Consider the following 56,745-nt stretch of genomic DNA (forward strand, 5'->3'; position numbering starts at 1 on the left):
GGCAACGAGCGCACCCGCGGCGAGTCTCTTCACAGAAAGCATTTCGAACCTCCTGAATCGATGTTGTCTGAGAAATCGCCAGGTGATCGGAAACGTTACTCGGATGATTTGCGGACGAGTTGATTTCCCTGTGCTTCGACTCGTCGAAGAAGATTGCTGGTGATGAGCCGTGGAAGCGTATTCGGAATTCGATATCAGAACAGGATCAGCGCGGCGCACAGTCCGGCGATGGCGACGAACTGCAGAGTGACCCGGTACTTCAGGATGCTGTCCCACTTGTCCTGCAACGCACGGGCATCGGCCGGAATGATGCCGCTCTGCGCGGCGGCGGTCTGCCTGGCGTTGATCGGCTTGGCGATGCGGACGTAGAGGGTGAGCCAGGTGAGCAGCGCGGCCACCGCGATCCCCGCGGCCACCGCGGCGCCGATCTGCCCGGCCAGCAGCGCGATGAGGAGAGTGAGTACCGCGGTGATCACACCACCCGCGCCGACAACCGGCATGCGTCGGTCGCCGTAGTAGTGACCCCAACCCGCGCTGATGGTGACGGTCGCGTCATCGAGCTTGCGGTACACCGACCGCATGATCACGGCCGCGCAGACATCGGTGCCGTAGACGACGGCATTGGCGAGAACGGCGGCGGTGGCGATGATCTGGCCGGTGACGATGAGCATTTCGGGTTCCCTTTTCCTCGATATCTAGCAGCGCTAGATGATGAAGCAACGGTAGCAGTTGCTCGCTAGCTTGTCTAGCGCTGCTAGATATTTCCGCCGAACGTCATTGCCGCGCGGTGTCGGCAGGCGGGCTTAGGCTGAGCGGGTGTCGGTGCTCCCTCTGATCTTCACCGCGGGCTGGGCCAGCGGTATCAACGCGTACGCGGTGGTGTTTCTGCTGGGGTTGTTCGGGCGGATCGGGTGGGCGGGTGACGTGCCGCCGGGGCTGCAGCGCACCGATGTGCTCGTGGCCGCCGGGGCGCTGTTCCTGATCGAGGCTGTCGCGGACAAGATTCCGTACCTCGACTCGTTCTGGGACGCGGTGCACACGGTGGTGCGGCCCGCGTCGGGCGCGGTCGTCTCGGCGTTGATCGCGGGGCAGGACGATTCCCTGCCCACGATGTTCGCCGCGGCGGTGGGTGGGACGACCGCCTTGCTCAGCCACATCGTCAAAGCGGGCACCAGGATGGCGATCAACACCTCGCCGGAACCGGTCACCAATATCGCGGTGAGCACCGCCGAGGACCTCACGGTCGGCGGCGTCCTGACTCTCGCGGTGTTCTTCCCGGTGCTGGCCGCGGTGATCGCCGCCGTCCTGTTGGCCGTCGGTTTGTGGGTGGTCTACCTGTGCGCCAGCCGAATCAGCCGGTACCGCCGACGAAGGCGAGAACGCCGGGCCGCCCGGACCGCCGGTGCCGACCCGGCACTCGAATAGACCTTTCTCACCGCACCTGCGGGGCCACCTTCGTGCCCAGCAGTTCGATGCTGTGCAGCACCTGCTCGGGCGGCAGCGTCCCGACGCTGGTGTGCAGCATGAAGCGGTCGAGGCCGAGGGTGTCGCGGACCTCGGCGATCTTGTCGGCCACGTAGTCGGGGGTGCCGACGAACAGCGAACCGCTCTGCGAGCGCAGCGCGTCGAACTGGTCGCGCGTCATCGGTCCCCAGCCACGCTCCCGGCCGATGACCGACATCGCCCCGGCGTAGGGCTCGTAGAACTCGGCGACGGCTCGCGTGTCGGTGTCGGCGACATAGCCGTGCGCGTGTACCGCCACCGGTTGCTTCTCGTGCCCGCCTTCGGTGAGTGCCCGGTGATACAGCTCCACCAGCGGCTTGAACCGCGCGGGCTGGCCGCCGATGATCGCGAGGGCGAGCGGCAGGCCGAGCAGCCCGGCGCGGATCACGGATTCGGGACTGCCGCCGACCGCGATCCACACCGGCAGCGGGCGATCGTCGGTGCGCGGATACACCGTCGCGTCGTGCAGCGGCGCCCGGAATCGGCCCGTCCACGTGACCGGTCCCTCCTCGCGCACTCGCAGCAGCAGCGCCAGCTTCTCTTCGAAGAGCGCGTCGTAGTCGGACAGGTCGTACCCGAACAGCGGGAACGACTCCGTGAACGACCCGCGTCCCGCCATCAACTCCGCCCGCCCGTTCGACAGCCCGTCCAGCGTCGCGAAGTCCTGGTATACGCGCACCGGGTCATCGGAGCTGAGCACGGTCACCGCGCTGGTCAACTGGATGCGCTCGGTCCGTGCGGCCGCGGCAGCCAAGACCACAGCGGGGGAGGATGCGGCGAAATCCCGGCGGTGATGTTCACCCACGCCGTACACATCGAGCCCGGCGGCCTCGGTCGCGACGGCCTCGTCGACCACCTGGCGCAGCCGCTCGGCGGCGGTCGGCGCGGGCCGGTCGCCGGTCGGGTACAGCTCGGCGAAGGTGGTGAGCCCCAGTTCCATGTGAACCTCTCTTCGGGTTGCGGTGCCCTAGTAAACGGACCGCGGTCCGATGTCATTCCCGCGCACTCGAAAACACCACGGCCAGCCGCGCGCGGCTGATCTCGCGAGCGGCCGCGCGCCGCCGGGCCGGGTCGGTCTCCTCCGGCTCGATATCGCGCGACTGGTACCCGTCCTCGTCCTCGCGCAGATGAGACGCCGGGGTGTTCTGGTCGATCAGTGCCATCGCCGTCAGGCATACGTGTCCGCACGCCAGCGCTTCCTCGGCGTCCCCGGTCGCCCGGTATCGGGTCGCGTGCACGAGCGCTATCACCGCGAGGGTCGCCGCGATGTCCGACGAGTCGACGGGGGGATCGTCGTCGTCCGAAGCGAGCTCGGGGAGCCGCTCGACGGCATCGCCGAACGCCCCGAAGTCGGCCGCCGTCGTGTCGTCGGTCCAGAGGGCGTCCATCGCCCGGACGAACAGGTCGAGGTCGGCGCCACGCGCCTCGTCCGGCCCGCGCGATCCGGTGAACAGCTGTGCCATCCGTTCGGCGCAGCCCGCGACGAATCCGGCGGCTCGCACCTCGTCGGCGCGCACGGCTTCGGCTACCGCCGGGGCGACGATGTCCATAGGAAGCTCCTTCGGGTCTGAGCGAGATCGGCGAGAATTGTGGATGTATGCGGATTATCTACGACAAAACTATAGTGAGGGTATGACCGCCCTGGCGACGACGCGCACCGAACCCGATCTGTCCTTCCTGCTCGACCGCACCAGTCATGTCCTGCGCACCCAGATGGCAGCGGCGCTGGCCGAAATCGGGCTGACAGCCCGCATGCACTGCGTGCTGGTCCATGCGCTGGAAGCCGAGCGCACCCAGGCTCAGCTCGCCGAGCTCGGTGATATGGACAAGACGACCATGGTCGTCACCGTCGACGCGCTGGAGAAGGCGGGTCTGGCTGAACGGAAGCCGTCGAGCACCGACCGCCGCGCTCGCATCATCTCGGTGACTCCGGCCGGTGCGGAACTCGCCGCGCGCAGTACCGCGATCGTTGACGGGGTCCATCAGGGGGCGCTCGGTTCGCTGCCGAAGGCGGAGCGTGAATCCCTCCTGAGCGCACTGCATCACCTGGTGGAAGGACATCTGTCGACTGTGGTCGAAGCCGCGCCCGCGCGTCGCGCGAGGCAATAGTCCGTTATAGATTGTCTATTACGGAACTATCTAGTACGGTCTCTCTTGTTCCTTCCAGCAGGAGATGACCCATGACCAAGTCCCAGCGCACCGCCCTCGCGGTGCTGTCGGCCGCGATGCTGATGACCATCCTCGACGGCAGTATCGTGACCGTCGCGATGCCGGCGATCCAGGAGGACCTCGGCTTCTCGCCCGCCGGTCTGAGCTGGACCGTGAACGCCTACCTGATCGCTTTCGGCGGTCTGCTCCTGCTGGCGGGACGCCTCGGCGACCTGATCGGCCGCAAGACGATGTTCGTCACCGGCACCGTCGTCTTCACCGCCGCCTCCGTGCTGGCAGGTGTGGCGAGCACCCCCGCCGTGCTGGTCGGGGCCCGATTCCTGCAGGGCGTCGGCAGCGCGATCGCCGCCTCGGTGGTCCTCGGCATCCTGGTGACGATCTTCACCGAACCCCGCCAACGGGCAACCGCCATCGGCGTTTTCAGCTTCACGGGCGCCGCGGGCGCCTCGATCGGGCAGGTGCTCGGCGGCGTGCTCACCGACGCGCTGAACTGGCACTGGATCTTCCTGATCAACGTGCCGATCGGCGTGCTGACCGTGCTGGTGGCGATGAAAGCGCTGCCCGCCGATCGCGGCCTCGGCTGGTCCGCCGGTGCCGATGTGCTGGGTGCGGCCCTGGTCACCGCCGGGCTGATGCTCGGCATCTACACCGTCGTCGAAGTCGAACGCTACGGCTGGGTCTCGGCACACACTCTCGGGCTCGGCGCGCTCGCGGCCGCACTGCTCGCGGCCTTCGTCCTGCGTCAGGCCACCGCGGCGAACCCGCTGCTGCCGCTGCGAATCTTTCGCTCCCGCACGGTTTCCGGCGCCAATGTGGTCCAGATGCTCACTCTCGCGGCCATGTTCGCCTTCCAGATCATCGTCGCGCTCTACCTGCAGAAGGTGCTGGGCTACAACGCCTTGCAGACCGGTCTGGCCATGCTGCCCGCCGCCGTCGCCATCGGCGGGGTGTCGCTGTTCGCCTCTGCCCGCCTGATCACCCGCTTCGGTGAGCGGGCCGTGCTCATCGCCGGTCTGTTCCTGTTGCTGGCCGGGATGTCCTGGCTGACGCGGCTCCCGGTCGACGCCGGCTACCTCACCGACGTGCTGCCGGTGATGGTGGCCGTCTCCGGCGGCGGACTGGTGCTGCCCGCACTCACCGCGCTGGGCATGTCGGGCGCCGACGCCGACGACGCGGGCCTGGCCTCGGGGCTGTTCAACACCACCCAGCAGGTCGGCATGGCGATCGGTGTCGCGGTGTTGTCCACCCTCGCCGCCGCACGGACCGGCACCGAACTGGCGGCCGGAGCGTCCGATGCTGCCGCGCTGACCAGCGGTTACCGGCTGGCGTTCACCGTCGCGGCCGGCCTGCTCGCCGCGGCCCTGGTCATCGGCGTCACCGTGCTGCGTAATCGGCACACGTCCGAGGACGCCTCGGTCGCCCAGGCGGTCCCGGTCTTCTGACGCGCCGAATCGCCGGGAACCACCCCCGCGATTCACCCCCCGGGTGGATGTTCGCCCGGGGGTTCGGTGGTGTCCTCGAAGGATGCTGACCGATCGCACGACGTTGACCCGATTCCTCATCGAAGAGCGCAGGCGCCATCCCGGTTCCAGCGGTGAGCTCAATTCGCTGATCCTCGATGTCGCGCTGGCCTGCAAGGCGATCTCCAAACGCATCGCCTCCGGTGCGCTCACCGGCGTCCTCGGCGGCGCCGGTGTGGTGAACGTGCAGGGCGAGCAGCAGCAGAAGCTCGACGTGGTCGCCAACGACCTGTTCCTGCGCGCCAACGAATGGGGCGGCCAGCTGGCGGGAATGGTGTCGGAGGAACTCGACGACCCCTATACGATCCCGCCCGACTATCCGCGCGGCAAATATCTCCTGGCCTTCGATCCGCTCGACGGTTCGTCCAATATCGACGTGAATGTCGCTGTGGGCAGCATCTTTTCGATTCTGCGCGCCCCGACCCCCGGCGTCGACGCGACGACGGCGGACTTCTTGCAGCCCGGCACCGAGCAGGTCGCCGCGGGCTACGCGATCTACGGCCCCGCGACGCAACTCGTGCTCACCGTCGGCACCGGCGTGCACGCCTTCACCCTCGACCCCGAACTGGGCGAGTTCTTCCTGACCGGGCAGAACCTGCGGCTGTCGGAGTCCACCTCGGAGTACGCGGTCAACAGTTCCAACCGCCGCTTCTGGGAACCGGCCGTGCGCCGCTACATCGACGAATGCCTGGCGGGCGCGACGGGCCCGCGCGAGAAGGACTTCAACATGCGCTGGGTGGCGTCGCTGGTGGTCGAAACCCACCGCATCCTGACCAGGGGCGGGGTGTTCCTGTACCCGCGCGACTCGAAGGACCCGGCCAAGGCGGGCAGATTGCGACTGCTCTACGAGGCCAACCCCATCGCCTTCCTGATCGAGCAGGCCGGCGGCCTCGCCTCGACCGGTCGCGAGCGGATCCTCGACGTCGCCCCCACCGAACTGCATCAGCGGATCGCGTTCATTTTCGGTTCCCGCGACGAGGTAGCGCGCATCGTGAGTTACCACGCCGACGCGGACGAGGAGCCCGACGGCCAGTGGAGTCCGCTGTTCGGTCTACGCGGTCTCTACCGTTCCACCACCTGAGGAGGAGATTCATGTCCGCCAAGCACCCTGTCGTCGCCATCACCGGGTCATCCGGTGCCGGAACAACGTCGGTGATGCGCACGTTCGATTCGATCTTCCGCAGGGAAGGCATCGACGCCGCGTACGTCGAGGGCGACAGCTTCCACAAGTTCGACCGGGCCGGCATGAAGGAGGAGCTGGCGCGTGCGCTGTCGGACGGTGACCACACCTTCAGTCATTTCGGTGCGGAGGCGAACCTGTTCGAAGACCTGGAGAAGCTGTTCCGCGGCTACGGCGAGACCGGTACGGGTCGGGTGCGAAAGTACCTGCACGACAAGGAGGAAGCCGCGCCCTACGACCAGGAACCCGGCACCTTCACACCGTGGGAGGACCTTCGCTCCGGCACCGATCTGCTGTTCTACGAGGGTCTACACGGCGCGGTCGCCAACGAACAGGTCGACGTGGCGCAGTACGCGGACCTGCTCATCGGGGTGGTGCCGGTGATCAACCTCGAGTGGACCCAGAAGCTGCACCGCGACAAGGACAAGCGCGGCTACTCCACCGAGGCGGTGACCGAGACGATCCTGCGCCGCATGCACGACTACGTGAACTTCATGTGCCCGCAGTTCTCCCGCACCCACGTGAACTTCCAGCGGGTTCCCGTGGTCGATACATCGAATCCCTTTGTCGCCCGTACCATTCCGACACCGGATGAGTCGATGCTGGTGATCCGGTTCGCCGACCCGCACGGCATCGACTTCCCGTATCTGCTGTCGATGCTGCACGACTCGTTCATGTCCCGCCCGAACACGATCGTGTGTCCGGGCGGGAAGATGGACCTGGCGATGCAGCTGATCTTCACGCCGATGTTGTTGCGGCTCATGGAACGTCGCGGCCGCACCCGCTGAGCCCCATTCGACGACCACCTCACCCGAGGTGGTCGTCGAACCAGGTCACCAGCTCCGGGTCGTCGAGCCCGTCGGCGACGAGCACCGCCGCCGAGAGGTCGTCGGTGCGCGTGTAGGCGTTCTGGGCGGCCACGCACCGCAGCCCCGCGGCCACCGCCGACCGCACACCGTTGGACGAGTCCTCCACGGCCACTGCCTGATCGGGGGACAACCCGGTCTGGATCAGTACATCCAGATACACCGCGGGGCTCGGCTTCAAGACGGGCACTTCGGTTCCGGTGGTCACGGTGTCGAACGGCTCACCGAACGCGTGCTTCAGCAAAGGGTCGACCCACGCGCGGGTGCCGGTGGTCGCCACGTGCAACCGGACACCGTGCGACCGGAGGCGTTCGATCAGTTCCCGCGCGCCCGGACGGGCACGGATCTGCCCGTCCGCTGCCATCTGCCGCATGATGCGGGTCTTGGTGCGGTGCAACCGATGCGCGAGCGCCCGCGCTTCCTCGACGGGCCTGCCCTGCTGTTCGAACCAGAACGCCAGCCGGTGCGCGCCCCCGGCGACCTTCAGCAGCGTCCCGTACTCCTCGACCTCCCAGCGATCAGGGAGCCCCGCCTCGGCGAAGGCCGCGTTGAAAGCCACCCGATGACCGTCGCGCTCGCTGTCGACCAGGGTGCCGTCGACGTCGAAGATCACTGCCCGCAGTGCAGTCACGGTGCACCGTCGAGGTATTCGCGAATCCGGTCGAGTACGGCGCGCACGGTGAAACCGTGCCGGGCCATGACCTCGTCGCCGGGGCCGCTGTGCCCGAACTCGTCGATACCGATCGCCAGGTCGACCAGTCCGGCCCAGCCCGCCGTGCTTCCCGCCTCGATGCTGATGGTGTGCGCCGCGGCGTCCGGGGTGAAGCGCGAACGATCCATCACCGACACCACCCGCACGTCGAACCCGTCTGCCCGTAGCTGCGCGGCGGCGGCGACCGCCGGTGCGACTTCCGAACCGGTAGCGACGATTTCGATACTGGTGCCTGCTGGTGTGGATGATCTGGCCGCCACCGTGCCGACTGTCGGGGACGGCGCACTGTCGGTGCCCGCCGTACGTGGCCGGGTAGCGGTCTCCGCGGTGTCGAGCTGAGGGAGCGACTGGCGGGACAGGATCAGCGCGGTCGGTCCGTCGACCCGGCTCAGCGCGAGTTCCCACGCGAGAGCGGTCTCCACATCATCGGCCGGTCGCAACACTTGCAGCCCCGGGATCACCCGGAGCGACTCGACATGCTCGACGGGCTGATGTGTCGGCCCGTCCTCGCCGACCGCGATGGAATCGTGGGTGAGCACATAGATCACCGGCTGCCCCATCAACGCCGACAATCGCAGCGCGGGACGCAGATAGTCGGCGAACACCAGGAACGTGCTGCCGAAGACCCGGAACCCGCCGTGCAGGCTCATCCCGTTCAGAATCGCCGCCATCCCGAACTCACGAATGCCGAAAGCGACAGCGCCGGCGGTGAAGTCGTCGCGGTGGACCACCTCGCCACACACGGTGCCGGTCGACCCGGCCAGGTCGGCCGACCCGCCCACCAATTCCGGCATCACCGACAGCGCCGCGTGCAAACACGCCTGCGAGGACTGCCGGGTGGCCCGCGGGGCCTGCGCGGCAACGGCTTCCAGCGCGTCCGGCAATCCCGCAGGCAGTAGACGCGCACGGGCGCGCCGGAACTCGGCGGCGCGCTCGGGCGCGACGGCGTCGAATTCCGCGAACTCCTCGAGCCAGGTCGCATGTTCCGCACCGCCGATCGAGGCCAGCACCGCGCACGTCGCCTCGACCTGCTCGGGCACGATGAACGGTGGAAGAGTCCATCCCGCCAGCTCTTTGGCCTGTGCGAGTCGTTCGGCACCCAGCGGCGAGCCGTGCGCCTTCGACGTCCCGGCGACGCCGGGCGCACCGTGACCGATCACCGTGCGCACCGCGAGAAAGCTCGGCCGGGGATCGCCCTTCGCCCGGATCAGCGCGGCGTCGATCGCCGCGATATCGGTCCCGTCGGCCACTACTTCGGTATGCCACCCATAGGCCGCGGACCGCGCCGCCTGATCGTCACTACACGAGCGCCCGACCGCGCCGTCGATGGTGATCTCGTTGTCGTCCCAGAGCACGATCAACCCGCCGAGCCTCAAATGCCCGGCGAACGAGGCGACTTCGTGACTGACACCTTCCATCAGGCAGCCGTCGCCGACGATCGCGTAGGTGCGGTGCCCGGTGACCTCCGGATACCGGGCGGCGGTCATCCGCTCGGCGAGAGCCATTCCCACCGCCATCGCCAGCCCCTGACCCAACGGGCCGGTGGTGCATTCCACGCCGGGTGTCTCGCCGAACTCGGGATGCCCCGGCGTCCGCGACCCCAGCTGCCGGAAGCGCCACAGTTCCTCGACGGGCAGGTCGTAGCCGAACAGGTGCAACAGCCCGTACAGCAGCGCCGACCCGTGCCCGGCCGAGAGCACGAACCGGTCCCGGTCGGCCCACTCGGGATCGGCCGGGTCATGGCGCAGGTGCCGGCTCCACAGGGTCCACGCCATCGGCGCCGCCCCCATCGGCATGCCTGGGTGACCGGACTGCGCGGCCTCCACCATGTCGGCCGCGAGGAACCGCAGGGTATCGACGGCGAGCTGATCGGTCTGCACCGACGGCACGACAGTCGATGGCGCGATGTCGGTCATCAGGCTGCCTGTCCCGCAACGGTGGCGGCATCGCGAAGCCGCTTGACCGCGGCCGCTTTGCCTTCGGGACAGCTGTACATCCACGATCCCGAGATGAACACATCGGCGCCGGCCGCGGCCGCCCCGCCGATCGTGTCGCCGGTGATCCCGCCGTCCACTTCGAGCTCGATGCAGTGCCCGGACTCGTCGATCATCCGGCGCAACCGCGCGATCTTCGGTTCGACGGCCGGAATGTAGGCCTGCCCACCGAATCCCGGATTCACGGTCATGGCCAGGATCAGATCGGTCTCGGCCAGCACGTGCGCGACGACCTCGGCGGGGGTGTGCGGATTCACCGCGACACCGCTGCGCGCACCCAGATCACGGATCCTGGCGAGCGTGCGATGCAGATGCGTACAGGCTTCGGCGTGCACGATGATCAGCTCGCAACCCGCGTCGATGTACGAGGTGAGCAGCGCATCGGGATTCACCACCATGAGGTGCGCCTCGAACCCCACGGTGCTGTGCGAACGCGCCGACGCGATGACATCGGGGCCGAAGGTGAGGTTGGGGACGAACACGCCGTCCATCACGTCCCATTGGATCCGGTCGACGCCCGCCGCGCACAGATCACCCACTTCCGCACCGAGGCAGGCGAAATCGGCGGGCAATACCGACGGCACTATGAGCGGCCGACGAACTGAGGACTCCGGCATGGCGCGGCCTTTCTGATCGGGTCCGTTCATCGGACCGCACCGGCGTACCCGCCGCACTCCCCCTCGGGGGTGGGGGCCCGGGTGAGATCTCGTCAATGCCCGTAACCCCGCTGCCGCTCGCCGTAGGGTGGAGCCATGCCGGAGTTACCTCCGACCCCGTTGAAGCTTGTGCTCGTCGACGATCACGAAATGGTGCTGCACGGGCTCGACGCCATGCTCGGACACTTTCCCGACGACGTGGTGATCGTCGGCCAGTCCACCTCCGACACCGCCGCGCTGCGGATGGTGGCCGAACATCGGCCCGATATCGTCCTGTGCGATGTTCGTATCGGCAAGGCCAGCGGCTTGGATCTGTGCCGCCAGATCACCCTGCAGTATCCCGAGACCAAGGTCGTGCTGCTGACCGTCTACGACGACGAGCACTACCTGTACCAGGCGCTGCGGGTCGGGGCGTCGGGCTACATTCTCAAGCGGGTCGACGGGCGCGAACTCGTCGCCCAGCTGTGCCGCGTCCGTGAAGGCGAGACGGTGGTCGACGCCGCACTGGCCGGTCGGGTGGCGCTGGCCGCGGCTCGGCTCAGCGCGGGCCAGTTCTGGTCCGGCGCGCACCTCGGCCTGACCCAGCGTGAGTCGGAAGTGTTGGGGCTGTTGGTCTCCGGCCATTCCAATCGTGCGGTCGCGAGCAAGCTGGTGGTCAGCGAGGACACCGTGAAAACCCATATTCGCGGGCTGTATCGCAAGCTGGGGGTGTCCGATCGCAGCGGGGCGATCGCGGTCGCGTTGCGGGAGGGGCTGTTCCGGTGAGCTTCGCGGGCGGCGCGGTGCCCACCGCGGCGGAGCTGGCGCCACTGCTCGGCGCCGACGGTGTGCTGCTCTACGCCGTCGACGGCCAGGATCTGAGCATCGTCGATCTGTGGCCTTCCCATCCCTCGGCGGGCTCGTTGCGGTTGCAGGTCGGATTCGGGGTGACCGGGCTGGTTGCCCGCACCCGTACGCCGGTACTGCTCGACGACGACTCGCCACGTAACGCCCTGCACCGCAGGCTTTTACGTCTGGAACCGCAACAGACGGTCGCGCGGATGTGTTTGCCGCTGCCGGGGCTGGAAGGCGACGTGGTCGGCGTGCTCGCCGTGCACCGCGGTCCCCGTGACCCGTTCGGGCAGCACGACCTCGACGCCGCACAACAGTACGCGGGCGTGCTGGGCCTGTGGTTGCACGCGCAGCGGCTGTTCCGCACCGTCAACCGGCAGCGCACCGAGCGAGACCGCCTGGTCGAGCAGGCGATCACCGCTCAGGAGGCCGAACGCAGGCGCATCGCTTTCGATCTCCACGACGGCGTCACCACCGCCCTTGCCTCGATGTCGTTCCACCTGTCCGCCGCCGACCTCACCGTCTCCGAACTCGTCGCCCACGTCGACGTCACCGACGAGGCCAGCCTGCGCGACCTCGCCAGGGCCCGCGCCGAACTCGTCAGCGCCCGCGAGCTGGCCGATTTCGCCTACAACGAGACCAGGGCGGCGATCTCGGGCCTGCACAGCCTCGTCCTCGACGACCTCGGCCTGGTCGCCGCGATCGAATCGCTGGTACGCACGGTGAGTGGCGAAGGGCCGCCGACGATCGAATTCCTCGTCGATCACGCCGCCGCCATCGACGACATCCCCGACCACGCCGCCGCCACCCTGTACCGGATCGCCCAGGAAGCGCTGGCCAATGCGGTGAAACACGCTGGTGCGCAACGGATCGTGCTTTCCCTGCGCCGGGTCGGTGACTCGGTCATCTTCGGATGTTCCGACGACGGTGAGGGTTTCGACCCGGCAGCGCAGCGAGCGCAGCGTGCCGACGCCGACGGCGAACAGCATTTCGGTCTGAGCTCGATCGCGGAACGTTGTGCCCTGATCGAAGCCTCGCTGCGCGTGGAATCGATGCGGGGACGCGGAACCACCGTGCTGGTGGAACTACCGCTGAAGTAGCGGCGGGCATCGGCCAACGGACGCAGCAGCGGTGCCCGAGGGGTAGCGCCGCTGCTGCGCGTTGCCGCCGCGCTCAGGACGGCTGCCGAGCGGACCCGCCTACGCGGCGTGCTCGGCGGCAGCAGAGGCATTGCGGCAGTTCTGGAGCAGAACACGATGTGCTGCGGGAACTTCGGAGTTCGTTCCACCCCAAGTGTGCAGGGCCGCGCTCACGAGCGCGCGTCCGAAGGAGAATGTCACAGGCCACGGCCGCCCGTCGAGGGCGGCGAGCTCGCTCAGGAAGGCGCACACCCGCGAGGTGGGATGCCCACCGGACAGGAACGCGATGCCCGCCACCTCGGCGGGCACCAGCTCACGCAACACCGCGAAGGTCGCGGCCGCGACGTCGGCGGGCGCGACGGCCGCGGCGTCCAGGCCGGGGGTGACGAAGTTGGGCTTGAGCACGATGCCGCCGAGATCCACCGCGGCGTCGACGAGTTCGGTGAACACCGCGCTCAGGGCCAGGCGTGTCGCCTTCGCCGAGGCCGCGAGGTCGTGGTCGCCGGTGCACAGCACCTCGGGCTCGACGATGGGGACGATGCCGTGCTGCTGACACAGCGCGGCGTAGCGGGCCAGCGCGTGCCCGTTCGCGGCGGCGGAGTAGGGGGTGATGGTGTGCACGTCGAACACCGCCCGCCACTTGGCGAACGCCGCCCCTCGATCCGCGTAGGAGGCCAGGCGTGCGCCGAGCCCGTCGAGGCCCTCGGTGATCAGCGCACCGCCCTGGCCGGGGAGCGCGGTGGTGCCGGTGTCGACCTTGATGCCGGGCAGGATGCCGAGTTCGCGCGCCGCGATCGGGAACGGGCGCCCGTCGGCGAGATCCTGGCCGAAGGTCTCGTCGCAGAGAATGATTCCGCTGATCCGTTCCGACAGGCCGTCGGCGGTGAGCAGCAGTTCGCGGTAGTCGCGCCGGGCGGTCGCGCTCGCGGGAACCCCTTCCTGTTCCAGGCGCGATGACATGGTCTTGATCGACTCGTCGGCGGCGAGAATGCCGCGGCCGCCGCTGGTCAGCTGCTGGGCGATGTCGGCGAGGGCGGTGGCGGGGAGTGTCGTCATGACGACCAGCATGAGAGAGCCCCGTCGCCGCCGTCCTCACCCCTTCGGGCGAGACCGGGTGTGAAATGCGGCCGCGCCCACCTGGTCCGGATCGCACAGGTGCGCCACGAACATGCGGGTCGCCGAGGTCGGTTCCTGGGTCGTGCAGACGTGCCACGGCCGGTCGAGAGGTGTTCCCGGCACGCCGTAGGAGACCAGTTCCCCCGAGGCGAGTTGCTCACGCGCCGCCTCCTCGTGCACGAGCGTGACTCCGAGTCCTTCGCGTGCGGCGGCCACGGCGGCGCCCGAGGTGCCGAGGGTGAGCAGCGGTGGCGCGGCCTGCAACCGGCTCAGCAACGACAGCGTGGTGTCGCGGGTGCCGGAGCCGATCCCGGTGAGCAGCCAGGGCGTGGTGAGCGGATCGTCGACCAGTCCGGGCCGCCCGACCAGCAACAGCCGGTTGGCCCGCTGGGCGGCGGTGACCAGCCCGGAGCCCCGCGGCGGTCGACCGGCCATGGCGATATCGAAGACGTGGTCGGCGGCGCGGGCGAACAGCTCGCCACGCGTCAGCACCGACAGCGACAGTTCCACGTGCGGATGGGCTCGGGCGAAGGTGGCCATCAGCGCGGGCAGCACGTACTCACTGGCCGTCGCGACCGCGCCGATCCGCACCCGCCCGCGATCGGCGTCGTGCACCGCCCCGGCCGCCTCCGCGAGCAGCCCGAGCAGCTTGCGCACGTACCCGGCGAAGATCTCACCCGAGTCGGTCGCCACGATGCCCCGGCCGGACTTGCCGAAAAGCGTTGTGCCCAGTGCGTCTTCGAGCGCGGCGATCGCGGCCGACACCGCGGGCGGCGTCACATGCAACGTCTGCGCGGCGGCACGCACACTTCCGGTGTCGTACACGGCGAGAAAGGTGCGCAGCCGACCCCAGGTGGCGGCCGCGGGCAGGTCGGGGCTGGCGAACATCGTTCAATGATGTCTTAACAATGATCAGGAAACATTCCATTGTCGCTGAACAGTTACGCCCACACACTGAAAGTGCTTCATAGGCGTGACCCGAAAGGAACGGCGATGACGACGATCGACAACGACGGCGCGGCGACCAAAGAGCGTTGGGATCCGGGCGTACAGAGCTACGCCGGGATGGGTTACTGGAACCCCGATTACATCCCCAAGGACACCGACGTGCTCGCCGTCTTCCGGGTCACCCCCCAGGACGGCGTCGACCCGATCGAGGCCGCGGCGGCCGTCGCGGGCGAATCGTCCACCGCCACCTGGACTGTCGTGTGGACCGACCGGCTCACCGCCAACAGCCACTACCAGGCCAAGGCGTACCAGGTCGACGAGGTTCCCGGTAGACCGGGTGAGTACTTCGCCTACATCGCCTACGACATCGACCTTTTCGAGGAAGGCTCCATCGCGAACCTGACCTCCTCGATCATCGGCAACGTCTTCGGTTTCAAGCCGCTCAAGGCCCTGCGCCTGGAGGACATGCGCATCCCCGTCGCCTACACCAAGACCTTCCAGGGCCCCGCTCACGGCATCGTCATGGAACGGGAGATGCTCAACAAGTACGGCCGCCCGCTGCTGGGCGCCACCATCAAGCCCAAGCTGGGCCTGTCGGCCCGCAACTACGGGCGCGTGGTCTACGAGGCCTGTCGCGGCGGCCTCGACTTCACCAAGGACGACGAGAACATCAACTCCCAGCCCTTCATGCGCTGGCGGGACCGCTTCCTCTACGCGATGGAGGGGGTGAACCGGGCGATGGCCGAAACCGGCGAGATCAAGGGCCATTACCTCAATGTCACCGCGGGAACGATGGAGGAGATGTACCGGCGGGCGAACTTCGCCAAGGAGCTCGGCAGCGTGGTGGTGATGATCGACCTCACCATCGGCTACACCGCCATCCAGTCGATGGCGCACTGGGCCCGCGAGAACGGCCTGCTGCTGCACCTGCACCGGGCCGGGCACTCCACCTACACGCGGCAGAAGACGCACGGCGTGAGCTTCCGGGTGATCGCGAAGTGGTCGCGGCTGATGGGTGTCGACCACGTGCACGCGGGCACCGTCGTCGGCAAGCTCGAGGGCGACCCGGCCACCACCCGTGGCTTCTACGACACGTTGCGCGACAACGATGTCCCCCGCAATCTCGGCAACGGCATCTTCTTCGATCAGGACTGGATCTCGATGCCCGGCGTCATGCCGGTGGCCTCCGGCGGCATCCACGCGGGCCAGATGCACCAGCTCCTCGACCTTTTCGGCGACGACGTGATCCTGCAGTTCGGCGGCGGCACCATCGGGCACCCGTACGGCATCGCCGCGGGCGCCGAGGCCAACCGGGTGGCGCTCGAGGCAGTGGTCAAGGCGCGCAACGAAGGTCGCGATCTGCTGATCGAAGGACCCGACGTGCTGCGCAGGGCGGCCAAACACTGCACCCCGCTGCAGGCGGCCCTGGACACCTGGGGCGACATCACCTTCGACTACACCAGCACCGACGCCCCCGATGTGGTGGCGACTCCGGTGCCCTCGATCTGACCAGGAGCACCCGATGAAACTGCGCTACGGAACCTTCTCCTACCTGCCCGACCTCACCGACGACGAGATCGCGGCCCAGGTGAAGTACGCCCTCGATCACGGCTGGCCGGTCTCGCTGGAGTACACCGACGACCCGCACCCACGCAACGTCTACTGGGAGATGTGGGGGCTGCCGATGTTCGACCTGGCCGAACCCGACGGCGTGCTCGCCCAGCTCGCGGACTGCCGAGCCACCTTCCCGCAGCACTACATCCGGCTGCTGGCCTACGACGCGGCCCTGGGCAGGCAGTCCACCGCGATGTCGTTCCTCGTCCAGCGACCGGCGCACGAGCCCGGCTTCCTGCTCGAACGCGTCGAGGGCCCCGACCGCACCCAGCGGTACTCGGTGAAGTCCTACGCCACCGCCCGTCCGTCCGGCGATCGGTACGCGGGCGAGTGAACTGATGGACACACCAAAGGGATTCGGGTTCCACCGGCCCTCGGCAGGCGGCACGGCGCAGACCACGGCGGTCGACGAGGCCGCGGCCGAGCCCGCGATTCTCGGCGACGACGAGGTGCTCGATCTCTCGGCCGACGAGGCCGCGGCCAGGGTGAGCGACACCCTGGCCGCACTCGACGCCGAGCTGGTCGGCTTGGCCTCGGTCAAGCGCCGGGTCCGCGAGATCGCCTCGCTGCTCCAGGTCGACCGGGCGCGCCGCCGGTTCGGGCTCACCACCACCCGACCCACGTTGCACATGAGCTTCACCGGCGGTCCCGGCACCGGCAAGACCACGGTCGCGCTGCGGATGGCGGCCATCCTGCACGCGCTCGACTACATCAGGGCGCCGCGCGTGCACACCGTCACCCGCGACGACCTGGTCGGCCAGTTCATCGGCCATACCGCGCCCAAGACCAAGGAGGCGATCGCCCGCGCGGCCGGGGGAGTGCTGTTCATCGACGAGGCCTACTACCTGTTCCGGCCCGAGAACGAGCGGGACTACGGGCAGGAGGTCATCGAGATCCTGCTCACCGAGATGGAGAACGAGCGCGGTGATCTGGTGGTGATCTTCGCCGGCTACCCCGATCGGATGGCGACCTTCTTCGCCGCCAATCCCGGCCTGAGTTCCCGGGTGCCGCACCACCTCACGTTCGCCGACTACGACCATGCGGAACTGACCCAGATCGCGGGACTGATGGTGGAGTCGGAAGGATTCGCCTTCGACGACGACGCGCACAAGGCGTTCGCCGAGTACCTGACGCTGCGCATGGAGCAGCCCAGGTTCTCCAACGCGCGCAGTGTGCGCAACGCGATCGAACGCTGCCGGCTGCGGCAGGCCCGCAGGCTGGTCGCGCTCGACCGGCCACTGGGCAAGTCCGACCTCATCACGCTCACCGCCGAGGACGTCTACGGCAGCAGCGTCTTCGAGCCGGCACCGGACTGAGTCACACGGTGGCGGAAAGCCCGATAGCCGACACCTATCAGGTGATCGGGCTTTCCGCTTTGACAAGGGTGGACAATGTGAGAAGCCTTTTGTCGGATATGCCGAACGCGCGGTGCCGCAGAACTGAAGAGAAGCTGACACATGACCTCGATCGAGGACCCAGAAGATGATCTGAGCGTGACCCCGCCCAAGACCTGGGCGGTCGGCGTTCCCGCGGTGGCACACGCGATCGAGTACTCGCTCTCGCAGAACTCCCCGGCCCGCACCGTGCTCACCCTGCTGAACATCAATCAGACCAAGGGCTTCGACTGTCCCGGCTGCGCGTGGCCCGAGCCCAAGCGCCGCCACCTCAACGAGTACTGCGAAAACGGCGCCAAGCACATCAACGACGAGGCCACCACCCGCCGCGTCACCCGGCAGTTCTTCGCCGAGCATCCGGTCGCCGAGCTCGACACCATGTCGGACTACTGGCTCAACCAGCAGGGCAGGCTCACCGAGCCGATGGTGAAGCGGCCCGGCGCCACGCACTACGAGCCCATCGGCTGGGACGAGGCGTTCGGCCTGCTGGCCGGCGAACTCCGTGGGCTCGACAGCCCCGACGAGGCCCTGTTCTACACCTCGGGGCGGCTCAACAACGAGGCCGCGTTCCTGCTGCAACTGTTCGCCCGTGCCTACGGCACCAACAACCTGCCCGACTGCTCGAACCTGTGCCACGAGTCGAGCGGTTCCGCGTTGGCGCAGACCATCGGTGTCGGCAAAGGCAGTGTGTCCCTCGAGGACATCTACGAAGCCGACCTGATCTTCGTCGTCGGCCAGAACCCCGGCACGAACCATCCGCGCATGCTGTCGGCACTCGAGGAGACCAAACGCAACGGCGGCAAGATCGTGGCGGTGAACCCGCTGCCCGAGGCCGGGCTGATCCGGTTCAAGAACCCGCAGAAGGCGCGCGGCGTGCTCGGGCGCGGCACCGAGATCGCCGATATCTTCCTCAAGATCCGCCCCGGCGGCGACCTGGCCCTGTTCCAGATGCTGAACAAGCTGCTCCTCGACGCCGAGGACGCGGCGCCGGGCACGGTGCTCGACCACGCGTTCATCGCCGCGCACACCAGCGGTTTCGATGCCTTCGCCGAGCACGCCAGGACAGTGAGCTGGGAGCACGCGCTCACCGCCACCGGGCTGACGCGCGAGGAGATCGAGGCCGTGCACCGGCAGGTACTGGCCAGCAAGAAGGTCATCGTGTGCTGGGCGATGGGATTGACCCAGCACAAGCACGGTGTGCCCACGATCCGCGAGATCGTCGACTTCCTGCTGCTGCGCGGCAACCTCGGTCGCCCCGGCGCCGGGGTGTGTCCGGTGCGCGGGCACAGCAATGTCCAGGGCGACCGCACCATGGGCATCTGGGAGCGGATGCCGCAGTCGTTCCTGGACGCGCTCGGCACCGAGTTCGGCTTCACCCCGCCCGCGGCCCACGGGCTGGACGCGGTCGGCTCCATCCGCGCCATGCGCGACGGCAAGGCGAAGGTATTCGTCGGTGTCGCAGGCAATTTCGCCCGGGCCACGCCCGACAGCGAGGTCACCGAGGCGGCCCTTCGGCAGTGTTCGCTGACCGTGCAGATCTCCACCAAACTCAACCGCTCCCACACGGTCTGCGGCGAGACGGCACTGATCCTGCCCACGCTGGGCCGCAGCGATCGCGATATCCAGGCCACCGGCGAGCAGTTCTACACGGTCGAGGATTCGATGAGCCAGGTCCGCACGTCGCGGGGGCGCCTCGACCCGGCATCGCCCGAGTTGCTGAGCGAGATCGCGATCATCTCCCGGTTGGCGCGCAGCACGCTGGGGGCGGAGTCCACGATTCCGTGGGAGGAATTCGTCGCCGACTACAGCACCGTGCGCGACCGTATCTCCCGGGTCGTGCCCGGCTTCGAGAACTTCAACGAACGGGTCACCGCGCCGGGCGGGATGCTGCTGGTCAATCCGGTCAACAAGGGCATCTTCCGCACCGTGAGCGGTAAGGCCGAGTTCACCCGCAACGACTTCGACATGATCGACGCGCCGCCGGGATACCTTGTGCTGCAATCACTGCGGTCCCACGATCAGTGGAACACCATTCCGTACGCGGGCAACGATCGCTACCGGGGCATCCACAACGCCCGACGGGTGGTGATGGTCAACCCCGACGACCTGGCCGAGCGGGGGATCGCCGACGGTGCCCTGGTCGACATCGTGAGCATCTGGCACGACGGCACCGAGCGGAGGGCGGAGAGGTTCGTCGCCGTGGGATATCCGGCCAGCCGTGGTTCGGCGGCCGCGTACTACCCGGAGACCAATGTGCTGGTTCCGCTCGACAGTGTCGCCGACATCAGCAACACGCCGACGTCGAAGGGCATCATCGTCCGGCTGGAGCCTGTGGCCTGACGCACAGCCGTCCCCGGCGTCGCGGAATGCCCGCCGAGTGCACGGGCTGTGACGCACGGAGATCTGCGCGCATAGATACACTGCCCTTATGTCCGTGCGCACCCGCCAGCCACTAGTTCCCGGCACCCAGTCGCCGATCCGGGAAGTCCCCCGCTCCATCGAGCGGCCCGAATACGTCTGGAAGAAGACCGCGAACGAGGGCAACGAGCCCTGGGTGCAGACCGCCGAGACCATCGAGAAAATGCGGATCGCGGGCAAGATCGCGGCGCGCGCACTCGAAGAGGCGGGCAAGGCCGTGGTGCCCGGCGTCACCACCGACGAGCTCGACCGGATCGCCCACGAGTACATGTGCGACCACGGCGCCTACCCGTCGACGCTGGGCTACAAGGGTTTTCCCAAATCCTGCTGCACCTCGCTCAACGAGGTCATCTGCCACGGCATCCCCGACTCGACGGTGGTCGAAGACGGTGACATCGTCAATATCGACGTCACCGCCTTCATCCACGGCGTGCACGGCGACACCAACAAGACCTTCCTGGCCGGCGATGTCGACGAGGAGGTGCGCCTGCTCGTCGAGCGCACCGAAGAGGCCACCAACCGGGCCATCAAGGCGGTCAAGCCGGGCCGCGCCCTGAACGTGGTCGGCCGCGTCATCGAGGCCTACGCCAACCGCTTCGGCTACGGCGTGGTGCGCGACTTCACCGGCCACGGCGTCGGCCCCACCTTCCACAGCGGCCTGGTGGTGCTGCACTACGACCAGCCCAACATCGAGTCGGTGATCGAGCCCGGCATGACCTTCACGATCGAGCCGATGATCAATCTCGGCGGCATCGACTACGACATCTGGGACGACGGCTGGACCGTGGTCACCCAGGACCGCAAGTGGACCGCGCAGTTCGAGCACACACTGGTGGTCACCGACACGGGCGCGGAAATTCTCACGCTGCCGTGAGCGCGCCCCTGCGCGGCGCGCTGTTGATCGCGGGTACCACCTCCGACGCCGGGAAGAGCGTCGTGGTGGCGGGTATCTGCCGGATGCTGGCACGGCGCGGGGTGCGGGTGGCGCCGTTCAAGGCGCAGAACATGTCGAACAACTCGGTCGTCACCCTCGACGGCGGGGAGATCGGGCGCGCGCAGGCTCTGCAAGCGCGAGCCTGTGGGCTGGAGCCGAGCGTGCGGTTCAACCCGGTGCTGTTGAAGCCCGGTAGCGATCGCCGCTCGCAGCTGGTGGTTCGCGGCACCGCTGTCGGAACCGTCGGCGCGCGTGACTATTTCACTCGCAGGCAGGAACTGCGCGAGGTCGTCGCGGCCGAATTGGCCTCGTTACGTGACGAATTCGACGTCGTGATCTGTGAGGGGGCGGGATCCCCGGCCGAAATCAACCTCCGGGCCACCGATCTCGCGAACATGGGGTTGGCGCGTGCCGCCGATATTCCGGTTCTGGTGGTGGGCGACATCGACCGCGGTGGCGTCCTCGCTCACCTGTTCGGCACCGTCGCCGTGCTGGAACCCGAAGACCAGCAGCTCATCGCGGGCTTTCTCATCAACAAGTTCCGCGGTGACGTGTCCCTGCTGCAACCCGGCCTCGACCAACTCGTCGCGCTGACCGGCCGCCCCACCCTCGGCGTCCTCCCCTTCGCCGACGACCTCTGGCTCGATGCCGAAGACTCGCTCGGCACCATCTCCGGCGCCCCCGTGGGCCGTCCCGGCCCGCCGCACGGCACCGACTGGCTCACCGTGGCCGCCGTCCGCCTCCCGCGAATCTCCAACTCCACCGATATCGAGGCTCTCGCCTGCGAACCCGGCGTCTCGGTCCGCTGGGCCGACAGCCCCCACCAGCTGGCCACCGCCGACCTCGTGATCGTTCCCGGCAGCAAGTCGACGATTTCCGACCTGAACTGGTTGCGCGCCAACGGAATAGCCGACGCTCTGCGAACCCGCGCCGCCGCTGGGCGCCCCGTTCTCGGTATCTGTGGCGGCTACCAGATGCTCGGCGCCCGTATCGTCGACGGCGTCGAGCACACAGCGGTGGTGGGACGAGCCGATGCCCCCGAATCGGTGACCGCGCGGCCCTGCGTGGTGGAGGGCCTCGGTCTACTCGATCTCGATATCGAATTCGCGAACCCGAAGATCGCCCGGCAAGTGTCCGGCATCGCGGGCCCGGATCCCCTGCACGGCTACGAGATCCACCACGGCAGGGTCACCCGCACCGACGACCCCTCCTGGCTGACGGTCGAGGGCAACCCGGAAGGCAGTGCGCGAGAAGCGGTCTGGGGAACCCACGTCCACGGACTGCTCGAATCCGACGAGTTCCGCCGCACCTGGCTCACCGAAGTAGCCGTCAGAGCCGGGCGCACCGGCTTCACCGTCGCCCCCGACACTTCGGTCGCGGCCGTCCGATCCGCGCAACTCGACCTTCTCGCCGACCTCGTCGAGCAACACGTCGACCTCGCGGCGCTGGAACACCTGATCCGCGACGGCGCCCCGGCCGATATCCCGGTCATCCGAACCTCCCGGTGATCCTGGCGCCGACAGCTGCGGACGCGGTGGTGTACGGCCCGTCCTGCCGCACCGTCCACGCGGCGCCGTTGTGGCGAGTACGTGGATCCGGCACCACTGTTTTGTAACCTGTTCTACTATTGGCGGCACCGATTGCTGGAGTCCAGGCCGAGCTCATAAAGGTCTGACTGCGTCAGCGTCGGCCGAGAAGTAGAACGTGTTCACGGCGGTGTGTAGTCGATGCCGATGGTCTACGAGGAGTGATTGTGCAGTTCAATCTGGCGGACGTCTTCGAAACGGTGGCTGCGGCCGTTCCCGACCGTGTCGCGCTGACCTATGAGGGTGAGAACGTCACCTACGCCCAGCTCGACAGCGAGGCGAACAAGGTGGCGGCGATGCTGTCGCAGGCGGGCATCGGCGAGGGTGAGCATGTCTCGTTGTTCCTCAAGAACAGCGTCGAGCACGTCCATGCACTCCTCGGCCTGATCAAGATCCGCGCGGTGCCGATCAACGTCAACTACCGCTACACGCCCGCCGAACTCGAGTACATCTTCACGAATTCGGACTCGGCCGCCGTCATCGTCGAACTGCCGGAGCACCAGCGAACGCTGGCGGAGCTCCTCGCGGCATGCCCGCTGGTCCGCACGGTGATCGTGATCGGTGCGCTCGACGACGAGCTGCGCACCGCCGCGGCCGCTCGATCGGTTGCCGTGGTTTCCTTCGCCGAGTCCGAAACACACTCTGCCGCAGTGGAGTTCGCGCCTCGGACGGGAGACGAGCTGTACGTGCTCTACACCGGTGGCACCACCGGATACCCGAAGGGCGTGATGTGGCGCCACGACGACTTCTTCCGCAAGCCGCTCTCCGGCGGAAATCCCTACGGCACCGACCCACGCGCCGACCTCGCCGAGATCGCCGCCGCCGCGAAGGAGTTTCCGGAGCTGTCCTTCTTGATCGCCGCGCCGCTCATGCACGGAGCGGCCCTGTATTCGCTGTTCACGTTCTTCACGCTCGGCGCCCGCGTGGTGCTCATGCGCGACTTCGACTCGCGACGCGTCGTCGAGGCGATCGAGCGGGAGCGAATCCAAGTGATCCTCATCGTCGGCGATGGCATGGGGCTACCGCTGGTCGACGAGATGGAACGCCGTCAGGGCCAGATCGACCTGAGCTCGCTGTTCTCGATCACCTCCGGTGGCGCGATCTGGTCGGTCGGGGTGCGCGAACGGATGCTGGCGGTCAAGCCGGATCTGTTGCTGCGGGACAACTTCGGGGCCTCCGAATCCGGCAACGACGGCGCCTTCACCGTCGACGAGGCGGGCAACCTGCGCATGCCGTCGTCATCGACGATGCTGCTCGTCGACGAGGACCTCGCCGACATCGCGCCGGGCAGCGACCAGATCGGGTACATCGCCCGCGTCGGCAATGTTCCGCTCGGCTACTACAAGGACGAGGACAAGTCCGCCCGCACCTTCCGCACCCGCGTCGACGGCACGCGGATGTCGATCCTGGGTGACATGGGACGCGTCGAAGCCGACGGCACCATCGTGTTCCTCGGGCGTGGTTCGCAATGCATCAATACCGGCGGCGAGAAGGTGTTCGCCGAAGAGGTCGAGGCCGTGCTGCACGCCCACCCGTCGATCGCCGACGCGCTCGTCGTCCCGGTACCCGACGAGCGCATGGGGCAGAAGGTGGCCGCTGTCATCGCCACCTACCCGGACGCGCCTGCCCTGACGCTCGACGAAGTCCAGCAGCACTGCCGAACGTCGTTGGCGGGATACAAAGTACCGCGCTCGATGAGTACCGTCGTCGAGATCAAGCGAACCCCTGCAGGCAAAGCCGACTATCGGTGGGCGACCGAGGTCGCGCGCGGTTAGCGCACATCGGAGCGAGGCGTCCGAGCCGTGTGGGAGCCGTGACCCGTGCTTCAGCGGATCACCCGCTGTGCGGCCGGTCTCCTCACAGCGGTGGGGTCGGCGTTGTGACAGGTTTGGCAATTTCGGCATCGCTGGCAGTGAATGCCCAGTACACGGGGGTGTGGAGATCGGCAGGGCGCGCCGGAACAGGCCGCGTTGTTCAGGCTGGACGTGTACCGTAACCCGGCATGAAATCTCGGCAGATCACGGTCGGTGACCAGGCCTGGACGGTGCGGGTCGACGGACCTTCTTCGCGGCACAATGTGCTGCTGCTTCCCGATGCGGACGACCCTGCCGACGTGTTCGACAAGGTGTGCACGCGGCTGCACGAGTCCGACTTGCAGACCATCGTGGTGGAGTCTGTCGAGGGCCTCGATCCGGCGGGTGTGCGCGCGATTCTCGACGAGCTCGAACTGCCCTACGTCAACGTCGCGGGGCGTGGGTCGGGCGCGGAGCTGGCGTGGCGGGTGTGCGCGGGCCGGTTCGGCCGGTTCATGAGCCTGGTCGTCGCCGACCACGGGCACCCGGCCGTTCCCGACGCCGACGGCCGAGTCCCCGACGCGACCTGTCCGCCGCTGGAACTGCCCGTCACGATGCTGGTCACCAAGGGCCTGCCCCGCGCCACCGCCGACGCCTCCGGCCGCTACGTGTACGGCGAATTCCGGGTCGTCCCACTGGAAGTCGACAACATCGCCACCGAAGCGGGCCACGAATTCGCTACCGAGATCGTTCTGCGCACCAGCCTCTGGTAGGCGCGGCCGAGATCACCAGGCTCTGCCGCGGATCGCCATTAGGGCGATGCTTGCGCGCGAGCCTGGTGATCGTCTGTCCGGATCAGGACTTGCGGTAGGCCGCCAGCCAGTCGAGCCAGTTGTCGGTTTCCTGGAACGCGTTGGCGCGCACGGCTTCCGAGGACAGGAACACGTCGTGGCGGGCGCCGTCGATCGGCACGATCGAGGTGCGCTCGCCCAGGCAACCCGCCCAGCGCTGGATCTGCTTCACATCGAGCACGGCATCGGCCACGTCGACCGCGGGGGAGTGCTCGCGGGCGAACTTGGTGATCCGCGAGCGCAGGATCAGCGCGGGCACGCCGATGGTCAGGCCCTGATGCAGGCGAGCGTGTCCCTGGCGGATGGCGCGCAGCCAGCCCAGCCGCACCGGTTCGCCGCTGAGCGGCTTCCAGTCCAGGTTGTAATCCCACTCACCCGAGCGGCTGGTGTGCAGGCTGTCGCCGTACGCGGTGCTGACGCCGGCGGGCAGCTGGGCGAAGGCGCGGAACCTGCCCACCGCGTTGATGACGGGGGTGCCGACGGTGCGGTAGAAGGACGGTCCCTGCAGGTCGAACCAGGGACTGTTGAGGACGACCCCGGCCACGCCCGCCGCCGCGCTGCCACCGGCCGCCTCGAGCCGGTCCAACCACAGCGGCACGATCAAGCCACCGGTCGAATGCGCGACGATCAGCACATCGTTGCCGGTCTCCTCGCGCGCGATCCGCAGCGACTCGGTCAACTCGGCGTCGTAGAGCGCCAGGTCGCTCACGTAGTGAGCGCTCTGCCCCTCTCGCCGCGAGCGCCCGCATTTGCGCAGGTCGAGCGCGTAGAACCGGTGCCCTCGCGCCGCGAAGTGCTCGGCCAGGTGCTCCTGGAAGAAGTAGTCGGTGAACCCGTGCACGTAGAGCACGGTCGGCTCGACCGCCGGTGCGGCGGCATCGGGCAGATAGCGCACGAGCGTGGCCACCACCTCGCCCTCACCGTCGGGGTCGATACCGAGCGGGAGGGTCCGCTGTTGATAGGCGGTGCCGAGGACATCGGGTTGCCACTGCTCGTCGGTTCGATCGGCGAGGGTTTCTTTCGTCACACTGCTCAATCTATCCCGGGGTCGCGGCCACGTGCAGGCTTGCTTTTCATCACATTCGGGAGGTCCGTTGCAGAACTGTGCTCAGCTGAGGTGCACAATTGGCATCAGGTGAACGACGGGTAACCTACCTCCCGGCGATTCACCGCGAGTCGCATGAACACCGCCAAAGCGCCCGCGCCAAGCGAACTCACCTGCCGGTGGGTAGCTGAGAAGGACAAGGAAGTCGATCTACCCGTGCCGAACGCTGCGAAGAGTGAAAAGACCGATGTAGTTCTCATCGGCGCAGGCATCATGAGTGCCACGCTGGGCGCGCTGCTGCGGCAGCTACAGCCGGACTGGACGATCTCGGTGTTCGAGCGGCTCGACGCCGCCGCCGCGGAGAGCAGCGACCCGTGGAACAACGCGGGTACCGGCCACTCGGCGCTGTGTGAGCTCAACTACAGCCCGCAGAACGCCGACGGCTCGGTCGACGTGAGCAAGGCCGTCGACATCAACGAGCGCTTCCAGGTCTCGCGCCAGTTCTGGGCCTCCGCCGTCGACACCGGCGTGCTGGACGACCCCGCGGGCTTCATCAACCCCATTCCGCACGTGAGCTTCGTGCACGGCGCCGACAACGTCGACTACCTGCGCAAGCGCTACGAGGCGCTGTCGCCGCACCCGCTGTTCCGCGGCATGGAGTACATCGACACCCCCGACGAGTTCGCCGCGCGCCTGCCGCTGATGGCCAAGGGCCGCGACTTCAGCGACCCGGTCGCACTGAACTGGTCCGACGGCGGCACCGATATCGACTTCGGCGCGCTCACCAAGCAGCTGCTCGCCTACATCGGCTACTCCGGCGGCGAGATCGCCTTCGGCACCGAGGTCCGCGACCTCGACAAGCAGTCCGACGGGTCGTGGAACGTCACCGTCCGCAACCTGCGCACCTACCAGTCGCGCACCATCAACGCGAAGTTCGTCTTCGTCGGCGCCGGTGGTGGCGCGCTGCCGCTGCTGCAGAAGGCCGGCATCAAGGAAGCCAAGGGCTTCGGCGGCTTCCCGATCAGCGGCCAGTTCCTGCGCTCCACCAACCCGGAGCTGATCGCCGCGCACGAGGCCAAGGTCTACGGCAAGGCCGCCGTCGGCGCGCCGCCCATGTCGGTGCCGCACCTCGACACCCGCGTCATCAACGGCCAGAAGGGCCTGCTGTTCGGCCCCTACGCCGGCTGGACGCCCAAGTTCCTCAAGGACGGCTCCAACGCCGACCTGTTCAAGTCGATCAAGCCCAACAACATCGGTTCGCTCGTCGGCGTCGGTCTCACCGAGCTCGGCCTGACCAAGTACCTGGTCGAAGAGCTGCTCAAGTCGCAGAACGGCAAGGTGGGCGTGCTCGGGGAGTTCCTGCCGCGCGCGCAGGGCCGCGACTGGGAGCTCATCACCGCCGGTCAGCGCGTGCAGGTCATCCGCCGCAAGGGTGTGGGTGGCGTGCTCGAGTTCGGCACCGCGGTCATCTCCGCCGAGGACGGCTCCATCGCCGGTCTGCTCGGTGCGTCGCCGGGCGCGTCGACCTGTGTCACCGCCATGCTCGACGTGATGCAGCGGTGCTTCCCGGAGCAGTACACCGGCTGGACGCCGCAGCTGCAGCAGATGATCCCCTCCCTCGGCCAGAAGCTGTCGGAGAACCAGGCCCTGTTCCAGGAAGTGTGGGACTGGACCAGCAAGTCGCTGAAGCTGGACCGCAACACCGCGCCTGCGAACGAGCAGGTCCCGAGCTACGCGCAGGTGTGAGCGCCGAACTGAGACGGGCGTGGGCGGCGGATCTCGACGCCGCCACCCTCTACCGGCTGTTGCGGCTGCGGGTCGAGGTGTTCGTCGTCGAGCAGGAATGCGCCTATCCCGAGCTGGACGGGCGTGACCTGCTGGCGACGACGCGGCATCTGTGGCTCGACGACGGTTCCGTGCTCGCCACCTTGCGCCTGCTCGACGAGTCCGTCGACGGGACCACCGGCTATCGCATCGGCCGGGTCTGCGTCGCGCAGTCCGCTCGCAAACACGGGTACACCACCCGGCTGATGCAGGCCGCGCTGGCCGAAACCGGTACGGCCACTGTGCGATTGGATGCCCAGTCGCACCTGGTCGGCATGTACGCGAAGTTCGGTTTCGCCGTCGACGGGCCGGAATACGACGACGACGGGATCATGCACGTGCCGATGCGGCGCGGCTGAGGCGGTACCTCGTCCGTCGATGCCCGGGGTGAGGGCCGGGAATGCCGCGCGCATACAGTTGGGGTGTGCCTGGTTTTGCTGATGTCGCCGCTGGTCCGCACACCGCCGCACGCGCGGCGGGTGAGGCGGGGTTCCCGTTCTCCGCTGTGGTGGGGCAGGAGCGGCTGCAGCTGGCGTTGATCTTGTCGGCCGTGCACCCCGGGATCGGCGGGGTGCTGGTGCGAGGCGAGAAGGGCACGGCGAAGTCGACCGTGGTGCGCGCGCTCGCGCAGTTGCTGCCGCCCGTGGTCGACGAGACCGGGGCAAGGCCCGCCCGGCTGGTGGAGTTGCCGGTCGGCGCCACCGAGGACCGGGTCGTCGGCTCACTCGATCTCGAGCGGGTGCTGCGCGACGGGGAGCAGGCGTTTCGTCCCGGGCTGCTCGCCGCGGCCCATCACGGCGTGCTCTACGTGGACGAAGTGAACCTGCTGCACGACCACCTGGTGGACGTGCTGCTCGACGCGGCGGCGATGGGGCGCGTGCACGTCGAGCGCGACGGTGTCTCGCACTCGCACCCGGCGCGGTTCGTGCTGGTCGGCACGATGAACCCCGAAGAGGGCGAGTTGCGCCCGCAGCTGCTCGACCGGTTCGGGCTCACCGTCGACGTGGCGGCCTCACGCGAGGTCGACGTGCGGATGGCGGTGGTGCGCCGCCGCCTCGACTACGAGGCCGACCCGGCCGCGTTCGCCGCCCGCTATGTCGACGCCGATCAGGTGGTGGCCGAACGCATTCTGACCGCCCGCGACCGGTTGCCCGAAGTCGCGCTGGACAATGCGGAGCTGCGCCGGATCGCGGCGCTGTGCGCGTCGTTCGATGTCGACGGGATGCGCGCCGACCTCGTCGTCGCCCGGACCGCGACCGCGCACGCGGCGTGGCGCGGACGGGATCGGGTCACCGAGGACGATGTGCGGATCGCCGCGGAACTCGCGCTGCCGCACCGTCGTCGGCGGGATCCGTTCGACGAGCCCGGGATCAGTGAGCAGCAGCTCGACGAGGCGATGGACGCCGCGGCCGCTGAGGTCGACAAGGCCTCGGGGGATGAGGAATTCGACGGTCCGCGGGGATCGGCTGACGAAGGGGACGGTCGTCGCGACGCGGGCGAACTCGACGCTGACGGCGGTGACTCCGTCGACCACGGTGGCCTCGATGACGAGCGGTCGCGGGGCAGCGGTCGCGAAAGCGGTCCGGATGGCCTTGATCCCGACGACGGCCCCGAGGACGATGGTGGCCCCGACGGCGGTGGCCCGGACGATCGAGGACCTGACGGCGGTCCCGACAACGGCGGACCGGGCGGTGGCGGTGCCGACGGCGACCGCTCCGACAGCTCGAGTCAGGACAACGCAGGCAACGGTGCGCGCCCCGGGCCCGAAAAGCTCTCGGGCACACCGACTTCGGCGGCCAAGCCCGCGCCCCGCTGGGAGGTCCCCGGTATCGGCGAAGGCGCTCCCGGTCGCCGTTCGCGCGCCCGGACCCGGACCGGCCGGACTGTCCGCCCCGACGCCGACCCGTCGACCGGCCTGCACCTGCTCGGCACGGTCTTCGCGGCCGCACCGAAGCAGTTCGAGCGTGGCAGGTTCAGCGGCCCGCTCGCTCTGGAAACAGAAGACCTGCGCGGCGCGTATCGCGAAGGCCGAGAAGGCAATCTGGTCGTTTTCGTCGTCGATGCGTCCGGTTCGATGGCCGCCCGCGACCGCCTCACCGCCGTGACCGGCGCCATCGTCACCCTGCTGCGCGACGCCTATCAGCGCCGCGACAAGGTGGCCGTGATCAGTGTCCGCGGCACTGAAGCGGAACTGGTCCTGCCTCCCACCTCGTCGGTCGACATCGCCGTTCGCCGCCTGGCCGGGATGCGCACCGGCGGTAAGACGCCACTCGCCGCGGGCTTGCAGAAGGCTCGCGAGGTGATCGCCCGTGAACACGTCCGCGACCCCCGCCGCCGCCCGATGGTGGTCCTGCTCACCGACGGCCGTGCTACCGGCGGCACCGACCCGCTGCCACGGGCTCGCACCGCCGCCAGGCTGCTGGCCGCGCAAGGACACACCGCCATGGTCATCGACTGCGAGCGCGGCATGATCCGTCTCGGCCTCGCCGCCGAACTCGCTCGTGACCTGCGCGCCCGCTACCTGCGCTTGACCGAACTCACCGGCGAGACAGTCGCCGACGTGGTCCGGGCGACCGGTCTGCCCGCCCGCGCTGCATAAAGGTCCCAGCCGTCCGGCGTAGGGGTCGAGCCCTGTGAGTGCGCCGGGCGCACCCTGATAGAAAGGTGACGAACCGGTACGCGTGGCCGGCCCGAGAGGTACTGGTTGCGGGGCGGGCTTCGATATTCGAGCGCGCCGGCGTGCGACAGAGATCGACCGCGAGGTCGTGCAGAACGCGCACATCGCGTGCGTCGAGAAGAGGAGTTTCTGTGCCCAAAGGTGTTCCGGAGAGCGTCCCCGAGGACGGTCTGACCACTCGGCAGCGGCGTAACCAGCCGGTGCTCGCCGTGCACACCGGGCCGGGCAAGGGCAAGTCCACCGCGGCGTTCGGAATGGCGTTGCGGGCCTGGAATCAGGGCTTCGACGTGGCGGTCTTCCAATTCGTGAAGAGCGCGAAGTGGAAGGTCGGCGAGGAAGCCGCCTTCCGCACCCTGGGCACCCTGCACGAGGAGACCGGCGCGGGTGGCGCGGTCGAGTGGCACAAGATGGGCGAAGGCTGGTCCTGGACCCGCAAGCACGGCACCGAGGAAGACCACGCGGCCGCCGCCCTGTCCGGCTGGCAGGAGATCTCGCGCCGCCTCGCCGCCGAACAGCACCGCTTCTACGTTCTCGACGAGTTCACCTACCCGCTCAAATGGGGCTGGGTCGACATCGACGAGGTCGTCGACACCCTCACCCACCGCCCCGGCAACCAGCACGTCGTCATTACCGGCCGTGACGCGCCCCCGGCCCTGATCGAGGCCGCCGACCTCGTCACCGAGATGACGAAGGTCAAGCACCCGATGGACGCGGGTCGTAAGGGCCAACGCGGTATCGAATGGTGAGTGCTCCCGCCGTAGTGATCGCAGCCCCGGCGTCGGGCAGCGGGAAGACCACGCTGGCCACCGGGCTGATCGGCGCGCTGCGGCGGGCCGGGCATCAGGTGGCGCCGTTCAAGGTAGGACCCGACTACATCGACCCGGGCTACCACGGGCTCGCGGCCGGGCGGCCGGGGCGCAATCTGGATCCCGTTCTGGTGGGCGATGATCGGGTGGTGCCGCTGTATCGGCACGGCGCGCAGGGCTGCGATATCGCCATCGTCGAAGGCGTGATGGGCCTGTTCGACGGCCGGATCGACGAAAACCGCAGCGACCCGATCGCCGAGGGTTCCACCGCGCAGGTGGCCGGGCTGCTCGGGGCGCCGGTGGTCCTGGTGGTCGACGCCCGCGGTCATTCCCAGAGTCTCGCGGCGCTCCTGCACGGTTTCGCCACCTACGACTCCTCGGTCCGCCTCGGCGGTGTGATCCTCAATCGCGTCGGCAGCGAACGCCACGAACAAGTACTGCGCGCGGCCTGCGACCGCGTCGGCCTGCCCGTTCTCGGCGCGCTGCCCCGCATGGCCGAACTGGAAGTTCCCTCCCGCCATCTCGGCCTCATCCCCGCCGTCGAACACGGCTCCGCCGCCACCGCCGCTGTCGACGCCATGACCGAACTCGTCGCGGCACACGTGGATCTGCGCGCGATCGTCGCGCTGGCCGGCGGGTCGGTGCCGGGCGCCGCGTGGGATCCGCAGGTCGAGCTGGCCGCGGCCGCTGAACACGCCACGGACGGAACAAGTTCCGCGGGCGACGGCAGCGCGGACGACACGCGCGCAACGGACGCGGGGTCCGGCGTCGTCTCGGGCAGAGATCCCTTGATCGCGATGGCGGGCGGTCCCGCCTTCACATTCGGCTATGCCGAGCATCGGGAACTGCTGGTCGCCGCCGGTGCCCGGGTGGTGGTGTTCGATCCACTGTCCGACGAACTCCCCGTCGGCACAGCGGGATTGGTCCTTCCCGGTGGTTTCCCGGAGGAGCACGCCGGGCAACTGTCCGCCAACGAGCGCCTCCGCGCCGCCGTGGCCGACGGTGCCTCGAGGGGCTTGCCGATCCACGCCGAGTGCGCGGGCCTGCTCTACCTCACGCGCTCCCTCGACGGTCATCGGATGGCGGGAGTCATCGACGCCGACGCCGAGTTCGGCCCGCGCCTGACCCTCGGCTACCGCGATGCCGTCGCGCTGCACGACTCGGCGCTGTGGCGAGCCGGGTCCCGGGTGCGCGGCCACGAATTCCACCGCACCCGCCTGGTCCACACCGGCGCGGAGAACCCCGCCTGGGGATGGCGCGCAACGGGTTCCGTCGCCGAAGGCGCTGTGGTCCGCCAGGTACACGCCTCCTACCTGCACACCCATCCAGCGGGAAATCCCGATGCGATCGCCCGATTCGTCACCGCCGCACGACGATTCGACCACTGATGGCGTGCAGCGGCGCACGGCGACGATGACGACGACTTCCGACGGTGAGCAGCAACCGGCGACCGGTGATACGCCTTCGGGCCCGGCGCTGGTCGTCGGCATCGGCCTACGGCCGGGCACCGATGCGGGACGGATCGTTCGCGCGGTGCGGGCGGTAGCCGGCGACACCACCCTCCGCTGCTTGGCGACCCTCGATCGGCGTGCGACCGAACCCGGTGTCCTGACCGCCGCGGCGACCCTCGGTGTGACCGTGGTGGCATTCACCGCCGAACAACTGGCCGAAGTCGACGTGCGGCACCGTTCGGACCACGCGACGGCGGCAGTCGGCACGCCCAGCGTCGCGGAAGCCGCGGCATTGCTCGCGGGCAGTGGCGAACTCGTCTGCGGCAGAACGATTGTCGACGGAATCGTGGTCGCCGCCGCGTCGACTTCGCAGCGATGGTCGATGCCCGGAGATTAATTCGCTGGGCAAGATCGTCGGTGCGCAGTAAGTTCGTTTCAGCAGTTGCGAGGCGGACCGGATCTGATCGGTTACCACTCTGGATGGGGATGGCGCAGGTTCGAATCCTGCCCGTCATCGAAAGATGGCGGTAGCTCAGCTCGGTAGAGCACCTTACCGGTCAGGGCACACACGTCCGCCGAGTAACTGTCCACCGTGAACGAGCAGGACGGACCGGATTCGGTCGGTTATCTGGCACGACCTCCGGGTCCAGCGGGTTCGAACCCCGTGGCGGAAAGCGGTTTCCGTTCTTCGGCCGTAACAACACGTCCGTCCGCTCATCACGTCACCACATGCCCCGGTCGGGTCCCGGGTCCGAAATATCAACGCCGGTACACGTATCGGAGGGGGAACAATGAACATTCTGTCGCGCTTTTCTCGTCGCGCCACGCCGCAGACCGTACCCGCCGATAACCGGCAGGTCGTCAACAATGCGGGCGGCTACATTTTCGAGATCACCCCGCAGGCGCGGGTGCGTCGCTTTCTCACGCTCGGAACGGAGTCCGGAACTTTCTACGTCGATGCCAAGGCTTTGACCGCGGACACCGCCGAATTCATCATCGAATACGCCGCCGAGCACACCGCCGATCTGGTGCGCGAGATCGTCGAGATCTCCACCTCCGGGCGCGCGCCGCGCCAGAACCCGGCCCTGTTCGCACTGGCCGCCGCCGCGTCGCTCGGTGACGTCGACGGCCGCCGGGCCGCCTTCGCCGCGCTGCCGCTGGTCGCGCGCACCGGTACGCACCTGTTCCTGTTCGCCGGCTACGCCGAGCAGTTCCGTGGCTGGGGTCGCGGACTGCGGCGTGCCGTCGCGAACTGGTACCTGGACAAGCCGATCGACGACCTGGCGTTCCAGGTGGTCAAGTACCGGCAGCGTGAGGGCTGGTCGAACCGCGATCTGCTGCGACTGTCGCACCCGGCGACCACCGACGACGATCGGCGCAGGCTGTTCGACTGGATCTGTGGTCGCGCACCGGAACTCGACGGTTTGGCACTGCTCGACGGATTCCAGCGAGCACAGGACGCACCGGTGACGCAGGTGCCGGAGTTGGTGCGCGAGTACCGGCTCAGCTGGGAGATGCTGCCCGACGCCGCGCTGAACACCGCGTCGGTGTGGGAAGCGTTGCTGGACAACGGTATCCCGCAGACGGCGCTGCTGCGTCAGCTGCCGCGCCTGACCCGTCTCGGCCTGCTCGATCCGCTCGGACCGCGCACCGCCGCGATCTGCGCGCAGCTCGCAGACCCGGCACGGCTGCGCAAGTCTCGGGTGCACCCGGTATCGGTGCTGATCGCGTTGCGCACCTACGCTTCCGGGCGGTCGGCCCGTGGCGCGGGTACCTGGACGCCGTCGGCCCCGGTTGTCGACGCCCTCGACGCCGCGTTCTACGCGGCCTTCGAGTCCGTGCGGGCGACCGGCCTTCGTCACCTGCTGGCGCTGGATGTCTCGGGCTCGATGACGAGTGGGATCGGGGGACTGCCGATCTCGGCGCGCGAGGCCTCGGCCGCGCTCGCCCTGGTCACCGCCCGCACCGAGGCGCGCCACGAGATCGTCGGGTTCACCTCCAGCGGTACGGGGTGGCAGGGGGCGCGCGGCCTGTCCCCGCTGCCGATCTCGCCGCGTCAGCGTCTCGACGACGCGGTGCGGGCGGTATCGGGATTGCCGTTCGGCGGCACCGACTGCTCGCTGCCCATCCTGCACGCGCTGGACAAGGGCATCGAGGTCGATGTGTTCTCGATCTACACCGACAACGAGACATGGGCGGGTTCGGTGCACCCGCACCAGGCGCTGGCCCGCTACCGCCGCGAGGTGAACCCGCGGGCCAAGCTCGTGGTGGTCGGCATGACCGCGACGAACTTCAGCATCGCCGATCCAGGCGACGCGGGCATGCTCGACGTCGCCGGATTCGACGCCGCCGTGCCGTCGCTACTGGCCGACTTCGCCACGGCCGCATAAGAAATCGGAGCCGCCGCGACCTCGTTGTCGCGGCGGCGCCTTTTCTTCTCGCGCGAGAGGTCCCGTCAAGGGGCGACGGAGGACCAATCGGCGAAACCCGTGGGGTCGTGGCGGCCCATGGAGGCGTGTTCGAACAGGCCCCAGCCTTCGAGATCACCGCAGCGGGCGTAGCCGATGTGGTCGATCACGCCGTAGGGGGTACGGCCCTTGATCGCGGGGTCGGTGAGGTCGTAGGCGCTCGACAGCGACCAGTTCTCGCCCATCCAGCGGCCGTGGGTCCAGTCGGGGTCGGCGCCGTACCCGCAGCCGACGTGCAGGGCGATCCCGGGGCGCGACTCGATCTCGACCTCGAGCGGCTTCCCGTCGGGGGTGGTCATGTCCAGGCGCACCGACTTCGGATGCCGGGTGCCGGACTCGTAGGTCCAGTGCATGCGCGGCCAGCCCAGTTGTTCCTTGCGGCCGTCGTTCCAGATCCGCACCGCGTTGTTGAGGGTGCGGGTGCCGTCGGGCTCCTCCTGCACGATCACCACGATCGAGAAATCCTGGAACCGCAGCGGCGCGTACAGCCACCAGAAGCCGTCCATGCCGGTCGGCCTGCCTGCGGGTTCCGGCTCACCGGAGGGCCGGATGCCCCAGGATCGGTCGCGGCTGCCGGTCCACACCGCCGGGTCGACTGTGTAGTCGATGCCGTCGACCGCGAGAGTGCCCTCCCACGAACCCGATTGGGCGAAACGGGAGGCCTCGATGATCGGCTTGGTGCCGGACAGGATCAGGTGCGGCTGCTCCTGCACGGCCGGCTGCGCGCCGGTCCAGGTCAGATCGAAACCGAGATCGTCGTGCTCGCAGACCAATCGGAGCTTCTGGAGTGGCTCGATCACCTCGATCCGGTAGCCGCCGACGGCGGTGGTCAGATCGCGCGAGGTCAGCGCGTCGGAGAAGCGCACGCTGCGCTGAGCGTCTCCGTGGCGCACCGTCGCGAACGCGTCGACCACACCGAGATTCGGGTACACGCCGAAGCCGGTGATCAGCATCGCGTCGCCGGCCGGGTCGAAGGCGTTGAAGTAGTAGCGGTCGTAGAAGTTCCGGTCGCTGGTGGCCACCCTGGCCAGCGACAGCGGGGTCTGATGGACCGGGTATTCGTCCAGGGGGACGGGCATGATCGCGCGCATAGTCAGTCCCATTCGTAGGTGCCGTCGAGCAACGCCTCGAGGGTGAGACGGTGCATCACGTAGTCGTCGAGTTCGGCGGGCACGGTGTCCTCGCCGAAATGGATCATCCGGCACTTGATCCTGGCCATCACGATCGCGTGCCGCAGCGCGGCGTAGACGATGTAGAAGTCCAGATTCCGGACCGAATGTCCGGTCAATTCTTCGTATTTCGCCACGACCGCGTCGCGGCGCAGGAAGTCCACCAGACCCGGCTGGTCGAAGCGGGTGGCGATGTCCTGGAAGAACCGATGGATGAAGATGGTCCAGCCCAGATCGAGTTCGCGTGGCGCGAACGTCGCCATCTCCCAGTCCAGCACGGCCGACGGGGTGAACCCGTCGAACAGGATATTGCCGGGACGAGCGTCGCCCCAGTTCAGCACTTCGGGACCGGGATCGGCCGGCCAGTTGGCCTCGAGCCAATCGAAAGTCCGCTCGATCAGCGGCACTTCGACGCCGTGGTCGGTCAGTGCCCACTTGTACCAGGCGCGCTGGGCCTCGAAATGCCTGCGCAGCGCGGTGCCCGCACCATCGAGCAGCGGGAAGCGCTCGGCCACCTTGTCGATGGCGTGCACCTGGGCGATCACCTCGACCGTCGCATCCGCGACCAGCTCGCGCTCGGCGACCGTCGCGTCGAACAGCCAGCCGAAGAACACGTACGGCGGATTGTCCGACGGCGCCCTGCCCTCGACCCGCTCCATCACGATGAAGGGGGAGCCGAACACGGAATCGTCGAGTTCGAGCCAGCGCAGCGTCGGCACGGCGATCTCGGAGGCCGCGGCGACGCCGGCCATCACCTGGTACTGCATCGCCAGGTCGTAGGACTCGAACACCGGGAACGAGCTGTCCTCCGGCGCCATCCGGATGACGAAGGACCCCTGTTCGGCGCCCCCGTCAGCCGCCCATTCGGCATCGAACAGGATGGTGGTGCTCGACATGCCGCCGCTGGACGGTTTGTTCAGATTGCTGACCGTCACGTCGGCGCCGACCTTGTCGGTCAGCCAGCGCGCCAGCTTTGCGGCGAGCTCGTCCAGATCGCGCTCGCTGACGGTGAGCGACATCTGAGCGGCCGGATCCTGATCTTCGGACATCTACGGGGTACCCCTGTCAGCAAAACTGTAACGTGTGTCACTTCTGAGTACCGGACGGCCGACCGGAATGTAAGGGCGGCATCGCTGAGTGAGACTCAGGGTTGACAGCGCAAAGATCGGGGTTTTCCCCGACGCGCTCCACCGTATCTTCCGATTAGCTTCGGTAACAACCGAACTCGATGAGGAGGCGTGGGTGACCACAGGGACCATAGAGCGTGCGCGCGACGATATCGCGAGCCCGTCCTCACCGCCACCGATGTGGCATCCGATCACCCGGCTCGCCTTCCGGTTCAGTGTGGCCTACCTGGGTCTTTTCTGTTTGTGGATGGCTCAGGTCACCTTTGTCTTCCTGGGCATACTCGCGCTGCGGTTGCCCGAGGAGGCCATGCTCTGGCAGATCATGGCACTCGATCCGGTGAGTAGCTGGATCGGTGAGCACGTGTTCGGGGTGGAGGCCGAGCTGGCGATGAACGGCAGCGGCGACCAGGCCGCGATCTGGATTCAGTGCGGCCTGCTGCTGGTGGTCGCGGTGCTGATCACGGTGGTGTGGTCGGTGCTGGACCGGCGCAGGGGCGCCTATCCGCGACTGCTGAGCTGGTTTCTCACCGCGCTGCGGCTGTGTGTGGGCGGGCAGATGCTGTTCTACGGATTCGCCAAGCTCATCCCCACGCAGATGCCCGAACCCGCGCTGGTCACCCTGCTCACCCGGGTCGGTGATCTGACGCCGATGGCGATGCTCTGGACGCAGGTCGGCTCATCACCCGCCTACGAGATCGCGTTGGGTGCAGCCGAAGTGCTCGCCGGTCTGCTGCTGTTCTGGCCGCGCACCGCGACGCTGGGCGCGATGCTGGCGGTGATCAGCATGGCGCAGGTGTTCCTGCTCAACCTCACTTTCGACGTGCCGGTGAAGATGCTGGCCGGGCACCTGCTGCTGATGGGGCTGGTACTGCTCGCCCCGCAGGCCCGCAGGATGGCGAATTTCCTGGTGCTCGAACGTGATTCAGGACCGGCCGTGCAGTCGCCGCTGTTCTCGTCGTCGCGCGCGAACCGATGGGCGGCGGTGGTGCAAGTCGTCGTCGGACTGTGGATCACGGTGGGCATGGTCGACGCGGGCATGCAGAGTTGGCGCGAATACGGCGGCGGCGCGACGAAACCCGAGCTGTACGGCATCTGGGAGGTCAGCGAGTTCAGCGTCGAAGCGGCCCCGATCGCACCGCTCACCACCGATCCGATGCGCTGGCAACGCCTCGTCATCGACGTGGGCTCGGCGGGCTACCAGCGGATGGACGACACGGTCGTGCCGGTGCTGGCCACGACCGACCCGGCGGCGAAAACGATGACCCTCGCCGCCGCACCCACCGGCCCGGACGGCACGCCGGTGCCCTACGCGACCTTCACCGTCGAGCAGCCCACGGCCGACAAGCTGACGTTGCGTGGCGAACTCGACGGCCGCCCCGCGACGGTCACCCTCGACCGCCTCGACCTCGAGCGGTTCCCGTTGCGCAGCACGGACTTCCGCTGGGTACAGAACCAGCCGTACTTCGAATGATTCAGCGCCCGGTGCGTCAGCCGATGGTGATGGCATCCAACCGGATGCGCAGGAAATCGGCCGACACCACCGGCGGCCCCGGCTCCACCATCCCGATCGGCGGGGCCAGCGGAGTCACGACCGCGTCGTGGTCGAGCTCGTAGAAGTAGATGAGCGAGACCAGGTCCTCCTCGGGGGCGTCGGGCTGTGGCGGCAGGACCCGATGTCGACCCGACGGCCAGCGCTCGCCGCTCCAATAGGCGAGCAGGTCACCGATGTTCACCGTCAGCGCGGCCGGATCGTAGGGAGCGTCGGCCCACCCGTCGGCCTCGGTGTACACCTGCAACCCACCTGCTCCGGGCTCTCGATCGAGCACCGTCACCGTGCCGAAGTCGGTATGCGGACCGATCCGGAACTGGCCGGGCTCCGGCTCGCCGACGTCGGTCATCGGCGGATAGTGGTTGATATTGCAGGTCCAGGTGGGCCGTGCGGCCAGGTCGGCGAACGGGTTGACGGGCAGCGTGAGGGCCGCGGCGAACAGGGCGAGCAGTTCGTCGGACAGTGCGCGCACGGCGGCGGTGTACTCGGTCAGCAGGGCGCGCAGCTCCACGACCTCGGCGGGCCACACATTCGGCAGGAACCACATCTGGTCGATCGCCGGATCGCCCGTCGCGGTGTCGGCGCCGACGGCGAAGGTCTCCTTCAGATCGGGCGGGGTTTCGGTGCCCTCGGCGTAGCCGTTGGCCTCGCGGCCGGGACCGATCCAGCCACGACCGCCGACGGCCACCGCGTACCGCTGCTTCACCTCTTCCGGCAGGGCGAAGAACCGGCGTGCGGCGGCCCGGACCGCGGCGGGCAACGCGGGGTCGATGCCGTGGCCGTGCACCAGGAGGAAGCCGGCCCGGCGCAGCCCTTCGTCGACCTCGCGTTCCACGGTGCGGGCCGCCTCGCCGCCGGTGCGCCAGCGGGCCAGATCGACCGAGGCGATGCTGCTCATGCGGGTGTCTCCTTCGTCGGCGCGACGCCGATGTCCTCGAACCACAGGTCGGGGCGCTCGGCGATGAAGTCGGTCATCAGCGATACGCAGCGCGGATCGTCGAGCATGATCACCTTCACCCCGTGTTCGGCCAGCCAGTCGTGGCCGCCGTGGAAGGTCCGCGCCTCGCCGATGATCACGGTGCCGATCCCGAACTGGCGGACCAGGCCGCTGCAATACCAGCACGGGGACAGTGTGGTGACCATGATCGTCGGCCCGTAGTCGCGGCGGCGGCCCGCGGCGCGGAAGGCGTCGGTTTCGGCGTGCACGCTCGGATCGTCGTTCTGTACGCGGCGGTTGTGGCCGCGCCCGAGCAGGGTGCCGTCGGCGTCGAACAGGGCCGCGCCGATGGGGACACCCCCTTCGGCCAGCCCGCGCAGGGCTTCGTCGTAGGCCACGTCCAGGAGTGCGTCCGGCTGGGTCATGGACTCCACTGTCCTGCCTGCCGACCCGGTCGGCAACGTACATTTCGTCCATACCCGTGCGGTCGATCGATGACAGGATGACCGCATGTTGCCCACCGTCCGACAACTGCTCGCCGACCAGTTCGTGGCGGCCGACCCGCTGGTGCTGTCGGGGCGTTCGTCGCTGGACCGGGCCGTGCGGTGGGTGCACTCCAGTGAGATCTTCGAGATCAGCCCCCTGCTCTCGGGCGGTGAGCTGCTGCTGACCACGGGGCTGGGGTTGGCAGGCGTCGATGCCGGAACCCGGCGGCACTACCTGCGTGAGATCGCCGATCGCGAGGTCGCCGGGGTGGCGGTCGAGCTGGGCCGCACGTTCGACACCATCCCGCCGGACATGGTCGCGGAGGCCTCGCGGGCCGGGCTGCCGCTGATCGCCCTGCGCAGCGTGGTGCCGTTCATCGACCTGTGCCGCGCGGCCAATACCGTGATCGTCTCGCGCGAAGTGGGGATGCTGCGCGTGGTCGACGGGTTGACCCGCGAGCTGCTGGTCGAGCTCGGCGCAGGCCACGGCCCGGCTCGACTGCTGTCGAAGGTCAGCGCGGTGACCGGCTGCCCGGTGGTGCTGACCGCGGGCAGTGGCGCGTTGGTCGCCGCGCACGGGGTCGACGATGATCGATCGGCCTGGGCCGCCGTGGAATCCGCCGGAGCTACCGCGAAGATCACGGTGCGCGAGAGCTTCTGGGGCACCCTCACCGCCGGTCCCGGTTCACCGCTGGATCCGACGACGCTGGGCGAAGTCCTCGACCGGGCCGCCGCCGTGCTGGGACCGGCGCTCGCGCGATCCGCCGACCCCACCGGCCGACCGCGCCGAGTGGCCACCCGCTTGCTCGCGGATCTGCTGGCGGACAAGCAGATCCGCACCGCCGATCTGCGCGCGCGGCTGGCCGCGGCCGGTGCCGGCGCGACGGCCGGGCTACGTCTGGTCCCGGTGGCGGTCGACGCGCCGGACGCGCGGATCGCCGCCAGGCTGCTCGACAGCGCGGTCAGGGAACTCGGCCGCCCCGGGGTGATCGGTGAGGTCCACGCGACGGTGTACGGGGTGCTCGCACCCGACCCCGCGGCGACCGATCCCGTCGCCGAGATCGCGGACCTGATGCGAAAAGCGTGTGCCACCAACAGCATCGATGGCGTCACCCTGGTGGTCGGGGACCCGGCCGAGTCGACAGCGGCGAGTCTGTCCGCGGCGCTCGTCGCGACGGGGCCTGCCCTGCGACTGGCCGTCCGTCAGCGCCGCGACCGCGCCGGGCAGAACGGCCCCGTCACCACCCGACGCGCACTGGCCGGTGATCTGCTGGTCGACGCGCTGCCCGCCGCTGACCGAGCTCGCCTCGTCGAGACGACCCTGGCCCCGCTGATCGCCTGGGACACAGCCCATCACAGCGCTCTCACCCAGACTCTCGAAGCGTTCCTGCGTCACGGTGGCAGCGCCACCCGATGCGCCGCCGCCCTCCACATCGGCAGGCAATCGCTCTACCAACGTCTGGACCGGATCAAGGCGCTGCTCGGCTTCGATCCCGCCGCACCGGAACTCACCGCCACCGTGCTGCTGGCGCTCAGCGCGCACCGGGTCTCGAACTGACGCGTCCCCGGGCGAGAAACAGGTACAACCCACCCGCCAGTGCGAATCCGACGAAAACGGTGATGTCGCCCAGGCTCGGGAACTCGCGCACCAGGTATCCGGTGAACTTCGCCTGGTTGGAGAACAGCAGCACCGACACCACCAGACCGGTCGCGAAGGCCACGACTCCACCCCGGTTGGTGTAGGCGCGGTCGTAGAGCAGTGGGCGGATGTCGCTGCCGCGGCGCAGGTACTGGTCGGCGAACACGACACCGAGCCACGGCCCGATCCAGTAGGCCACGATCAGCAGGAACGCTTCATACCCCGCCGCCGCGTCGGGCAGCGCCCACCACGCCACCAGGAAGCCGACCACGCCGAACACCGCCGAGACGAGCGCCCGCTGGGTGCGCACCGGCAGCTTCACCCCGATCGTCACGAACGCCATCGCACCCGAGTACACGTTGAGCGCGTTCGCCGCGATCGCGCCGAGGGTGATGGCCAGTAGCGTCAGATTCGCCAGTGCGCCGGGCAGATTCGCCGTGAAAACATCCGTGGGGCTCCCGGTCGCCGCGCTCACGATCGTCGCCGACGCGGCGCCGAGCGCCGACAACCACAGACAGGAGACGAACAGCCCGGTCGCCGCGTAGCCACCGGTCGCGACCTTCGACACCGCGGTCGGCAGGTAGCGCGAGTAGTCCGCCGCGTACGGGTTCCAGCCGCCCGCGTAGCCGAAGGCGGTGCCGACGGTGAGCAGGAATCCGGCGATCCCACCCACGCCGCCCTCGGGTGCGGCGCCCGACAGCTCGGCCTTGCTGACGATCACCACGGTCACCAGCAAGAAAACCACCGCGAGCAACGGGAAGACGAACCGCTCGAAGGCGTGCACCAGGTTGTGCCCGAAGACCGCGAAACCGGTCTGCAACACCACGATCAGCACCAGCGACGGAACCTTCGGCAGACCGGTCAGCGTGTTCAACGCGAACGCACCCGACACGCTGTTGGTGGCGAACCAGCCGACACCGCACATGATCGCCATGAAAGTGGCGGGCAGCGCATTCCCGCGATACCCGAAAGCCGTACGGCCCAACACCATCTGCGGTACGCCGTACACCGGCCCCCGCGCGGACAACACGTAGTGCGCCCCGGCGCCGAGACCGATACCGATCGCCAGCCCGAGTGCCGCCTGCCAGAAACTCATGCCGAAGACGGTCACCGACAGCACCCCGATGAAGATCGTGGCGAACTCGAGGTTGGGCGAGGTCCACGTCCACAGCAGCCCGCGCGCGCTGCCGTGCCGGGCGGACTCGGGGATGGATTCGTTGCCGCCGGGCTCCACCGCGATCACGCGATCGGTGTAGTCCGCGGCGGGCGCGTTGTCTTCGGTCGTAGCCATTCTTGAACATTCGTCGGGTCCCGTGCCGTGGACAACCGACGGATCGTCCGTCAAGACCGGTCCACCGACGGACAGATCGTCGATCTACGCCGAGTCTGTCGGCGGGTGCGTTCGGGCCGCACCGAGCCAGGAACTAGGCTGGGACACTGTGCCGAACACCGCTGACACCGCATCGACCCCGCCCGCAGGCGACCCGAACTACCTGGTCGGGCTCGATCTGCGTGGACGCAGAGTAGTCGTGGTCGGCGGCGGAACCGTTGCCCAGCGCCGACTGGGCCTGCTCGTGGCCTCGGGTGCCGATGTGCACGTGATCAGCCGGGCGGTCACCCCGGCGGTGGAGGGCATGGCTACGGCGGGGCAACTCACCGTCGAACTGCGCGCCTACGCCGACGGTGATCTCGACGGCGCCTGGTACGCGATGGCCTGCACCGACGAACCGGAGACCAACGCCGCGGTGGTCGCCGAAGCCACCGCCAAACGCATCTTCTGCGTCCGCGCCGACATCGCGCGCGACGGCACCGCGGTCACGCCCGCGACCGCCCGCTACGACGGACTGTCCCTCGGCGTGCTCGCCGGTGGCGCGCACCGCCGCTCGGCCGCCGTGCGTAACGGTCTGCTCGAAGCGCTGCAATCCGGTGTGGTGACCGATGATTCGGAACCGGTGACCCCCGGCGTCGCGCTGGTCGGCGGCGGCCCCGGCGATCCCGACCTGATCACCGTGCGTGGTCGCAGGCTCCTCGCGCGGGCCGATCTGGTCGTCGCCGATCGGCTCGCCCCGCCGGAGCTGCTCGCCGAACTGGGCCCGCACGTCGAGGTGATCGACGCCGCGAAGATCCCGTACGGCCGGTCCATGGCCCAGGAGGCGATCAACCTCGCGCTCGTCGAAGGCTTCAAAGCGGGCAAGTTCGTGGTCCGGCTCAAGGGCGGTGACCCGTACGTGTTCGGCCGCGGCTACGAGGAACTCGAGGCGTGCACCGAGGCGGGCATCCCGGTGACGGTGGTGCCCGGTGTCACGAGCCCGATCTCGGTGCCCGGCGCGGCAGGCATCCCCGTCACCCATCGCGGTGTGACCCACGAGTTCGTGGTCGTGAGCGGACACGTCGCCCCCGATCATCCCGATTCGCTCGTCGACTGGTCGGCGCTGGCCAAGCTGCGCGGCACCATCGTGCTGATGATGGCGGTCGAGCGGATCGACAAGTTCGCCGCGGCCCTGCTCGCCGGTGGTCGCCCGAGCGATACCCCGGCCGCGGTCATCCAGGAAGGCACCCTGCGCACGCAGCGGGTGGTGCGCGCCGACCTCGCCACGGTCGCCGACCGGGTCAAGGAAGAGGGCATCCGCCCGCCCGCGATCATCGTCATCGGCCCCACGGCGGGCTTCGGCCTCGACTAGCTTCACCGACGGCGCGCCCACTCGTTGCCGGTGCGCCAATTACACTGCCTCACTGTGCTCGATAAACCCGCTGCGACGATGCAGTATCCGGTGAAGCAGCGGGCGTTCGGCCTGGCCATCCTCGTGCTGAGCGGTCTGCAGTTCATGGTGGTGCTCGACGGCACCGTCGTGATCTTCGCCCTGCCGCGCCTGCAACAGGACATGGGGCTGTCCAGTTCGGGCAGCGCGTGGACAGTGACCGCCTACGGCCTGACCTTCGCCGGGCTGATGTTGCTCGGCGGCAGGCTCGGCGACGCGTTCGGCCGCAAACGCATGCTGATCTACGGCGTCGGCCTGTTCACCGCCGCCTCGCTGGCGTGTGGTCTGGCCACCGGTGAGGCGATGCTGCTGATCTCGCGCGCCTTCCAGGGCGCGGGCGCCGCCGTCGCGGCACCGACCGCGTTCGCACTGGTCGCGACGACCTTCGCGCCCGGACCGGCCAGGAATCAGGCGATCGCGATCGTCGGCTCGATGGCAGGCATCGGGTCGGTCGGTGGTCTCATCGTCGGCGGTGCGCTGACCGAGGTCGGGTGGCGCTGGATCTTCCTGATCAACGTCCCGATCGGCGCGCTCATCGTGCTCGGCGCGATCTACAAGCTCACCGACACCGAACACCACCGCACTCCGCTCGACATCAAGGGCGCGATTCTGGGCACCCTGGCCTGCGCGACGATCGTGTTCGGCGCCACCGAGGGCCCGGCCATGGGCTGGACGAGCCCGCTGATCCTCGGTTCGCTGATCGGCGGTTTCGTCCTGCTGGTGATCTTCGTTTTCGCCGAGCGACGCCAATCCGATCCGCTGCTGCCGTGGTCGCTGTTCGACAGCCGCGACCGGGTCGCCACCTTCATCCTGATCTTCCTGGCCGGTGCGGTACTCGGCGCGATGACGTTCTTCGTCGCCCAACTGCTGCAGAACGTGCTCGGCTACAGCCCGCTGCTGGCCGGTGTCGCCTCGATCCCGTTCACCATCGGCATCGGTGTCGGCGGTGCCGTGGCGTCCAAGGCCGCGTTGGTGATCGCGCCGCGCTGGTTGCTCGCCACCGCGGGTGTGGTGCTCGCCGTCGGCCTGTTCTTCGGGTCGACGCTGGATCGGCACGTGCAGTACCTGCCGACGCTGTTGGCGCTGCTGCTGGTGATCGGCTTCGGCGTCGGGATGGCGATCGTGCTCGCTCCGCTGTGCGTGCTGGTCGGGGTTCCGCCGTCGAACATCGGCCCGCTCTCGGCGGTCGGCCAGATGTTCATGAGCTTGGCGACACCGATCGCCATCGGTCTGCTCAGCCCGATCGCGGCGTCACGCACGCTGTCCCTCGGCGGCAGCGATACCCCCGGCGCGAACACGACGCCCGCCGAGATCGATGCGCTCAACAGCGGCTACACCCTGGTGCTGTTCATCTGCGCGATCATCGCCGCCGTCGCCGCGCTCGTCGCGCTGACCGTGCGCTACACCCCGCAACAGCTGGTGCAGGCACAGCACGCGCAGGAAGAGGCCCAGCGGAGCTGACTCCGCCGGGCCCGCTGGTCAGAAGCGTCCGGCGACCTTGGTGGGGGTGACGCGGATGACGACGCGTTCCGCGTCGTCCACCGAGGCCGGGTTGAACTCGCGATACGGCTTGCCGGTGTATTTGAGCGACATCTCGTCCGGCAGCGCCCGCTCGGGATCCGGTGTGGTGGTGGCGGTTCCGCGCACCTCGGCGTACAGGAACGGCCGCTCCGGCGGGTTCACCATCACGGTGATCCGCGGGTCGCGCACCAGGTTCTTGGCCTGCTGTCGTGAGACGGTGGTGGAGAACAGCAGCTCGTCACCCTCGCGTTTGATCCAGACCACGGTCAGGTGCGGATGCCCGTTGGGCCCGACGGTGGCGACGGTCGCGTAGACCTTCTCCTCGTCGAGATACGACTTCAGTTCATCGGAAAGCACTGCGGTATCGGTCACGCACTTGGACAACGCACTGCCCGTCCCGGGAATTCCGGCCAGGATTCGATGGGTGGACAGGCGTTGCCGGAGCGCGTCGACCAGCCGCGCAGCGCGGAAACGCCGCCGCCGGGCGCGGTGTCGGTCTGTCCGCGCGGTGGCGTGGTAGACGTTGCGGCCATGAGTCGCACGCTGGTGTGGGTACTGGAGCTCGGGCTGACCGTCCTCGGTGTGGTCTGGTTGCTGCTGTTCTCGTGGACAACCGGCGGGATCTGGTTGCTGCTGATCTGGAATGTCTTGGCCGTCGCCTACATCGCGACGGGCTGGCTGCTGTTGCGCCGCGACCTGCCCGACGACTCCATCGACTGGATCGGTCCACGCTGGTACACCACCACTTTCGCGGTGGTGGCCAGTGGCGCCGGGCTGGCGGCCGGGATGATCATGATCGGTGCCCGCGACAGCGATGCCGACAACGCCGTCGCGGCGGCGACGGTGCTGATGTCGTGGCTGCTCCTGCACACCGCGTTCGCGCAGATCTACGCGCGGGCCCAGTTCGCCGACGGGGGACTGCGTTTCCCGGAGTGCCCGGTGCCGCAGCTGTCGGAGTTCGTGTATTTCTCGTTCACCATCGGCACCTCGTTCGCGGTATCGGATGTGAAGGTGGTGCGTCGGTCGATGCGTCGGCGCGTCACCGCCCACAGCGTGCTGAGTTTCTTCTTCAACGCCGCCGTCGTCGCCATCGCGATCGACTGGATCAAGGGGTAGCGACACGGATCACGCACGCGGCGGGCGCTTTCGGCCCGCCGCGTGACATGGTCAGACGGTGTGCGCGTCGGCGACGGTGAGGGCTTGGTCGAGGATGGCGAGCCCCTCCTTGGCCTCGGCCTCGGTGATCACGCACGGCGGGACCACGTGCAGGCGGTTGAAATTGACGAACGGCAGCATCCCGCCGGCGCGGCAGGCGGCCACCAGCTCGTTCATCGCGGGGCTGGTGCCGCCGTAGGGGGCCAACGGCTCGCGGGTGGCCCGGTTCCGGACGAGCTCGACGGCCCAAAAAACGCCGAGCCCGCGGACTTCACCGATGCTCGGATGCCGTTGCGCCAGTTCACGAAGGCCGGGTCCGATGACCTTCGCGCCGATGTCGGCGGCGTTCTCGACGATGCGCTCCTCGGCCATCGCGTTGATCGTCGCGACGGCCGCGGCGGCCGCCAGCGGATGACCGGAATAGGTGAGGCCGCCGGGATACGGGCGGTGGGCGAAGGTCGCCGCGACGGCCGCGTTGATCGCCACGCCGCCGAGCGGGACATACCCGGAGTTCACGCCCTTGGCGAAGGTGATCAGATCGGGCACGACATCGAAATTGTCGATGGCGAACCACTTTCCGGTCCGGCCGAAGCCCGCCATCACCTCGTCGGCGATGAAGACGATGCCGTGCTTGTCGCACAGTGCGCGCACTCCACGCATGTACTCCGAGGTCGGCACCATGATGCCCGCGGTGCCCGGGACCGACTCCAGGACGATCGCGGCGATGGTGGCAGGACCCTCCATCTCGACGGTGCGTTCGAGGTGCGCCAGCGCGCGTTCGGTTTCCTGCGCCTCGTCGGTCGCGTGGAACTCCGAGCGATACAGGAACGGGCCGAAGAAATGCACGGTGCCGGTGTTGCCGTGGTCGTTGGGCCAGCGGCGCGGGTCGCCGGTGAGGTTCACCGCGGTCTCGGTGCCGCCGTGGTAGGAGCGGTAGCGCGAGAGCACCTTGTAGCGGCCGGTGTGCAGTCGCGCCATCCGGACGGCGTGCTCGACGGCGTCGGCGCCGCCGTTGGTGAAGAAGATCGTGTCGAGGTCACCGGGAGTGCGTTCGCTGATCAGGCGAGCCGCCTCCGAGCGGGCGTCGTTGACGAACGATGGTGCGACAGTGCACAATGTGGCCGCCTGCTCCTGGATCGCGGCGACGACCTTCGGATGTTGGTGGCCGATATTGGTGTTCACCATCATCGAGGAGAAGTCGAGCAGGCGGTTGCCCTCGCCGTCCCACACATAGCAACCTTCGGCGGCGGTGAGCACCATCGGCGTGAGAGTCGCTTGCGCGGACCAGGAATGGAAGACGTGGCGGCGGTCGAGCTCGTAGGCGCGGGCGGCCTCTTCGGAAAGCGTCATGGCGAAGTCTCCTGAAGTCACTTGTTCTGTGGGAAACCGAGTTCCAGCCCACCGTGGCTGGGGTCGAGCCAGCGGGTGGTGACCGCTTTGGTGCGGGTGAAGAAGTGCACGCCGTCGGTGCCGTGCGCGTGCGCGTCGCCGAACAGCGAGTTCTTCCAGCCGCCGAAGCTGAAATAGGCCATCGGCACGGGGATCGGGACGTTGATGCCGACCATGCCTACCTCCACCTCGTGCTGGAACCGGCGTCCCGCACCGCCGTCGTTGGTGAAGATGGCGGTGCCGTTGCCGTAGCGGTTCGCGTTGATCAGCGCGACCGCCTCCTCGTAGGTGTCGACCCGCACGACCGACAGCACCGGGCCGAAGATCTCGTCGGTGTAGACGCTCATGGTGGGGGTGACCTCGTCGAGAATCGTGGGCCCCAGCCAGAATCCGTCCGGTGCGCCGTCGACGGTGAGGTTGCGCCCGTCGAGCACCACCCGGGCGCCGGAGGTCTCGCCCGCGTCGATGTACTCGGCCACCCGGTCGCGGTGCGCGCGGGTGATCAGCGGGCCCATCTCGGCGCCGCCTGCGCCGTCACCGGTGACGATGCTCGCGGCTCGTTCACTGATCTTGGTGACCAGGTCGTCGGCCACCCCGCCGACGGCGACGACCACGCTGATCGCCATGCACCGCTCACCCGCCGACCCGAAACCTGCGTTCACGGCGGCATCGGCGGCCAGGTCCAGATCGGCGTCGGGCAGCACCACCATGTGGTTCTTCGCGCCACCGAGCGCCTGCACCCGCTTGCCCGCCGCGGTGCCGCGCTGGTACACGTACTTGGCGATCGGGGTCGAGCCGACGAACGAGACGGCCTTGATGCCCGGGTTGTCCAGGAGTTCGTCGACGGCGACCTTGTCGCCCTGCACGACGTTGAACACACCGTCGGGCAGACCCGCCTCCTGCCACAGTCGCGCCAGCCACAGCGCCGCCGACGGGTCCTTCTCGCTCGGCTTGAGCACCACCGTGTTGCCCGCGCCGATCGCCAGCGGGAAGAACCACATCGGCACCATGGCGGGGAAGTTGAACGGCGCGATGATCGCGACCGGACCCAGCGGCTGCCGGATCGAATAGATGTCGACATCGGTCGAGGCGTTCTCGGTGAAGCCGCCCTTGAGCAGATGCGGGACGCCACAGGCGAATTCGACGACTTCGAGCCCACGGGTCACCTCGCCGAGTGCGTCGGCGGCCACCTTGCCGTGTTCGGCGGTGATCACCGCGGCAAGTTCGGTCTTCCGCTCGGACAGGAGTTCGCGGAAGCGGAACAGCACCTGGGTGCGGCGGGTGAGCGAGGCGTCACGCCAGGAGGCGAAGGCCATCGTCGCGGCGTCGATCGCGGCGCGGGTATCGGCCACATTGGCCAGCGCCAGCTCCCCGGTGACGGCGCCGGTGGCGGGATTGGTCACCGGCGCGGTGGTCTCGCTGCTGCCGCTGACCGATTTGCCGTCGATCCAGTGCCCGATGGACTGCATGAATGCCTCGTTTCGCCGGTGGTGTGGTGCTTCCACCCTGGTCCATCGCGGGCCCCCGAGGGGCCGACGATATGTACACAATCACGGCATTCGTATTACGATTCGTAAGTGCTGTTGACGGTGGCCGATGTGCTCGCGACGCCGGTGATGCAGGCCGGGCAACCCGAGGTCGTCTGTGCCGCGAACCTGGACCGGCCGGTGCGCTGGGTGCATGTCAGCGACCAGGCCGAAGTGGCCGACCTGCTGGTCGGCTCGGAGTTGATCCTGACCACCGGGCAGGCGCTCGCCGCTCCCGAGCAGGCGCGGATCGTCTATCTGCGGTCGCTGTCCGCCGCCGGCGTCGCGGGGCTGGTCGTGGAACTGGGCAGCTATGTGAGCGAGCTCGGTCCCGTCGTCGCCGCCACGGCCGCCGAGCTCGGGTTACCGGTGATCGTGCTGCACCGGGTGACCCGCTTCGTGGAGATCACCGAAGCCGTCCATCGGGCGATCGTCGCCGACCAGTACGCCGAACTCGAATTCGCGCGCACCGTGCACGAGACCTTCACCGAGCTGAGTGTGCGCCGCGCCGCGCTGGCCGAAATCGTGCAGACGGCCGCGAGCATGCTCGACGCGTCGGTGGTGCTGGAAGACCTGTCGCATCGGGTGCTGGCGGCTACCGCTCGTCACACCAGTTCGGCCGCGCTGCTCGATGATTGGGAATCCGTGTCGCGGATGCTGCCCGACGGGTCCGGTGTGGTCGGCGTCGGACCGCACACGCAGCGCTGGGGCAGGCTGATCCTGCGCACCGAGCGAGCCCGTACCGCGCGGGTGGGCATGGTCCTCGAACGCGCCGCGCAAACCATCACCCTGCACCGGATGATCGATAAGGACCGCTTCGGCCTGCACCGGCAGGCCCAAACCGGCCTGATCGCCGATTTGATGGACGGGCGGGTGACCGACGAGCGCGATGCACAGGCCCGCGCGGCCGCCCTCGGTCTGCACCGCCGGGCCCGCTATGTGCCGCTGGCGATCGAGATCGATACGGAGTCGGCATCGGATCCGGTTGCGGCGCAACGACGGAGCGAGGCCATCGTCGAAGCGGTGACGCATGCGCTCGGTCTGGTCGACGCGTCGGCACTCAGTGCGGCGCAACATCGGCGAACGCGCGGTGGCGCCGATGGGGAGCAGGTCACCGTCGTCCTCGCGGTGACGCGGGGCGGCGACGTCGACGGTCGGTTGGCGACGGTGTGTTCGGCGGTGCTGGCCGAGGTCCGCCGGGTCGACGGCGTGCGTCGTGCGGTGATCGGCGTCGGCGCCGACGCCGAGTCCCTCCTCGACACCGCGGGCAGGCTCGCGCATGCCGCGGGTGTCGCCGAGGTGGCCCTGTCGATGACCGCGGCGCCGAATCGAATGTTCTTCCGCAGCGCGGATATTCGCCTGCGCGGTCTGCTGTCGCTGATCCGCGACGAGCCCGGCGTACAGAGCTTCGCCGAGGCCGAACTCGGGGCACTGCTGCGCTACGACATCCGCCACACCGCCGACCTCACCGGCACGCTACGCCGCTTCCTCGACCTGGCGGGCAACAAGACCGAGCTCGCCAAGGCGCTCGCGATCAGCCGACCCACCCTCTACGACCGTCTCGCCCGCATCGAACGCGTCCTCGCCGTCGACCTCGACGACGGTGAATCGCGTACCTCCCTGCACGCCGCGCTGCTCGTGCGCGACCTCACCGCGGGCGGCGAGAAGCTCTAGGCCGTACCGGTCAGCGGGTGAGGACTCCGCTCGACTCGACGGCGGCGACGATCAGGTCCGCGACGCCCCGGTGGCCCGCGAGGGTGGGGTGATAGGGGAGCAGGGTCTGATCGGCGAGAATCGGATCGAACCAGCGGACCGCGGGGTCGGCGCACATCCCGAATTCGCGGGAGGCGGCGACGGTATCGATGTACACGGCGCCGTGGTCGGCGGCCGCCCGCGCGACGACGGTGTTGAGGCGTTCGAACTTGGACTGGATGTAGGCGGCATCGGCGGGAAGCAGGCCGAGCATGGCCGGGCAGCTGGTGTTCGTGAGGTAGGTGGGCCAGCCGTCGACGAAGACGGTCGCCTCGGGGGCGCGCCGGGTGATGTCGGCCAGCGCGGCGGCGTAGGCGGGCGCGATCGCGTCTATCTTATTGTCCCACTCCGGATCTGCCTCGGCGGCACAACCACCGCTGAGGGCACCGGCGTGACAGTGACCGAGGATGAACTCGGTCATGTCGGCGTCGTTGGCGCCCATGTGCAGGGTGACGATCCGCGTGGCGGGACCGAGCGCGTCGAACTGTGGGTCGATCCCGGCGCCCTGCGAGCTGTACAGATCGGGGATCTTCGCCGAGCTACAGGTCCGGTCGTCCAGCGCCAGCCCGAGTCTGTCGGCGACCAGCTTCGGTGCGTTGGACGTGGAACGTACGCAGCGCAGCGGGGCTGTGCGGTCGAGATCGACCGCACCCGTCGTGGCTGCGCCGGAATCACCGAGCGCGACGTAGGTGGCACCCGGGGGCACCTCGGCCTGCGCCACGGTGTGCGTGGATGCCGACAACATCAGCGCGACAGCACCGGCGAGCAGCAAGCTCTTCATCGAACATCCTGACGGTCGTAGTTCAGTCCTCGCGGCCGGTGAGAGCCAGCGACGTGCCGAGCCCGATCATAGCCAGTCCGCTGGTACCGCCGACGGCGGCGAGGCGGCGCGGCGATCGTGCGAACCAGGACCGTGCCGACCCCGCCACGAGTGCCCAGAGCGAGTCGAAGATCAGGCCGAATACCGGGATGCAGAGCCCGAGAATCAGCATCTGTTGTGGCACCGCCCGCGTGGTGTCGACGAACTGTGGCAGCAGCGCCGCCAGGAAGACGATGTTCTTCGGGTTCGTGATCCCGACGATCAGCCCGTCCCGGAACGCGAGAGTAGGGCCGTGCGGATCCAGTCCCTGTTCGGCGTGAAACGCCGTCCGCAGCGCGTCACGATGCCGAATCGCCTGCACACCGAGGTAGACCAGATAGGCGGCGCCGACGAGTTTGATCGCCGTGAACACCGCCGCCGACGCCGCCACGATCGCGCCCACCCCGAACGCGACGGCGACAACCTGTCCGTACACCCCGACCGAATTGCCGAGCACGGTCATCAGCGCCGATCGTCGTCCCACGGTGAGCGCGCGACCGATAGTGAACAAAACACTGGGCCCCGGCACGATGACCAGCAGAAAAGCCAACCCCGCGAACGAGACCAGATGAGCCGAAGACACCATCGCCCCACGGTATCCGTCGCCCTCGGCGGTGACAATGGTCGATACCCGAGAGGACTCGGACATGCCGCGGCGGCGGGGAGCAACGCCTGTCCAGGTGACCATGCGGGCCCGGCGGTGAGCGGACGCGCAGGCCCGTTCGCGGGGCGCCACCGCCAGAGATCGGGGGGTTGTGAGTGTCGGTACCGACGACGAAACTTGTTGTATGAGTGCGTTGTCGCAGAACCTGATGAAGCGGTGGATCGCGTTGGCCGGGGTCGAGGCCGAACAGATCGGCGCCGGGGTGGTGGGGCGTTACAGCGAACCGCACCGCCGCTACCACACCGGCACGCACCTCGCGGTGATGCTCGCGGCCATCGACGAATTGGCCGACGCCGCAGCCGATATCGATGCTGTGCGCTACGCGGCGTTCTTCCACGACGCGATCTACGCCGTCGCCCGGGCCGACAATGAGGAGCGCAGTGCCGACCTGGGTCGCGACATCCTCGAATCACTGGGTGCCGCACCGGAATTGGTCGAGGAGGTGGTGCGACTCGTGGTGCTGACCCGGGGGCACCGTCCGCAGCCGGGTGATGCGAACGGCGCGGTGCTCTGTGATGCCGACCTCGTCGTTCTCGGTGGCGCCCCCGAGGCATACGCCGCCTACACCACCGCGATCCGCGCCGAGTACGCCCACGTGCCCGACGATCTGTTCCGGGCCGGGCGCGCCTCGGTGCTGCGCAATCTGGCCGACCAGCCCCGCCTCTTCCGCACCGACCTCGCCCACGACCGGTACGAGGCGATCGCCCGCGCCAACCTCGCCGCGGAACTCGCCGCACTCACCGCGGAGATCGGCTGACGGACCAGCTGCCCCGTTCTCGTCAGAGGGCGGTGAGCATTTCGGCGGCCAGCGGGCCCGCGGAGGCGGGGTTCTGGCCGGTGTAGAGATTGCGGTCCACCTCGATGTGTGGGGCCCACGGGTCGCCTTCGCGGTAGTCGGCACCGAGTGCGACCAGGCGATCCTGGAGCAGCCACTTCGCCTTGTCGGCGAAGCCCGCCTGGGTTTCCTCGGCATTGCTGAACGCGGTGAGGCGGTAGCCGGCGAAGGGGGAGTCGCCCGACTCGGCGGTGGCGAGCAGCGCGGCGGGGGCGTGGCAGACGATGCCGAGCGGTTTGCCGGAGGCAAGGGCGTTGTCGAGGAGAGCGCCCGAGACCGGGTCGACGGCGAGGTCTTGCATCGGGCCGTGACCGCCGGGGTAGAAGACGGCGTCGTAGTCGGCGAGGTCGACCTTGTCGAGGGCGAGCGGACTCCGCAATGCGTCGGCGCCGGACAGGATTTCGGCGACCGCCGCCGCACCGTCGGCTCCACCGTTGACCTCGGGGGCCAGGCTGGCCTGGTCGACGGTCGCGACAACGCCGTCCGGGGTCGCCACTGTGACGGTGTGGCCCGCGGCGGTGAAGGCCGCGTAGGGCGCCGTGAATTCCTCGGCCCAGTAGCCGGTGGGATGTTCGGTGCCGTCGGCCAGTGTCCAATGATCAGTGCCGGTGAGAACGAACAGGATGTGTGCCATGGGAACAACGCTAGGGTTGACGGCATCTCCTGACCAATAGGATTGTCTATATGAGACATAGGTCAGCCGATGGGTCGATGGATCTGGTGCAGCTGCGGACATTCCTCGCCGTCTTCCGTACCGGCTCGCTCACCGCGGGCGCCGCCCAGGTCGGGCTGTCCCAGCCGACCGTGACCACACAGATCCAGGCGCTCGAACGGCACCTCGGCAGGCCGCTGTTCGAACGGCTGCCCCGCGGGGTGGCGCCGACCGCCGCCGGTCACGAGCTCGCGGCGCGGGTGAGCCGCCCGCTCGAGGAGCTGGAGGCGGTCGTGAGCGGTGCGGTGACCGATCGTGCGGCGCCACCCGAGCCGCCGGTGCTCCTCGGCGGTCCGGCGGAGATGCTCGCCGCCAAGGTCGTGCCCGCGCTCGCGCCACTGGTCGCCGACGGCGTACGGCTCACCGTGAGCACCGGCATCACCGACGACCTGCTCGCCCGATTGCATTCGGGAGCACTGGATCTGGTGTTCGCCACTACTCGCCCGCGAGGGCGAACCGTGCTGGCCGAACCGCTTGTCGACGAGGAATTCCTGCTCGTCGCCGCCCCCTCGATCGCCGACGGCATCGACACCGAACGCCTGCGGGCCGAAGGTCCGATCGCACTGGACGGCATCCCGCTCGTCAGCTACGCCGCCGATCTGCCGATCCTGCGCCGCTACTGGCGTCACGTCTTCGAGACCCGTCTGGAAACCGAGCCCGCTCTGATCGTCGGCGATCTGCGCGCGGTACTCGCCGCCGTCACGGCGGGGGCGGGGATCAGCGTGCTTCCGCACTACCTGTGCGTACGGGAGCGGGAAGACGGAACACTGGTCACGCTGCTCGATCCCGCCGACCCGCCGATCAACACCGGTTTCCTGGCGCGCCGGGTCGGCGCGCCGTCGCGACCGCACGTCGACCTGGTCCGCGCGCGGCTGGTGGAGGCGGCGCGGAGTTGGCGAGCAGGATGCGGCGCGTGACAGGCAAGTGGGTGCTTGCGCTTGACAGGCAAGTCCATGCTTGCCTATGGTTCGAAGGGACGTGGACGGAGGGCGCCGAGTGACCGATATCTTCACCGCGTTGGCGGATTCGACACGACGCGCGCTCCTCGACGAACTGGCCGATCGCGACGGGCAAACCCTGTTCGAACTGTGCGCCCGCCTCGTGAGCAAGCACGACATCAGCTCGTCCCGTCAGGCGATCACCCAGCATCTGGGCGTGCTCGAGGAAGCCGG

The 56,745-nt window shown here is 68.5% G+C and carries 52 protein-coding genes (2 of these 52 running past the window's edge); 31 read left to right on the forward strand and 21 right to left on the reverse strand.

The features are described from left to right. Both ACFVJ5_RS18520 and ACFVJ5_RS18525 read right to left on the reverse strand, forming a co-directional pair. Positions 1 to 42, reverse strand: partial view of a hypothetical protein gene (locus tag ACFVJ5_RS18520; RefSeq protein WP_378655185.1) — the beginning only. It extends 276 nt beyond the left edge of the window; 42 of the gene's 318 nt are visible here — the first part of the coding sequence; it begins with the start codon at positions 40 to 42; the stop codon falls past the left edge of the window. Between the two features lie 152 nt (positions 43 to 194). Further along, positions 195 to 671 carry a DUF1772 domain-containing protein gene (locus ACFVJ5_RS18525; RefSeq protein WP_379221519.1) on the reverse strand — a complete coding sequence of 159 codons (477 nt, stop codon included), beginning with the start codon at positions 669 to 671 and terminating at the stop codon, positions 195 to 197. A 145-nt stretch (positions 672 to 816) separates the two neighbouring features. Here ACFVJ5_RS18525 and ACFVJ5_RS18530 point away from each other — a divergent pair, with 145 nt between their 5' ends. After that, entirely contained in the window at positions 817 to 1,425 is a 609-nt protein-coding gene (locus ACFVJ5_RS18530) for a DUF4126 domain-containing protein (RefSeq protein WP_379221521.1), read from the forward strand. Positions 1,426 to 1,432: 7 nt separating this feature from the next. On the opposite strand, the gene ACFVJ5_RS18535 is transcribed toward ACFVJ5_RS18530, so the two are convergent. Together ACFVJ5_RS18535 and ACFVJ5_RS18540 are read right to left on the reverse strand one after the other, a co-directional pair. Beyond that, a complete protein-coding gene (locus tag ACFVJ5_RS18535) occupies positions 1,433 to 2,443 on the reverse strand; it encodes an LLM class flavin-dependent oxidoreductase (RefSeq protein ID WP_379221523.1) in 1,011 nt (336 codons plus the stop codon). A 52-nt stretch (positions 2,444 to 2,495) separates the two neighbouring features. Beyond that, positions 2,496 to 3,053 carry a hypothetical protein gene (locus ACFVJ5_RS18540; RefSeq protein WP_379221525.1) on the reverse strand — a complete coding sequence of 186 codons (558 nt, stop codon included), beginning with the start codon at positions 3,051 to 3,053 and terminating at the stop codon, positions 2,496 to 2,498. Positions 3,054 to 3,135: 82 nt separating this feature from the next. Between ACFVJ5_RS18540 and ACFVJ5_RS18545 the strand changes: the two genes are divergently transcribed. The 4 genes from ACFVJ5_RS18545 to ACFVJ5_RS18560 all read left to right on the forward strand — a co-directional run bounded on the left by ACFVJ5_RS18545 (position 3,136) and on the right by ACFVJ5_RS18560 (position 7,160). Next, on the forward strand, positions 3,136 to 3,612 hold the full coding sequence (locus ACFVJ5_RS18545) for a MarR family winged helix-turn-helix transcriptional regulator (protein ID WP_379221526.1): 477 nt from the start codon (positions 3,136 to 3,138) through the stop codon (positions 3,610 to 3,612). Between the two features lie 71 nt (positions 3,613 to 3,683). Further along, the gene (locus tag ACFVJ5_RS18550; protein WP_379221528.1) at positions 3,684 to 5,114 is read left to right on the forward strand and encodes a DHA2 family efflux MFS transporter permease subunit; all 1,431 of its coding nucleotides are present in this window, start codon (positions 3,684 to 3,686) and stop codon (positions 5,112 to 5,114) included. 82 nt (positions 5,115 to 5,196) lie between these two features. Continuing rightward, positions 5,197 to 6,273, forward strand: coding sequence for a class 1 fructose-bisphosphatase (locus ACFVJ5_RS18555; protein WP_379221530.1), 1,077 nt, complete (start codon positions 5,197 to 5,199; stop codon positions 6,271 to 6,273). Positions 6,274 to 6,284: 11 nt separating this feature from the next. Then, the gene (locus ACFVJ5_RS18560) at positions 6,285 to 7,160 is read left to right on the forward strand and encodes a phosphoribulokinase (protein WP_379221532.1); all 876 of its coding nucleotides are present in this window, start codon (positions 6,285 to 6,287) and stop codon (positions 7,158 to 7,160) included. A gap of 19 nt (positions 7,161 to 7,179) precedes the next feature. Here ACFVJ5_RS18560 and ACFVJ5_RS18565 read toward each other — a convergent pair whose 3' ends face one another. Genes ACFVJ5_RS18565 through rpe form a run of 3 tightly spaced genes read right to left on the reverse strand, consistent with a single transcriptional unit; the run spans position 7,180 to position 10,591 of the window. Next, the gene (locus ACFVJ5_RS18565) at positions 7,180 to 7,869 is read right to left on the reverse strand and encodes an HAD family hydrolase (RefSeq protein WP_379221534.1); all 690 of its coding nucleotides are present in this window, start codon (positions 7,867 to 7,869) and stop codon (positions 7,180 to 7,182) included. Further along, positions 7,866 to 9,866, reverse strand: coding sequence for a transketolase (tkt, locus tag ACFVJ5_RS18570; RefSeq protein WP_379221536.1), 2,001 nt, complete (start codon positions 9,864 to 9,866; stop codon positions 7,866 to 7,868). The genes ACFVJ5_RS18565 and tkt overlap by 4 nt, the downstream gene beginning before the upstream one ends. Further along, positions 9,866 to 10,591 (reverse strand): ribulose-phosphate 3-epimerase, encoded by a 726-nt coding sequence (gene rpe, locus ACFVJ5_RS18575; RefSeq protein WP_379221538.1) that lies wholly within the window; start codon positions 10,589 to 10,591, stop codon positions 9,866 to 9,868. The genes tkt and rpe overlap by 1 nt, the downstream gene beginning before the upstream one ends. Before the next feature lie 105 nt (positions 10,592 to 10,696). Here rpe and ACFVJ5_RS18580 point away from each other — a divergent pair, with 105 nt between their 5' ends. Then, on the forward strand, positions 10,697 to 11,365 hold the full coding sequence (locus ACFVJ5_RS18580; protein WP_379221540.1) for a response regulator: 669 nt from the start codon (positions 10,697 to 10,699) through the stop codon (positions 11,363 to 11,365). Then, positions 11,362 to 12,531: a GAF domain-containing sensor histidine kinase gene (locus ACFVJ5_RS18585; RefSeq protein WP_379221542.1), complete on the forward strand. Its 1,170-nt coding sequence runs from the start codon at positions 11,362 to 11,364 to the stop codon at positions 12,529 to 12,531. The genes ACFVJ5_RS18580 and ACFVJ5_RS18585 overlap by 4 nt, the downstream gene beginning before the upstream one ends. Positions 12,532 to 12,630: 99 nt before the next feature. On the opposite strand, the gene ACFVJ5_RS18590 is transcribed toward ACFVJ5_RS18585, so the two are convergent. Together ACFVJ5_RS18590 and ACFVJ5_RS18595 are read right to left on the reverse strand one after the other, a co-directional pair. After that, entirely contained in the window at positions 12,631 to 13,626 is a 996-nt protein-coding gene (locus tag ACFVJ5_RS18590) for a class I fructose-bisphosphate aldolase (RefSeq protein ID WP_379221544.1), read from the reverse strand. A 36-nt stretch (positions 13,627 to 13,662) separates the two neighbouring features. Next, positions 13,663 to 14,574: a LysR family transcriptional regulator gene (locus tag ACFVJ5_RS18595; protein WP_379221545.1), complete on the reverse strand. Its 912-nt coding sequence runs from the start codon at positions 14,572 to 14,574 to the stop codon at positions 13,663 to 13,665. A 105-nt stretch (positions 14,575 to 14,679) separates the two neighbouring features. Here ACFVJ5_RS18595 and ACFVJ5_RS18600 point away from each other — a divergent pair, with 105 nt between their 5' ends. The 8 genes from ACFVJ5_RS18600 (at position 14,680) to ACFVJ5_RS18635 (ending at position 25,146) form a co-directional block, all read left to right on the forward strand. Beyond that, entirely contained in the window at positions 14,680 to 16,143 is a 1,464-nt protein-coding gene (locus ACFVJ5_RS18600; protein WP_379221547.1) for a form I ribulose bisphosphate carboxylase large subunit, read from the forward strand. Positions 16,144 to 16,156: 13 nt separating this feature from the next. Beyond that, positions 16,157 to 16,582: a ribulose bisphosphate carboxylase small subunit gene (locus ACFVJ5_RS18605; protein WP_063004317.1), complete on the forward strand. Its 426-nt coding sequence runs from the start codon at positions 16,157 to 16,159 to the stop codon at positions 16,580 to 16,582. 4 nt (positions 16,583 to 16,586) lie between these two features. Beyond that, entirely contained in the window at positions 16,587 to 17,564 is a 978-nt protein-coding gene (locus ACFVJ5_RS18610) for an AAA family ATPase (RefSeq protein WP_379221549.1), read from the forward strand. 141 nt (positions 17,565 to 17,705) lie between these two features. Continuing rightward, positions 17,706 to 19,982 (forward strand): FdhF/YdeP family oxidoreductase, encoded by a 2,277-nt coding sequence (locus tag ACFVJ5_RS18615; protein WP_379221551.1) that lies wholly within the window; start codon positions 17,706 to 17,708, stop codon positions 19,980 to 19,982. Positions 19,983 to 20,070: 88 nt separating this feature from the next. Further along, positions 20,071 to 20,934, forward strand: coding sequence for a type I methionyl aminopeptidase (gene map / locus ACFVJ5_RS18620; RefSeq protein WP_379221553.1), 864 nt, complete (start codon positions 20,071 to 20,073; stop codon positions 20,932 to 20,934). Next, on the forward strand, positions 20,931 to 22,502 hold the full coding sequence (locus ACFVJ5_RS18625; RefSeq protein WP_379221555.1) for a cobyric acid synthase: 1,572 nt from the start codon (positions 20,931 to 20,933) through the stop codon (positions 22,500 to 22,502). The genes map and ACFVJ5_RS18625 overlap by 4 nt, the downstream gene beginning before the upstream one ends. A 245-nt stretch (positions 22,503 to 22,747) precedes the next feature. Beyond that, a complete protein-coding gene (locus ACFVJ5_RS18630; RefSeq protein ID WP_379221556.1) occupies positions 22,748 to 24,355 on the forward strand; it encodes an AMP-binding protein in 1,608 nt (535 codons plus the stop codon). 227 nt (positions 24,356 to 24,582) lie between these two features. Continuing rightward, the gene (locus ACFVJ5_RS18635; RefSeq protein ID WP_378626468.1) at positions 24,583 to 25,146 is read left to right on the forward strand and encodes an alpha/beta hydrolase; all 564 of its coding nucleotides are present in this window, start codon (positions 24,583 to 24,585) and stop codon (positions 25,144 to 25,146) included. Positions 25,147 to 25,228: 82 nt separating this feature from the next. On the opposite strand, the gene ACFVJ5_RS18640 is transcribed toward ACFVJ5_RS18635, so the two are convergent. Then, positions 25,229 to 26,251, reverse strand: coding sequence for an alpha/beta hydrolase (locus ACFVJ5_RS18640; RefSeq protein ID WP_379221558.1), 1,023 nt, complete (start codon positions 26,249 to 26,251; stop codon positions 25,229 to 25,231). A gap of 153 nt (positions 26,252 to 26,404) precedes the next feature. On the opposite strand from ACFVJ5_RS18640, the gene mqo reads away from it, so the two are divergent. The 7 genes from mqo to ACFVJ5_RS18675 all read left to right on the forward strand — a co-directional run bounded on the left by mqo (position 26,405) and on the right by ACFVJ5_RS18675 (position 35,417). Then, the gene (mqo, locus tag ACFVJ5_RS18645; protein ID WP_379221560.1) at positions 26,405 to 28,015 is read left to right on the forward strand and encodes a malate dehydrogenase (quinone); all 1,611 of its coding nucleotides are present in this window, start codon (positions 26,405 to 26,407) and stop codon (positions 28,013 to 28,015) included. Continuing rightward, complete coding sequence (locus ACFVJ5_RS18650) at positions 28,012 to 28,452, forward strand: GNAT family N-acetyltransferase (RefSeq protein WP_379221562.1); 441 nt, start codon at positions 28,012 to 28,014, stop codon at positions 28,450 to 28,452. The genes mqo and ACFVJ5_RS18650 overlap by 4 nt, the downstream gene beginning before the upstream one ends. 146 nt (positions 28,453 to 28,598) lie before the next feature. After that, a complete protein-coding gene (locus tag ACFVJ5_RS18655; protein ID WP_379221915.1) occupies positions 28,599 to 30,692 on the forward strand; it encodes a VWA domain-containing protein in 2,094 nt (697 codons plus the stop codon). Between the two features lie 209 nt (positions 30,693 to 30,901). Beyond that, positions 30,902 to 31,516, forward strand: a complete 615-nt coding sequence (gene cobO, locus ACFVJ5_RS18660; protein ID WP_378761942.1) for a cob(I)yrinic acid a,c-diamide adenosyltransferase — start codon at positions 30,902 to 30,904, stop codon at positions 31,514 to 31,516. Then, positions 31,510 to 32,964 (forward strand): cobyrinate a,c-diamide synthase, encoded by a 1,455-nt coding sequence (locus tag ACFVJ5_RS18665; RefSeq protein ID WP_379221564.1) that lies wholly within the window; start codon positions 31,510 to 31,512, stop codon positions 32,962 to 32,964. The genes cobO and ACFVJ5_RS18665 overlap by 7 nt, the downstream gene beginning before the upstream one ends. 25 nt (positions 32,965 to 32,989) lie before the next feature. After that, a complete protein-coding gene (locus tag ACFVJ5_RS18670) occupies positions 32,990 to 33,424 on the forward strand; it encodes a cobalamin biosynthesis protein (RefSeq protein WP_379221565.1) in 435 nt (144 codons plus the stop codon). A 394-nt stretch (positions 33,425 to 33,818) separates the two neighbouring features. Continuing rightward, positions 33,819 to 35,417, forward strand: coding sequence for a TROVE domain-containing protein (locus ACFVJ5_RS18675; RefSeq protein ID WP_379221567.1), 1,599 nt, complete (start codon positions 33,819 to 33,821; stop codon positions 35,415 to 35,417). A 65-nt stretch (positions 35,418 to 35,482) separates the two neighbouring features. Here the strand turns inward: ACFVJ5_RS18675 and ACFVJ5_RS18680 are convergent, their stop codons facing one another. Both ACFVJ5_RS18680 and ACFVJ5_RS18685 read right to left on the reverse strand, forming a co-directional pair. Next, a complete protein-coding gene (locus ACFVJ5_RS18680; RefSeq protein WP_379221569.1) occupies positions 35,483 to 36,574 on the reverse strand; it encodes a hypothetical protein in 1,092 nt (363 codons plus the stop codon). A 14-nt stretch (positions 36,575 to 36,588) separates the two neighbouring features. Next, entirely contained in the window at positions 36,589 to 37,713 is a 1,125-nt protein-coding gene (locus tag ACFVJ5_RS18685) for a phosphotransferase family protein (protein WP_379221571.1), read from the reverse strand. A 193-nt stretch (positions 37,714 to 37,906) separates the two neighbouring features. On the opposite strand from ACFVJ5_RS18685, the gene ACFVJ5_RS18690 reads away from it, so the two are divergent. Next, entirely contained in the window at positions 37,907 to 39,262 is a 1,356-nt protein-coding gene (locus tag ACFVJ5_RS18690; RefSeq protein WP_379221572.1) for a DoxX family protein, read from the forward strand. A gap of 16 nt (positions 39,263 to 39,278) precedes the next feature. Here ACFVJ5_RS18690 and ACFVJ5_RS18695 read toward each other — a convergent pair whose 3' ends face one another. Together ACFVJ5_RS18695 and ACFVJ5_RS18700 are read right to left on the reverse strand one after the other, a co-directional pair. Then, on the reverse strand, positions 39,279 to 40,238 hold the full coding sequence (locus ACFVJ5_RS18695) for an isopenicillin N synthase family dioxygenase (RefSeq protein ID WP_379221574.1): 960 nt from the start codon (positions 40,236 to 40,238) through the stop codon (positions 39,279 to 39,281). After that, on the reverse strand, positions 40,235 to 40,702 hold the full coding sequence (locus ACFVJ5_RS18700) for a nucleoside deaminase (RefSeq protein ID WP_379221576.1): 468 nt from the start codon (positions 40,700 to 40,702) through the stop codon (positions 40,235 to 40,237). The genes ACFVJ5_RS18695 and ACFVJ5_RS18700 overlap by 4 nt, the downstream gene beginning before the upstream one ends. Positions 40,703 to 40,787: 85 nt before the next feature. On the opposite strand from ACFVJ5_RS18700, the gene ACFVJ5_RS18705 reads away from it, so the two are divergent. Further along, the gene (locus tag ACFVJ5_RS18705) at positions 40,788 to 42,320 is read left to right on the forward strand and encodes a PucR family transcriptional regulator (protein WP_379221578.1); all 1,533 of its coding nucleotides are present in this window, start codon (positions 40,788 to 40,790) and stop codon (positions 42,318 to 42,320) included. Here the strand turns inward: ACFVJ5_RS18705 and ACFVJ5_RS18710 are convergent. After that, a complete protein-coding gene (locus ACFVJ5_RS18710; RefSeq protein ID WP_379221580.1) occupies positions 42,295 to 43,692 on the reverse strand; it encodes a purine-cytosine permease family protein in 1,398 nt (465 codons plus the stop codon). The two genes, ACFVJ5_RS18705 and ACFVJ5_RS18710, sit on opposite strands and share 26 nt — an antisense overlap. Positions 43,693 to 43,840: 148 nt before the next feature. On the opposite strand from ACFVJ5_RS18710, the gene cobA reads away from it, so the two are divergent. Both cobA and ACFVJ5_RS18720 read left to right on the forward strand, forming a co-directional pair. Continuing rightward, complete coding sequence (gene cobA, locus ACFVJ5_RS18715) at positions 43,841 to 45,082, forward strand: uroporphyrinogen-III C-methyltransferase (RefSeq protein ID WP_378626486.1); 1,242 nt, start codon at positions 43,841 to 43,843, stop codon at positions 45,080 to 45,082. Between the two features lie 78 nt (positions 45,083 to 45,160). After that, positions 45,161 to 46,621 (forward strand): MFS transporter, encoded by a 1,461-nt coding sequence (locus tag ACFVJ5_RS18720; RefSeq protein WP_379221917.1) that lies wholly within the window; start codon positions 45,161 to 45,163, stop codon positions 46,619 to 46,621. Between the two features lie 18 nt (positions 46,622 to 46,639). Here the strand turns inward: ACFVJ5_RS18720 and ACFVJ5_RS18725 are convergent, their stop codons facing one another. Then, a complete protein-coding gene (locus ACFVJ5_RS18725; RefSeq protein ID WP_379221582.1) occupies positions 46,640 to 47,053 on the reverse strand; it encodes a PPOX class F420-dependent oxidoreductase in 414 nt (137 codons plus the stop codon). Between the two features lie 48 nt (positions 47,054 to 47,101). Here ACFVJ5_RS18725 and ACFVJ5_RS18730 point away from each other — a divergent pair, with 48 nt between their 5' ends. Next, positions 47,102 to 47,797, forward strand: coding sequence for a DUF1345 domain-containing protein (locus ACFVJ5_RS18730; protein ID WP_379221583.1), 696 nt, complete (start codon positions 47,102 to 47,104; stop codon positions 47,795 to 47,797). Between the two features lie 51 nt (positions 47,798 to 47,848). Here ACFVJ5_RS18730 and ACFVJ5_RS18735 read toward each other — a convergent pair whose 3' ends face one another. Both ACFVJ5_RS18735 and ACFVJ5_RS18740 read right to left on the reverse strand, forming a co-directional pair. Continuing rightward, positions 47,849 to 49,186, reverse strand: a complete 1,338-nt coding sequence (locus tag ACFVJ5_RS18735) for an aspartate aminotransferase family protein (RefSeq protein ID WP_379221585.1) — start codon at positions 49,184 to 49,186, stop codon at positions 47,849 to 47,851. Positions 49,187 to 49,203: 17 nt separating this feature from the next. Continuing rightward, on the reverse strand, positions 49,204 to 50,694 hold the full coding sequence (locus tag ACFVJ5_RS18740; RefSeq protein WP_379221587.1) for a CoA-acylating methylmalonate-semialdehyde dehydrogenase: 1,491 nt from the start codon (positions 50,692 to 50,694) through the stop codon (positions 49,204 to 49,206). A gap of 108 nt (positions 50,695 to 50,802) precedes the next feature. Here ACFVJ5_RS18740 and ACFVJ5_RS18745 point away from each other — a divergent pair, with 108 nt between their 5' ends. Beyond that, positions 50,803 to 52,425: a PucR family transcriptional regulator gene (locus tag ACFVJ5_RS18745; protein WP_379221589.1), complete on the forward strand. Its 1,623-nt coding sequence runs from the start codon at positions 50,803 to 50,805 to the stop codon at positions 52,423 to 52,425. 10 nt (positions 52,426 to 52,435) lie between these two features. Here the strand turns inward: ACFVJ5_RS18745 and ACFVJ5_RS18750 are convergent, their stop codons facing one another. Continuing rightward, positions 52,436 to 53,284, reverse strand: coding sequence for an SGNH/GDSL hydrolase family protein (locus tag ACFVJ5_RS18750; RefSeq protein WP_379221591.1), 849 nt, complete (start codon positions 53,282 to 53,284; stop codon positions 52,436 to 52,438). Positions 53,285 to 53,306: 22 nt separating this feature from the next. After that, entirely contained in the window at positions 53,307 to 53,948 is a 642-nt protein-coding gene (locus ACFVJ5_RS18755) for a LysE family translocator (RefSeq protein ID WP_379221593.1), read from the reverse strand. A gap of 202 nt (positions 53,949 to 54,150) precedes the next feature. Here ACFVJ5_RS18755 and ACFVJ5_RS18760 point away from each other — a divergent pair, with 202 nt between their 5' ends. Beyond that, a complete protein-coding gene (locus tag ACFVJ5_RS18760) occupies positions 54,151 to 54,783 on the forward strand; it encodes a metal-dependent phosphohydrolase (RefSeq protein ID WP_379221595.1) in 633 nt (210 codons plus the stop codon). A 22-nt stretch (positions 54,784 to 54,805) separates the two neighbouring features. On the opposite strand, the gene ACFVJ5_RS18765 is transcribed toward ACFVJ5_RS18760, so the two are convergent. After that, positions 54,806 to 55,495, reverse strand: a complete 690-nt coding sequence (locus ACFVJ5_RS18765; protein WP_379221597.1) for a type 1 glutamine amidotransferase domain-containing protein — start codon at positions 55,493 to 55,495, stop codon at positions 54,806 to 54,808. 50 nt (positions 55,496 to 55,545) lie between these two features. Here ACFVJ5_RS18765 and ACFVJ5_RS18770 point away from each other — a divergent pair, with 50 nt between their 5' ends. After that, positions 55,546 to 56,490 (forward strand): LysR family transcriptional regulator, encoded by a 945-nt coding sequence (locus ACFVJ5_RS18770; protein WP_379221599.1) that lies wholly within the window; start codon positions 55,546 to 55,548, stop codon positions 56,488 to 56,490. A gap of 79 nt (positions 56,491 to 56,569) precedes the next feature. After that, positions 56,570 to 56,745, forward strand: the 5' portion of a protein-coding gene (locus ACFVJ5_RS18775) for an ArsR/SmtB family transcription factor (protein WP_379221601.1). It continues 106 nt past the right edge of the window; 176 of the gene's 282 nt are visible here — the first part of the coding sequence; the start codon lies at positions 56,570 to 56,572; its stop codon lies beyond the right edge, outside the window.

Origin of the sequence: Nocardia sp. NPDC127606, assembly GCF_042671725.1 — a bacterium.
In the GTDB taxonomy this organism is placed as follows: Bacteria; Actinomycetota; Actinomycetes; order Mycobacteriales; family Mycobacteriaceae; genus Nocardia.

Coding starts and splice junctions, on each gene's coding strand:
- ACFVJ5_RS18760 (WP_379221595.1), top strand. CDS start 54,151: ATGAGTGCGTTGTCGCAGAACCTGATGAAGCGGTGGATCGCGTTGGCC.
- ACFVJ5_RS18605 (WP_063004317.1), top strand. CDS start 16,157: ATGAAACTGCGCTACGGAACCTTCTCCTACCTGCCCGACCTCACCGAC.
- ACFVJ5_RS18730 (WP_379221583.1), top strand. CDS start 47,102: ATGGGTGGACAGGCGTTGCCGGAGCGCGTCGACCAGCCGCGCAGCGCG.
- ACFVJ5_RS18525 (WP_379221519.1), bottom strand. CDS start 671: ATGCTCATCGTCACCGGCCAGATCATCGCCACCGCCGCCGTTCTCGCC.
- rpe (WP_379221538.1), bottom strand. CDS start 10,591: ATGAACGGACCCGATCAGAAAGGCCGCGCCATGCCGGAGTCCTCAGTT.
- ACFVJ5_RS18735 (WP_379221585.1), bottom strand. CDS start 49,186: ATGACGCTTTCCGAAGAGGCCGCCCGCGCCTACGAGCTCGACCGCCGC.
- mqo (WP_379221560.1), top strand. CDS start 26,405: ATGAACACCGCCAAAGCGCCCGCGCCAAGCGAACTCACCTGCCGGTGG.
- ACFVJ5_RS18550 (WP_379221528.1), top strand. CDS start 3,684: ATGACCAAGTCCCAGCGCACCGCCCTCGCGGTGCTGTCGGCCGCGATG.
- ACFVJ5_RS18535 (WP_379221523.1), bottom strand. CDS start 2,443: ATGGAACTGGGGCTCACCACCTTCGCCGAGCTGTACCCGACCGGCGAC.
- ACFVJ5_RS18555 (WP_379221530.1), top strand. CDS start 5,197: ATGCTGACCGATCGCACGACGTTGACCCGATTCCTCATCGAAGAGCGC.
- ACFVJ5_RS18750 (WP_379221591.1), bottom strand. CDS start 53,284: ATGAAGAGCTTGCTGCTCGCCGGTGCTGTCGCGCTGATGTTGTCGGCA.
- tkt (WP_379221536.1), bottom strand. CDS start 9,866: ATGACCGACATCGCGCCATCGACTGTCGTGCCGTCGGTGCAGACCGAT.
- ACFVJ5_RS18705 (WP_379221578.1), top strand. CDS start 40,788: ATGTTGCCCACCGTCCGACAACTGCTCGCCGACCAGTTCGTGGCGGCC.
- ACFVJ5_RS18770 (WP_379221599.1), top strand. CDS start 55,546: ATGAGACATAGGTCAGCCGATGGGTCGATGGATCTGGTGCAGCTGCGG.
- map (WP_379221553.1), top strand. CDS start 20,071: ATGTCCGTGCGCACCCGCCAGCCACTAGTTCCCGGCACCCAGTCGCCG.
- ACFVJ5_RS18580 (WP_379221540.1), top strand. CDS start 10,697: ATGCCGGAGTTACCTCCGACCCCGTTGAAGCTTGTGCTCGTCGACGAT.
- ACFVJ5_RS18695 (WP_379221574.1), bottom strand. CDS start 40,238: ATGAGCAGCATCGCCTCGGTCGATCTGGCCCGCTGGCGCACCGGCGGC.
- ACFVJ5_RS18675 (WP_379221567.1), top strand. CDS start 33,819: ATGAACATTCTGTCGCGCTTTTCTCGTCGCGCCACGCCGCAGACCGTA.
- ACFVJ5_RS18600 (WP_379221547.1), top strand. CDS start 14,680: ATGACGACGATCGACAACGACGGCGCGGCGACCAAAGAGCGTTGGGAT.
- ACFVJ5_RS18670 (WP_379221565.1), top strand. CDS start 32,990: ATGACGACGACTTCCGACGGTGAGCAGCAACCGGCGACCGGTGATACG.
- ACFVJ5_RS18545 (WP_379221526.1), top strand. CDS start 3,136: ATGACCGCCCTGGCGACGACGCGCACCGAACCCGATCTGTCCTTCCTG.
- ACFVJ5_RS18740 (WP_379221587.1), bottom strand. CDS start 50,694: ATGCAGTCCATCGGGCACTGGATCGACGGCAAATCGGTCAGCGGCAGC.
- ACFVJ5_RS18755 (WP_379221593.1), bottom strand. CDS start 53,948: ATGGTGTCTTCGGCTCATCTGGTCTCGTTCGCGGGGTTGGCTTTTCTG.
- ACFVJ5_RS18700 (WP_379221576.1), bottom strand. CDS start 40,702: ATGACCCAGCCGGACGCACTCCTGGACGTGGCCTACGACGAAGCCCTG.
- ACFVJ5_RS18765 (WP_379221597.1), bottom strand. CDS start 55,495: ATGGCACACATCCTGTTCGTTCTCACCGGCACTGATCATTGGACACTG.
- ACFVJ5_RS18635 (WP_378626468.1), top strand. CDS start 24,583: ATGAAATCTCGGCAGATCACGGTCGGTGACCAGGCCTGGACGGTGCGG.
- ACFVJ5_RS18560 (WP_379221532.1), top strand. CDS start 6,285: ATGTCCGCCAAGCACCCTGTCGTCGCCATCACCGGGTCATCCGGTGCC.
- ACFVJ5_RS18710 (WP_379221580.1), bottom strand. CDS start 43,692: ATGGCTACGACCGAAGACAACGCGCCCGCCGCGGACTACACCGATCGC.
- ACFVJ5_RS18595 (WP_379221545.1), bottom strand. CDS start 14,574: ATGTTCGCCAGCCCCGACCTGCCCGCGGCCGCCACCTGGGGTCGGCTG.
- ACFVJ5_RS18680 (WP_379221569.1), bottom strand. CDS start 36,574: ATGCCCGTCCCCCTGGACGAATACCCGGTCCATCAGACCCCGCTGTCG.
- ACFVJ5_RS18610 (WP_379221549.1), top strand. CDS start 16,587: ATGGACACACCAAAGGGATTCGGGTTCCACCGGCCCTCGGCAGGCGGC.
- ACFVJ5_RS18590 (WP_379221544.1), bottom strand. CDS start 13,626: ATGACGACACTCCCCGCCACCGCCCTCGCCGACATCGCCCAGCAGCTG.
- ACFVJ5_RS18540 (WP_379221525.1), bottom strand. CDS start 3,053: ATGGACATCGTCGCCCCGGCGGTAGCCGAAGCCGTGCGCGCCGACGAG.
- ACFVJ5_RS18665 (WP_379221564.1), top strand. CDS start 31,510: ATGGTGAGTGCTCCCGCCGTAGTGATCGCAGCCCCGGCGTCGGGCAGC.
- ACFVJ5_RS18685 (WP_379221571.1), bottom strand. CDS start 37,713: ATGTCCGAAGATCAGGATCCGGCCGCTCAGATGTCGCTCACCGTCAGC.
- ACFVJ5_RS18615 (WP_379221551.1), top strand. CDS start 17,706: ATGACCTCGATCGAGGACCCAGAAGATGATCTGAGCGTGACCCCGCCC.
- ACFVJ5_RS18720 (WP_379221917.1), top strand. CDS start 45,161: ATGCAGTATCCGGTGAAGCAGCGGGCGTTCGGCCTGGCCATCCTCGTG.